Source organism: Streptomyces sp. NPDC054872 (assembly GCF_053610705.1).
Genome location: NZ_JBSGYY010000007.1, coordinates 225,332 through 283,002, shown reverse-complemented (window position 1 = coordinate 283,002; position 57,671 = coordinate 225,332). Strand labels below are relative to the sequence as shown.

The 57,671-nt window shown below is 71.0% G+C and carries 47 protein-coding genes (2 of these 47 running past the window's edge); 34 read left to right on the top strand and 13 right to left on the bottom strand.

Going from position 1 to position 57,671, the window contains the following annotated elements; translation table 11 throughout:
• From leuS to ACWGIH_RS11780, 6 genes are all read left to right on the top strand, one after another.
• Positions 1-506 carry the 3' end of a leucine--tRNA ligase gene (gene leuS / locus ACWGIH_RS11805; RefSeq protein ID WP_453450821.1) on the top strand. It extends 2,398 nt beyond the left edge of the window, so only the last 506 of its 2,904 coding nucleotides appear in the window; its start codon lies off the left edge, out of view; it ends in the stop codon at positions 504-506.
• Positions 507-680: 174 nt separating this feature from the next.
• The gene (locus ACWGIH_RS11800; protein ID WP_453450822.1) at positions 681-1,472 is read left to right on the top strand and encodes a hypothetical protein; all 792 of its coding nucleotides are present in this window, start codon (positions 681-683) and stop codon (positions 1,470-1,472) included.
• 123 nt (positions 1,473-1,595) lie between these two features.
• Positions 1,596-2,441: a DegV family protein gene (locus ACWGIH_RS11795; protein WP_453450823.1), complete on the top strand. Its 846-nt coding sequence runs from the start codon at positions 1,596-1,598 to the stop codon at positions 2,439-2,441.
• A gap of 950 nt (positions 2,442-3,391) precedes the next feature.
• Complete coding sequence (locus ACWGIH_RS11790) at positions 3,392-4,123, top strand: helix-hairpin-helix domain-containing protein (protein WP_453450824.1); 732 nt, start codon at positions 3,392-3,394, stop codon at positions 4,121-4,123.
• The gene (locus tag ACWGIH_RS11785; protein WP_453450825.1) at positions 4,120-6,852 is read left to right on the top strand and encodes a ComEC/Rec2 family competence protein; all 2,733 of its coding nucleotides are present in this window, start codon (positions 4,120-4,122) and stop codon (positions 6,850-6,852) included. Before ACWGIH_RS11790 ends, ACWGIH_RS11785 begins: the two co-directional genes overlap by 4 nt.
• 177 nt (positions 6,853-7,029) lie before the next feature.
• Positions 7,030-7,980, top strand: coding sequence for a YceI family protein (locus tag ACWGIH_RS11780; RefSeq protein ID WP_453450842.1), 951 nt, complete (start codon positions 7,030-7,032; stop codon positions 7,978-7,980).
• 84 nt (positions 7,981-8,064) lie between these two features.
• Here the strand turns inward: ACWGIH_RS11780 and ACWGIH_RS11775 are convergent, their stop codons facing one another.
• Positions 8,065-8,310 carry a hypothetical protein gene (locus tag ACWGIH_RS11775; RefSeq protein WP_361046475.1) on the bottom strand — a complete coding sequence of 82 codons (246 nt, stop codon included), beginning with the start codon at positions 8,308-8,310 and terminating at the stop codon, positions 8,065-8,067.
• A gap of 86 nt (positions 8,311-8,396) precedes the next feature.
• Here ACWGIH_RS11775 and holA point away from each other — a divergent pair, with 86 nt between their 5' ends.
• Positions 8,397-9,383 carry a DNA polymerase III subunit delta gene (gene holA, locus ACWGIH_RS11770; RefSeq protein ID WP_453450826.1) on the top strand — a complete coding sequence of 329 codons (987 nt, stop codon included), beginning with the start codon at positions 8,397-8,399 and terminating at the stop codon, positions 9,381-9,383.
• Positions 9,384-9,934: 551 nt separating this feature from the next.
• On the opposite strand, the gene rpsT is transcribed toward holA, so the two are convergent.
• Positions 9,935-10,201 carry a 30S ribosomal protein S20 gene (rpsT, locus tag ACWGIH_RS11765; RefSeq protein ID WP_135334171.1) on the bottom strand — a complete coding sequence of 89 codons (267 nt, stop codon included), beginning with the start codon at positions 10,199-10,201 and terminating at the stop codon, positions 9,935-9,937.
• A gap of 250 nt (positions 10,202-10,451) precedes the next feature.
• On the opposite strand from rpsT, the gene lepA reads away from it, so the two are divergent.
• Positions 10,452-12,323, top strand: coding sequence for a translation elongation factor 4 (lepA, locus tag ACWGIH_RS11760; protein WP_453450827.1), 1,872 nt, complete (start codon positions 10,452-10,454; stop codon positions 12,321-12,323).
• Between the two features lie 250 nt (positions 12,324-12,573).
• Positions 12,574-14,463, top strand: coding sequence for an AMP-dependent synthetase/ligase (locus ACWGIH_RS11755; protein WP_453450828.1), 1,890 nt, complete (start codon positions 12,574-12,576; stop codon positions 14,461-14,463).
• Positions 14,464-14,509: 46 nt separating this feature from the next.
• Here the strand turns inward: ACWGIH_RS11755 and ACWGIH_RS11750 are convergent, their stop codons facing one another.
• Together ACWGIH_RS11750 and ACWGIH_RS11745 are read right to left on the bottom strand one after the other, a co-directional pair.
• Positions 14,510-15,097, bottom strand: a complete 588-nt coding sequence (locus ACWGIH_RS11750; protein ID WP_365817067.1) for a response regulator — start codon at positions 15,095-15,097, stop codon at positions 14,510-14,512.
• 12 nt (positions 15,098-15,109) lie between these two features.
• Positions 15,110-19,207 (bottom strand): HAMP domain-containing protein, encoded by a 4,098-nt coding sequence (locus tag ACWGIH_RS11745; protein WP_453450829.1) that lies wholly within the window; start codon positions 19,205-19,207, stop codon positions 15,110-15,112.
• A 270-nt stretch (positions 19,208-19,477) separates the two neighbouring features.
• Between ACWGIH_RS11745 and ACWGIH_RS11740 the strand changes: the two genes are divergently transcribed.
• Positions 19,478-21,400 carry a SpoIIE family protein phosphatase gene (locus ACWGIH_RS11740; protein ID WP_453450830.1) on the top strand — a complete coding sequence of 641 codons (1,923 nt, stop codon included), beginning with the start codon at positions 19,478-19,480 and terminating at the stop codon, positions 21,398-21,400.
• 323 nt (positions 21,401-21,723) lie between these two features.
• Positions 21,724-22,956, top strand: a complete 1,233-nt coding sequence (gene hemW / locus ACWGIH_RS11735) for a radical SAM family heme chaperone HemW (protein ID WP_453450831.1) — start codon at positions 21,724-21,726, stop codon at positions 22,954-22,956.
• Between the two features lie 199 nt (positions 22,957-23,155).
• On the opposite strand, the gene ACWGIH_RS11730 is transcribed toward hemW, so the two are convergent.
• Positions 23,156-23,989, bottom strand: a complete 834-nt coding sequence (locus ACWGIH_RS11730) for a DUF3097 domain-containing protein (RefSeq protein WP_453450832.1) — start codon at positions 23,987-23,989, stop codon at positions 23,156-23,158.
• 34 nt (positions 23,990-24,023) lie between these two features.
• Positions 24,024-24,767 carry an MBL fold metallo-hydrolase gene (locus ACWGIH_RS11725; RefSeq protein ID WP_453450833.1) on the bottom strand — a complete coding sequence of 248 codons (744 nt, stop codon included), beginning with the start codon at positions 24,765-24,767 and terminating at the stop codon, positions 24,024-24,026.
• Positions 24,768-24,968: 201 nt separating this feature from the next.
• On the opposite strand from ACWGIH_RS11725, the gene hrcA reads away from it, so the two are divergent.
• From hrcA to ACWGIH_RS11645, 16 genes are all read left to right on the top strand, one after another.
• Positions 24,969-25,985 carry a heat-inducible transcriptional repressor HrcA gene (hrcA, locus tag ACWGIH_RS11720; protein ID WP_351160429.1) on the top strand — a complete coding sequence of 339 codons (1,017 nt, stop codon included), beginning with the start codon at positions 24,969-24,971 and terminating at the stop codon, positions 25,983-25,985.
• Positions 25,986-27,125, top strand: a complete 1,140-nt coding sequence (dnaJ, locus tag ACWGIH_RS11715) for a molecular chaperone DnaJ (RefSeq protein ID WP_453395497.1) — start codon at positions 25,986-25,988, stop codon at positions 27,123-27,125.
• 170 nt (positions 27,126-27,295) lie between these two features.
• Positions 27,296-28,393 (top strand): nitronate monooxygenase, encoded by a 1,098-nt coding sequence (locus ACWGIH_RS11710; RefSeq protein ID WP_453450834.1) that lies wholly within the window; start codon positions 27,296-27,298, stop codon positions 28,391-28,393.
• A complete protein-coding gene (locus tag ACWGIH_RS11705) occupies positions 28,390-29,148 on the top strand; it encodes a 16S rRNA (uracil(1498)-N(3))-methyltransferase (protein ID WP_453450835.1) in 759 nt (252 codons plus the stop codon). The genes ACWGIH_RS11710 and ACWGIH_RS11705 overlap by 4 nt, the downstream gene beginning before the upstream one ends.
• Before the next feature lie 27 nt (positions 29,149-29,175).
• Entirely contained in the window at positions 29,176-29,568 is a 393-nt protein-coding gene (locus tag ACWGIH_RS11700) for a VOC family protein (RefSeq protein ID WP_453450836.1), read from the top strand.
• Between the two features lie 117 nt (positions 29,569-29,685).
• On the top strand, positions 29,686-30,246 hold the full coding sequence (locus tag ACWGIH_RS11695) for a hypothetical protein (protein ID WP_453450837.1): 561 nt from the start codon (positions 29,686-29,688) through the stop codon (positions 30,244-30,246).
• A gap of 51 nt (positions 30,247-30,297) precedes the next feature.
• Complete coding sequence (locus ACWGIH_RS11690) at positions 30,298-33,531, top strand: S41 family peptidase (RefSeq protein ID WP_453450843.1); 3,234 nt, start codon at positions 30,298-30,300, stop codon at positions 33,529-33,531.
• A 55-nt stretch (positions 33,532-33,586) separates the two neighbouring features.
• The gene (locus tag ACWGIH_RS11685) at positions 33,587-33,940 is read left to right on the top strand and encodes a histidine triad nucleotide-binding protein (protein WP_453450838.1); all 354 of its coding nucleotides are present in this window, start codon (positions 33,587-33,589) and stop codon (positions 33,938-33,940) included.
• A 6-nt stretch (positions 33,941-33,946) separates the two neighbouring features.
• Complete coding sequence (locus ACWGIH_RS11680; protein WP_453450839.1) at positions 33,947-34,855, top strand: ribonuclease Z; 909 nt, start codon at positions 33,947-33,949, stop codon at positions 34,853-34,855.
• 13 nt (positions 34,856-34,868) lie between these two features.
• Positions 34,869-35,870, top strand: coding sequence for an adenosine deaminase (locus ACWGIH_RS11675; protein ID WP_453450840.1), 1,002 nt, complete (start codon positions 34,869-34,871; stop codon positions 35,868-35,870).
• Positions 35,871-35,898: 28 nt separating this feature from the next.
• Entirely contained in the window at positions 35,899-37,089 is a 1,191-nt protein-coding gene (locus tag ACWGIH_RS11670; protein WP_453450841.1) for a macrolide family glycosyltransferase, read from the top strand.
• A gap of 143 nt (positions 37,090-37,232) precedes the next feature.
• Complete coding sequence (locus ACWGIH_RS11665; protein WP_453452814.1) at positions 37,233-38,336, top strand: carbohydrate kinase family protein; 1,104 nt, start codon at positions 37,233-37,235, stop codon at positions 38,334-38,336.
• A 149-nt stretch (positions 38,337-38,485) separates the two neighbouring features.
• Positions 38,486-39,535: a PhoH family protein gene (locus ACWGIH_RS11660; RefSeq protein ID WP_453452816.1), complete on the top strand. Its 1,050-nt coding sequence runs from the start codon at positions 38,486-38,488 to the stop codon at positions 39,533-39,535.
• 13 nt (positions 39,536-39,548) lie between these two features.
• Complete coding sequence (gene ybeY / locus ACWGIH_RS11655; RefSeq protein ID WP_365817103.1) at positions 39,549-40,046, top strand: rRNA maturation RNase YbeY; 498 nt, start codon at positions 39,549-39,551, stop codon at positions 40,044-40,046.
• A 4-nt stretch (positions 40,047-40,050) separates the two neighbouring features.
• Positions 40,051-41,352 carry a hemolysin family protein gene (locus ACWGIH_RS11650; protein ID WP_453452818.1) on the top strand — a complete coding sequence of 434 codons (1,302 nt, stop codon included), beginning with the start codon at positions 40,051-40,053 and terminating at the stop codon, positions 41,350-41,352.
• The gene (locus tag ACWGIH_RS11645; protein ID WP_453452820.1) at positions 41,349-41,705 is read left to right on the top strand and encodes an MmcQ/YjbR family DNA-binding protein; all 357 of its coding nucleotides are present in this window, start codon (positions 41,349-41,351) and stop codon (positions 41,703-41,705) included. The genes ACWGIH_RS11650 and ACWGIH_RS11645 overlap by 4 nt, the downstream gene beginning before the upstream one ends.
• Here the strand turns inward: ACWGIH_RS11645 and ACWGIH_RS11640 are convergent.
• Positions 41,702-43,141, bottom strand: coding sequence for an MFS transporter (locus tag ACWGIH_RS11640; protein WP_453691630.1), 1,440 nt, complete (start codon positions 43,139-43,141; stop codon positions 41,702-41,704). The genes ACWGIH_RS11645 and ACWGIH_RS11640 overlap by 4 nt on opposite strands.
• Positions 43,142-43,228: 87 nt before the next feature.
• Here ACWGIH_RS11640 and ACWGIH_RS11635 point away from each other — a divergent pair, with 87 nt between their 5' ends.
• Together ACWGIH_RS11635 and ACWGIH_RS11630 are read left to right on the top strand one after the other, a co-directional pair.
• Positions 43,229-44,137: a helix-turn-helix transcriptional regulator gene (locus ACWGIH_RS11635; protein WP_453447490.1), complete on the top strand. Its 909-nt coding sequence runs from the start codon at positions 43,229-43,231 to the stop codon at positions 44,135-44,137.
• Between the two features lie 26 nt (positions 44,138-44,163).
• Entirely contained in the window at positions 44,164-44,517 is a 354-nt protein-coding gene (locus ACWGIH_RS11630) for a cytidine deaminase (RefSeq protein ID WP_453447491.1), read from the top strand.
• A 148-nt stretch (positions 44,518-44,665) separates the two neighbouring features.
• On the opposite strand, the gene ACWGIH_RS11625 is transcribed toward ACWGIH_RS11630, so the two are convergent.
• A complete protein-coding gene (locus ACWGIH_RS11625) occupies positions 44,666-45,004 on the bottom strand; it encodes a P-II family nitrogen regulator (protein ID WP_453447493.1) in 339 nt (112 codons plus the stop codon).
• Positions 45,001-46,308: an ammonium transporter gene (locus tag ACWGIH_RS11620; RefSeq protein WP_453447495.1), complete on the bottom strand. Its 1,308-nt coding sequence runs from the start codon at positions 46,306-46,308 to the stop codon at positions 45,001-45,003. The genes ACWGIH_RS11625 and ACWGIH_RS11620 overlap by 4 nt, the downstream gene beginning before the upstream one ends.
• A 191-nt stretch (positions 46,309-46,499) precedes the next feature.
• Here ACWGIH_RS11620 and era point away from each other — a divergent pair, with 191 nt between their 5' ends.
• On the top strand, positions 46,500-47,468 hold the full coding sequence (era, locus tag ACWGIH_RS11615; RefSeq protein ID WP_453447496.1) for a GTPase Era: 969 nt from the start codon (positions 46,500-46,502) through the stop codon (positions 47,466-47,468).
• A 75-nt stretch (positions 47,469-47,543) separates the two neighbouring features.
• On the opposite strand, the gene ACWGIH_RS11610 is transcribed toward era, so the two are convergent.
• The 4 genes from ACWGIH_RS11610 to ACWGIH_RS11595 form a co-directional block, all read right to left on the bottom strand.
• Positions 47,544-48,824: an MFS transporter gene (locus ACWGIH_RS11610; RefSeq protein WP_453510296.1), complete on the bottom strand. Its 1,281-nt coding sequence runs from the start codon at positions 48,822-48,824 to the stop codon at positions 47,544-47,546.
• Entirely contained in the window at positions 48,788-50,158 is a 1,371-nt protein-coding gene (locus tag ACWGIH_RS11605; protein WP_453447499.1) for a GH1 family beta-glucosidase, read from the bottom strand. Before ACWGIH_RS11605 ends, ACWGIH_RS11610 begins: the two co-directional genes overlap by 37 nt.
• Positions 50,159-50,233: 75 nt before the next feature.
• The gene (locus ACWGIH_RS11600) at positions 50,234-50,500 is read right to left on the bottom strand and encodes a protealysin inhibitor emfourin (protein ID WP_451203520.1); all 267 of its coding nucleotides are present in this window, start codon (positions 50,498-50,500) and stop codon (positions 50,234-50,236) included.
• Between the two features lie 37 nt (positions 50,501-50,537).
• Positions 50,538-51,608: a M4 family metallopeptidase gene (locus tag ACWGIH_RS11595; protein ID WP_453447500.1), complete on the bottom strand. Its 1,071-nt coding sequence runs from the start codon at positions 51,606-51,608 to the stop codon at positions 50,538-50,540.
• A 298-nt stretch (positions 51,609-51,906) separates the two neighbouring features.
• Between ACWGIH_RS11595 and leuA the strand changes: the two genes are divergently transcribed.
• The 4 genes from leuA to ACWGIH_RS11575 form a co-directional block, all read left to right on the top strand.
• Complete coding sequence (leuA, locus tag ACWGIH_RS11590; protein ID WP_453447502.1) at positions 51,907-53,634, top strand: 2-isopropylmalate synthase; 1,728 nt, start codon at positions 51,907-51,909, stop codon at positions 53,632-53,634.
• A gap of 150 nt (positions 53,635-53,784) precedes the next feature.
• Positions 53,785-54,519 carry a TerB family tellurite resistance protein gene (locus ACWGIH_RS11585; protein ID WP_453447503.1) on the top strand — a complete coding sequence of 245 codons (735 nt, stop codon included), beginning with the start codon at positions 53,785-53,787 and terminating at the stop codon, positions 54,517-54,519.
• 157 nt (positions 54,520-54,676) lie between these two features.
• Positions 54,677-56,761, top strand: coding sequence for an MMPL family transporter (locus ACWGIH_RS11580; RefSeq protein WP_453447505.1), 2,085 nt, complete (start codon positions 54,677-54,679; stop codon positions 56,759-56,761).
• A 65-nt stretch (positions 56,762-56,826) separates the two neighbouring features.
• A protein-coding gene (locus tag ACWGIH_RS11575) for a sensor histidine kinase (RefSeq protein ID WP_453447507.1) crosses the window boundary here: on the top strand, positions 56,827-57,671 show its 5' portion. Its footprint extends 400 nt past the window's final position; the window shows 845 of its 1,245 coding nt (coding positions 1-845); the start codon lies at positions 56,827-56,829; its stop codon lies off the right edge, out of view.

The following is a 57,671-nucleotide window of genomic DNA, read 5'->3' as shown; positions in this document are numbered from 1 at the left end:
AGGTCACGGTCGCCGACGTCGCGGAGTCCGACATCGCCGAGGGCACGCTGCGCGCCCTGCACAAGGCGATCGACGGCGTGCGCCAGGACCTGGACGGCATGCGGTTCAACACCGCCATCGCCAAGATCACCGAGCTGAACAACTACCTGACCAAGGAGGGCGGCACGCTGCCGCGCTCGGTCGCCGAGCGCCTGGTGCTGCTGATCGCTCCGCTGGCCCCGCACGTCGGCGAGGAGCTGTGGCGCAGGCTGGGCCACACCGACTCGGTCGTCCACCAGGACTTCCCGGTGGCCGACCCGGCGTACGTCGTGGACGAGAGCGTGACCTGCGTCGTGCAGATCAAGGGCAAGGTCAGGGCGCGTCTGGAGGTCTCCCCGGCGATCTCCGACGAGGAGCTGGAGAAGGTGGCCCTGGGCGACGAGAGGGTGGTCGCGGCGCTGGACGGCGCCGGCATCCGCAAGATCATCGTTCGGGCGCCGAAGCTGGTGAACATCGTTCCGGCGTAATGCCGGGCGCTGAACGCGTGCGAGCGTAATGCCGGGCGCTGAACGCGTGCGAGGGGGCATGAGGGTAGTCCCCTACGGGCAGGTTGGGGGTTCCGCTGGAACCCTCGGCCTGCTCTTTGCGTTTACCGTTGAAGAGTCGGTGCGGAACCAGCCGCAGGACCTGAGAGGAGCGTCATGGAAGCCGTGGGCGTGATCGTGGCACTGCTCGTCCTGCTGTTTGTCGTCTTTGGTGCGTACATGACGGTGAAGGCGGTCGGAGCCGCGAAGCGCGGCGTGGACCGCACGATCTCGCAGGCGCGCCGGTCGGTGGAGGACACGACGCTTCGCGCGAAGAGCTTCGCGCAGGTGGGCGCGGCCGGTGAACTGGCCCAGCTGCGGCTCAAGTTGCGTACGTCGATGCGGGCCACGCAGGACGCCCTGCAGGCGGGCGTGGTCGAAGACGCCTCGCTGAAGGAGTCCCTGGGCCTCTTCGAGCGGCTGAGCGCGCACGGGCACGAGCTGGACGACGAGCTCCGGCGCCTGGAGCGGGACCCCGACAGGACGACTCTGGCCACGCGGCTCCCGGCGCTGCGTGAGCGTACGGCGCAGATCACCAAGTCGGCGGACTCGCTGCGGTGGGCGGTGCGTGACCGGTCCCACCGGTTCGCGGACGACGACCTGGAATCCCTGAGCTCGCAGATCGACCTGGAGACGGGCGCGCTGCGGCACTGGACGAAGGAGCCCGCGCCCACGCAGGCACCCCCCGCGTGGCCCGAGCCCGAGCAGGCGGGGGACGCGGGCAAGGGGGCCGAGCAGACGTGGACGGAGCCGTCGGCGCAAGCGGAGCGTCCGGAGCGGGCGGAGTCGGCGGACCAGGCCGGGCCTGGCGCGTCGGCGGAGGAGTCCGCACGGCCCGCCATCACGCCGCCCACGCCGCGGCCCACCTATCCCTGGGAGAAGCAGGCCAGGCCCGAGAGCACCACGTGACCGCACGGGCGACCCGGCACGGCCGCGAGCGCGGCTGGCAGACTGTCACCCACAGGGTCTGGCAGGGGCCCGGGCCAGGGGCCGGGCTGCCGCCGTCGGGCCCAGGCAGGTAATCTCCACCGCATGTCCCGTCATGTCGCGATCGTCACGGATTCAACGGCCTATCTGCCGCAGCGGACGATGGAGCGGCACGGGATCACGTCGGTACCTCTGACCGTGGTCCTCGGTGACCAGGCTCTCGAAGAGGGCACGGAGATCTCCGCCCGTTCCCTGGCTCTGGCCCTGCAGAAACGGCGCTCCGTGACCACCTCTCGGCCGAGCCCGGAAGTCTTCGCGCAGACCTACCGCAAGGTCGCCGAGTCGGGCGCGACGGCCATCGTCTCGCTGCATCTGTCCGCCGAGTTCTCGGGCACGTACGACGCGGCGGTGCTCGCCGCGAAGGACGCGCCGGTACCGGTGCGGGTGGTGGACACCGGGATGGTCGCGATGGCCCTCGGCTTCTGCGCCCTCGCGGCGGCGGAGGCCGCCGAGTCGGGCGGCTCGGTCGACGAGGCGGTGGCCGCGGCGGAGAAGAGAGCCGCGAACACGTCCGCGTACTTCTACGTCGACACGCTGGACTATCTGCGCCGAGGCGGCCGGATCGGCGCCGCACAGGCCCTGTTGGGATCGGCCCTAGCCGTGAAGCCGCTGCTTCAGCTCGACGGCGGGCGCATCGAGATGCTGGAGAAGGTGCGGACGGCGTCCAAGGCCATCGCCCGCCTGGAGGAGATCGTGGTGGAGCGGGCCGGGTCGGACCGCGTGGACATCGCGGTACATCACCTGGCGGCCCCGGACCGCGCGACCACCTTGGCGGACCGCCTCAGGGACCGGGTGGCCGGCCTCGCGGAGCTGCATGTGAGCGAGGTGGGCGCGGTGATCGGGGCGCATACCGGGCCGGGGTTGTTGGGGGCTGTGGTTTCGCCCTGGTGAGGGTGAGGGGCTGGGGGTTGCAGGGGCTGGAGTGTGGGTGAGGGAGCAGGTGTGGGTGAGTGGGGGAGCGCGTGTGGGTGACGGCGTTATCCACAACCCTCGGGTAATCCACGGGAATTGAGCAAGATCAACCTGATTCCGCCGCGGTGCCTAGCGTCGTCGGCATGGCACTTCGATCACTTTCACGGACATCTGCCGCGACGAGCGGACCGGGGCGAGGCCCCGCGTCGGACGGTCGCGTCTCCACCTCCCGCGCTCAAGGCGGCCGCACTCCAGCCGACCGCGCGCGATATCGCCATGCCCGCGGTCGGGCGACCCGGCGCCGACATGCTTCGGCGGAAGCGCGGGCACAGGCGTTGCGACAGCGCGCGGAGCTGCTCTTCCCGGCCGGGGCCGAAGGGGGCGGAAGCGGCGGGGGGTTGAGGTCGGGGGCGCCGCCGGGACCGGTGACTGAGCCGGGCGCGAAGGCTGGGCTTCGGGCTTTGTCCCGGACTTACGGTGCACCGCAGGTGCGGACGGGGGCCGCGCGGTGGCGGCAGCCGGAGTTGCCGGAGTTGGAGGCCGTGCGGGGCGAGGCGTCGGAGGCGGAGCCGGGGTCGGAGCGGCAGGTTGCGCGGTCGCGTTCGTCGGGGCCGGAGCGGTTGGCGCGAAGGCAGGTTGGACCGGGGGCTCAGGGTGCGCCGGTGGGGCGGAGTGTGCGGACGGCTGCTGGGTCGGTGTCGCGGCAGTCGGAGGCCGTGACGTTGCCGCAGGCCGTGACGTCGCCGGAGGGTGTGACGTTGCCGGAAGGCGTGACGTTGCCGCGGGCCGTACGGCGGCAGTCTTGGGCGGCGGCGCGGTCGGATGCTGTGACCGTGCCGCCGGCTCAGGCTCAGGCGCAGGTGCGGGCCCCGGTTTCGGAGCCCCGTGGCGCCCAGCGGGCGGTGGTTTCTGGGGCGGATGGTGAGGCTGTGTCACCGTTGCCGGGACGGGTGGGGCTTGCGGTGCGGGAGCGGTTGCCGCTCTGGCTTCAGCTGCGGTGTGGTCTTGAGCGGCGCAGCCTGGTCGCGCTCCTGGTGGTCCTCGCCCTCGCGGCGGTCTTCGCCGCCCAGCACTTCTGGGCGGGGCGGACGCAACCGGTGCGGGCGCCGGACGTGGTGGGGGCCGCGCCCGATCGGGGCGCGCAGCCGTCTCCGTCGCCGGGCGCCCCGCCTTCTCCGGAGGGCGATGGCCGACCGGCGACCGGCCCCGGCGGTGGGCGGATCGTCGTGGACGTCAGTGGAAAGGTCCGCAGCCCCGGGATCTTGCGGATGCCCGCGGGTTCCAGGGTGGCCGACGCGCTCAAGGCCGCGGGCGGCGTGCGCCCCGGCGCCGATACGGACGGCCTCAACCGTGCCCGTCTCCTCATCGACGGCGAACAGGTCGTGGTCGGCGCTCCGGTGACGGCACCGGCAGCTCCGGCGGTACCTGGCGCGGGGGCGGCCGCAGGGGCGACGGGAGCGAGCCCCGCCGCTCCGGTCGGCCTGAACACGGCCACCGCCGAGCAACTCGACGAACTGCCGGGCGTCGGTCCCGTGCTGGCGCAGCACATCATCGACTACCGCACGGAACACGGCGGATTCCGCGCGGTGGACGAGCTGCGGGAGGTCAATGGAATCGGGGACAAGCGTTATGCCGACCTGCAGAACCTCGTGCGGCCATGAGAGCGCCGAGCCGGGCGGGCGTCGCGCCAGAACCGCCAAGGAGTCCGGGCCATCCCGCCGTTCACGCGCCGGGCGGCCGCCGGCTCGCGGGATCCCTGCCACGCCCGGAGGGCCCGCTGGACCTGCGCCTCGTACCGCCCGCCCTCGCGGCGTGGGGCACCGCGGCCCTGACGCTGGACGCCTCGCCTCGGTGGGTGATCGCAGCCGTGGTGGTCTGTGTGGCGGTGGCCGGAGTCCTGCTGGTGACGTGGACGGTGAGGGGGCGACGGGACGGGCGGGAAGTGCGGGCCGCGACAGAGCCGGCCGATGGCTGGCAGCAGCGACAGCGGCAACCCTGGCAGCGGGTGTCCGTGGCCGCCGTCCTCCTCTGTGCCGCGGCGGGCGCCACCTCAGCGGCACTCCATGGGGCCGATCTGCGCCGGGGGCCGGTCCCTTCCCTGGCGCGTCACTATGCCGAAGCGGAGGTCGAGTTGGAGGTCACGTCCGACCCCCGGCTGACCCGGCCCCGCATCACGGGGGCGCATGCGATGCCGCCCTCCGTCATGTTGAACGCGGAGATCGTCCGGGTGACGTCGCCGGACGGCAGTACCTCCGTGACACGCACCCCGGCCCTGGTTTTCGCCGAGGGCGCCGGGAGTGCCGAGAGCACTGAGAGCGCCGAGGGCGCCGGGAGTGCCGAGAGCGGGGGTTCCGTCGGGCCCTGGCGGAAGGGCCGCGAGGCTTCTTCGGCCCCGTGGACCAGGGCCCGTTGGCTCGCGCTGCTGCCTTCGACCAGGGTGCGTGTTCAGGCGAGCCTTGCGCCTCCCTTGCCGCGGGGTGACCGTGTCGCGGCGGTGCTGCGGGTGTCCGGGGAGTCGGCGGCACGGGTGGTCGAGGGGCCGTCAGGGCCGCAGCGGGTGGCGGGGCGGTTGCGGGGCGGACTGCGCGAAGCCACGGACGGTCTGCCGCCCGACGCGCGGGCGTTGTTGCCCGGGCTGGTGGTGGGGGACACCTCGCGCGTGCCGGCCGAGCTGGAAGAGGCGTTCAGGGCGACCGATCTGACGCATCTCCTGGCGGTGAGCGGGGCCAACCTCACGATCGTCCTCGCCCTGCTCATCGGTCCGCCCGGCCTCGCGCAGCGTGCTGAGCGCCGGGGCATCGCGCCACGGCTGGGGATTCCGCTGCGGGCGACCGCGTTGCTGGGCGGCGCCCTCACCCTCGGCTTCGTCATCGTCTGCCGACCGGACCCCAGTGTGCTGCGGGCCGCGGCCTGCGGGCTGATCGCGCTGCTCGCCATTGGCACAGGGCGGCGCCGTTCGCTGGTCCCGGCCCTGGCCGCCGCCGTACTGCTGCTCGTTCTGTACGACCCGTGGCTGGCCCGAAGCCCTGGCTTCCTGCTCTCCGTCCTGGCCACCGGAGCGCTGCTCACTCTCGCCCCGAGGTGGAGTGCTGCCCTGCGAAGACGTCGGGTTCCTTCTCGGTTGGCGGAGGCGTTGGCCGCCGCGGCCGCCGCGCAGGCGGTGTGCGCGCCCGTCGTCGCGGTCATCGCGGCACGGGTGAGCCTGGTGGCGGTGCCCTGCAATCTCCTCGCGGAGGTGGCCGTGGCGCCCGCCACGGTCCTCGGCTTCGCCACGCTCGCGGCCGCCCCGATCGCGATGCCGGTGGCCAAGGCCCTTGCGTGGTGCGCGAGTTGGCCGACGGGGTGGATCGCGGACATCGCCCGCGCGGGTGCGGGGCTGCCCGGCAGCGGGGTCGACTGGCCCGGCGGTTGGCGCGGGGGTCTGCTGCTCGCCCTCGCCACGGTCGGCGTGGTGCTGGTCGGCCGCAGGCTCATCAGGCACCTGTGGCTCAGCGCGGCCTGCGCCCTGCTGCTTCTCCTCGCGGTCGTGCAGCCGCCGCCCCTCACTCGGGTGATCGCGGGCTGGCCACCGCCGGGGTGGCGGTTCGCGATGTGTGACGTGGGCCAGGGGGACGCGACGGTGCTCGCCGCCGGGGACGGGGCCGGGGTGGTCGTCGACGCGGGGCCCGACCCGGTGCTCGTGGACCGCTGTCTGCGTTCGCTGGGCGTGACCCGTGTGCCGCTCGTGCTGCTGACGCACTTCCACGCTGATCACGTGGCGGGTCTGCCGGGGGTGCTGCGGGGGCGTTCGGTGGGGGCGATCCAGACGACGGGGTATCAGGAGCCGCCGGAGCAGGCGCGGTTCGTACGGGCGCAGGCGGCTGCCCATCGGGTCCCGGTGAGTCACGCCGTGGCGGGGGAGCGGCGCCGCACGGGTGCGGGCACCCTCGACTGGCAGGTCCTCTGGCCCATGGCGGCCGGTCCGGGGACGGAGCCGACCCCCGACGGTGCGAACGACGCCAGCGTGACCCTGCTCGTCCGGGCCATGGGGGTGACCTTGCTCCTGCTCGGTGATCTCGAACCGCCCGCCCAGCGAGCCCTGACACGCACCCCGGCCGTGGCGGCGCTGCCACCCGTGGACGTGCTCAAGGTCGCCCACCACGGGTCGGCCTACCAGGACCCCGAACTCCTGCGGAGGGCGGCGCCGCGCCTCGCCCTCATCTCCTGCGGGCGGGACAACTCGTACGGGCACCCGGCGCCCCGCACGCTCGCGGCGCTGCGGGCCGGGGAAGCGGAGGTGTTGCGAACGGATACCGACGGCTCGATCGCGGTGTCCGGCCCGACCGGCAGGTCGGCGGCCGGGCCGAGGAACGGAGCTCCGCCCTTGGAGGTGACCACCCGTCCCCCATGACAAGCCGCCCCGAGCAGTCAAACCCCCACCCAGGAGGACCAATTCGGTTACTCGCGACAGTTTCAGCGCTAACGCGGGATTTCAGCGCAGTGGGCTCGTGTTGCATCGAATGCGGCAACGGTGATCGAATGCCTCTTCGTGACCAGAGTTGTCAAGGTGCGCGGGGGTGTGTCGCAAATGTTCGGCCGTTGGCTGGGAGACCGTACGAACCGAGCCGGCCGGATGAACGGAGCCGGAGCAGGAGCCGGTGGGTTGGGCCGTGCCGGTCAGGCCGGGCGAGCGGGGCGAGGAGGCGGGCCTCTTTCCGCGCTGGCGGTTCCGCCCAGTGCGGGGGTGCTCAGTTGCCGGGTGCTCGACCCCGTGAATGAGCCCGTGCGGCACGCGGAGTTCGCGGTCAGCGATGCCATGGGGCGCAAGGTCGTCGGTGGGGGGCTCGACCCGTACGGCTCGTTCGTGGCGACCGTTCCTGCCGGGGACTACCGTCTGGCGGTCTCGGCGGAGGGATTCACGCCGTACCGGGCGAACGCCACGGTCGGGGAGAGCGCGCACGCCTCGCTCGGTGACGTCATGCTCCAGATAGCCCCGCCCCCGGCGCTGCCCGAGCCCGGCGACTGGGAGATCGACCCGCTGCACTCCTCGGTCGCCTTCACCGCGCGGCACATCGGTCTTGCCCGTATCCACGGCCGCTTCAACAGCTTCGCGGGGGCCATACGGCTGGGGGAGCGCATGGAGGAGTCCGCGATGCACGTCGTCATCGACGCCGCCTCCATCGACACCGCGGTGCGGATGCGCGACGACCACCTGCGGTCCAAGGACTTCCTCGACGTGGAGCGCTTCCCCACGATGGAGTTCTACAGCGACCGCTTCGTGCACAAGGGCGGCACCCGCTGGGCGATCACGGGCGGCCTGACGCTGCACGGCGTGACGCGCACGGTGACGCTGGAGACGGAGTACCTCGGGGTGGGCCAGGGCCTGGAGGGCGAGACCCGGGTGGCCTGCCGCGCCTCCACCGAGCTGCATCGCGACGACTTCACGATCAACTGGCAGACGATGCTCGCCCGTGGCATCGCCGCGGTCGGGCCCAGCATCTCGATCGACCTGGACATCCAGGTCCTGCCCAAGAGCTGACGCCCCGGGCGCCTTCGGGCGAAGGGCCGTCACGGAACGGCCGTCACGGAAGGCCGTCACGGAACGGCCGTCACGGAAGGGCCGTCACGGAGCTTCGAGCCAGCCCTCGTGCTCGGCCGCCAGATCGTCCAGTGCCGTCCGGTCCAGGCGCCTCTCCGGGTCCTCGACCACGACCAGCCACTGGGCGTCCTCGGCGTCGTCCTCGCCGGCCAGGGCGTCACGGACGAGCTGGGGCTGCTCGCGCACGCCGAAACGGTCGGGGAGTTCTTCGGCCACTTCCTCCGCGGCATCGCGGTCGGGCAGCACCAGGACATGTCGTACGTCGGTCACCCGCTCATTCTCCGATACGGGGGGAGGCGGCCGGGAACCGGCTGTACGGGACGGGCTGTCAGTGCCGCGTGGGATGCTTTACCGCGATGGCCAGGAAGACAGATACCGCCGACCCGCTCGCTCCCCTCACGCTCGCCGTGGGCCAGGAGGACCTCCTCCTCGACCGCGCCGTGCAGCAGGTGGTCGCGGCCGCCCGTGCCGCTGACGCAGACACGGACGTGCGCGACCTCACCTCCGACCAGCTGCAGCCCGGCACCCTCGCCGAGCTGACCAGTCCCTCGCTCTTCGCCGAGCGCAAGGTCGTGATCGTACGCAACGCGCAGGATCTGTCGGCCGACACGGTCAAGGACGTGAAGGCGTATCTCACGTCGCCGGCCGAGGAGATCACCCTCGTCCTGCTGCACGCGGGCGGAGTCAAGGGCAAGGGGCTGCTCGACGCCGCGCGCAATGCCGGGGCCCGTGAGGTCGCCTGCCCCAAGATGACGAAGGCCGCGGACCGGCTCTCGTTCGTGCGGAGCGAGTTCCGCGCCCTTGGCCGTTCGGCCACTCCCGAGGCGTGCCAGGCCCTGGTCGACTCGATCGGCAGCGATCTGCGGGAGCTCGCATCGGCGGTGTCCCAGCTGGTGGCCGACGTCGAGGGCACGATCGACGAGGCCGTCGTCGGCCGCTACTACACGGGCCGGGCCGAGGCCTCCAGTTTCACCGTGGCCGACCGTGCGGTGGAGGGGCGGGCCGCCGAGGCGCTCGAGGCGTTGCGCTGGTCCCTGTCGACCGGTGTCGCTCCCGTACTGATCACCAGCGCGTTGGCACAGGCCGTGCGGGCGATCGGGAAGCTGTCCTCCGCGAGGGGCGGGCGGCCGGCGGACCTGGCCCGTGAGCTGGGGATGCCGCCGTGGAAGATCGACCGGGTCCGGCAGCAGATGCGGGGGTGGTCTCCCGACGGGGTGGCGGTGGCTCTGCGGGCCTGCGCGGAGGCTGACGCGGGCGTCAAGGGCGGGGGCGATGATCCCGAGTACGCCCTGGAGAAGGCCGTGGTCACCATCGCTCGTGCGGCGAGGTCCCGGCGGGGCTAGGCGTCGCGCGGGGCGCTTCGAGCGGGGTGCGGTGTCTGTCTGCGGGCCCGCTGTGCTTGTTCGCGCAGTTCCTCGGGCCCCTGGGGGGTGTCCGACGGTGTGTGTCCGCGGGGCCGTCGTGGTTGTTCGCGCAGTTCCTCGCGCCCCTGGGGGGATGTCCGACGGGGTCTGTCTGCGGGGCCGTCGTGGTTGTTCGCGCAGTTCCTCGCGCCCCTGAGGGGATGTCCGACGGTGTCTGTCTGCGGGTCCGTCGTGCCTGGTCGCAGTCGTGCAGTTCCCCGCGCCCCTATCACTCACCGGCGCCCCCATCATTCACCCGCGCCCCCCATCACACCCTGGCGCCCCATCTCTCACCCGCACCCCCACCACTGCACCCCCACCACTCACCCGCGCCGCCCCCCCACCCCCAGACACAGCAATGCCCCCGGAGTGGGCCGGGGGCATCGTCGCAGCGTGGCGTACTGCGTGGTCTGTCCGCGATTCGAGGTAGAGGGCTCGAATTACCCTCGCGGGAGGATTGATCAGCGCCCCGGCGGACCGGGGCAAGGGGTTCAGCCCTGGAGGGTCGCAACCTTCGAAGCAAGCGCCGACTTCTTGTTGGCGGCCTGGTTCTTGTGGATGACACCCTTCGAGACAGCCTTGTCGAGCTGACGCGAAGCCTCACGCGTCGCCTCGACGGCCTTCTGGGTGTCGCCTGCGGCAACGGCCTCGCGGGCCTTGCGGATCGCGGTCTTCAGCGAAGACTTGACCGCCTTGTTGCGCTGACGCGCCTTCTCGTTGGTCTTGATCCGCTTGATCTGGGACTTGATGTTCGCCACGAAAGAGCCTTTTCAGGTTCAGGTACTGCAGAGGTACTGCAGATGAGTTTCTTTGACATGTGCCTCAGGGCTGAGAGGGCCAGGAGACACAGCTGCCCAGATTACCAGCCGCTCCCCGACCGGCCCAATCCGGGCCCCGCGCTCCACCCCGACCGGCCCACACCGGGTCCAGTGCCTCACCCATGGGACCATGGAACCTACGTATAGATCCGACCCGAGGCGACAGGCGCCTCAAGAGACAGGACCCTGCGTGCCCGCGACCCCTAAAAATGTGCCCGAGCCGAGCCGTACCGACCCGGCTCTGATCCGTAATTTCTGCATCATCGCGCACATCGACCACGGCAAGTCCACGCTCGCCGACCGGATGCTCCAGCTGACCGGCGTGGTCGACCAGCGCCAGATGCGTGCTCAGTACCTCGACCGCATGGACATCGAGCGCGAGCGCGGCATCACGATCAAGTCCCAGGCGGTGCGTCTGCCCTGGGCCCCCACGGAGGGGCCCGAGAAGGGCAGTACCCACGTTCTCAACATGATCGACACCCCGGGGCACGTGGACTTCACGTACGAGGTGTCGCGCTCGCTGGCGGCCTGTGAGGGCACGATCCTCCTGGTCGACGCGGCGCAGGGCATCGAGGCGCAGACTCTCGCCAACCTCTATCTGGCGATGGAGAACGACCTCAAGATCGTTCCGGTGCTCAACAAGATCGACCTGCCGGCCGCGCAGCCGGAGAAGTTCTCCGAGGAGCTCGCCAACCTCATCGGTTGCGACCCCGAGGACGTGCTGAAGGTCTCCGCGAAGACCGGCATGGGCGTCGAGGCGCTCCTCGACAAGGTCGTCGCCGAGGTCCCGCCGCCGGTCGGTGTCGCCGACGCGCCCGCCCGCGCGATGATCTTCGACTCGGTGTACGACTCGTACCGGGGCGTCGTGACGTACGTCCGTGTGGTCGACGGCCAGCTCAACAAGCGTGAGCGGATCCGGATGATGTCCACCGGGGCCACGCACGAGCTGCTCGAGATCGGTGTGTCGTCCCCCGAGATGACCCCGGCCGACGGCATCGGCGTCGGCGAGGTGGGCTACATCATCACCGGCGTGAAGGACGTCCGTCAGTCCAAGGTCGGTGACACGATCACCTCCCTGCACAAGGGCGCCACCGAGGCCCTCGGCGGTTACAAGGACCCGAAGCCGATGGTCTTCTCGGGTCTGTATCCGCTGGACGGCTCGGAGTACCCCGACCTGCGCGAGGCCCTGGACAAGCTGCAGCTCAACGACGCCGCGCTGGTCTACGAGCCGGAGACCTCGGCCGCGCTCGGCTTCGGCTTCCGCGTGGGCTTCCTGGGTCTGCTGCACCTCGACGTGATCCGTGAGCGGCTCGAGCGCGAGTTCGGACTCGACCTCATCGCCACCGCTCCGAACGTGGTCTACCGCGTGGTCATGGAGGACGGCACCGAGCACACGGTCACCAACCCGAGTGAGTTCCCCGAGGGCAAGATCGACGAGGTCTTCGAGCCCGTCGTGCGCGCCACGCTCCTCGCGCCCAGTGAGTTCATCGGCTCGATCATGGAGCTGTGCCAGAACCGGCGCGGCACCCTGCTCGGCATGGACTACCTCTCCGAGGACCGCGTGGAGATCCGCTACACGCTGCCCCTCGCCGAGATCGTCTTCGACTTCTTCGACCAGCTCAAGTCCAAGACGCGCGGTTACGCATCGCTGGACTACGAGCCCACCGGCGAGCAGTCCGCCCAGCTCGTCAAGGTCGACATCCTGCTGCACGGCGACAAGGTCGACGCCTTCTCCGCCGTCACCCACAAGGACGCCGCGTACGCGTACGGCGTGCGGCTCGTCGCCAAGCTGCGCGAGCTCATCCCGCGCCAGGCCTTCGAGATTCCCGTGCAGGCCGCGATCGGTTCCCGGGTCATCGCCCGCGAGACCATCCGCGCCATCCGCAAGGACGTCCTCGCCAAGTGCTACGGCGGTGACATCTCCCGTAAGCGCAAGCTCCTCGAGAAGCAGAAGGAGGGCAAGAAGCGCATGAAGATGGTCGGCTCCGTCGAGGTGCCGCAGGAAGCCTTCATCGCGGTGCTCTCCAGTGACGAGAGCGGTCCGGGCAAGGCGAAGAAGTAGCTCACGCCTCGGCCGCCGTCCCGTCCGGCACGGGCGTCACACCGGCATCTCAGCGGGTCCGTCGCGCTTCTGCGCGGCGGACCCGTTCTTGTAGGAAGTGACAGGCAGAAGCCCCTTACGCACCGGGCTTCGGCGCTCTACTCTGATCACTGCTCGTAGGTTACTCGCAAGTTAAACAAGACCCTCGCAAGTTCAACAAGACCAGCAGCCGCCAGCCAGTCGCCGCATAGTCGCGGGTCCGGAGGATGTCGTGAGCGACACACAGACCTTGATCGAGAACCGTCCGCCGTCCGTGGCCCAACTCTTCCTGGAGCGCGTGGCGGCCACGCCCGACGCGGAGGCCTACCGCTACCCGGTGCCCGCCGCGTCCGGCGAGGGCCCCGACGACTGGAAGTCGCTGAGCTGGGGACAGGCCGCCGAGCGCGTCTACGCCATCGCGGCCGGTCTGATCGAGCTCGGTCTCGCGCCCGAGGACCGGGTGGCGCTCGCCTCGTCCACGCGGGTCGAGTGGATCCTCGCCGACCTCGGCATCCTCTGCGCGGGTGCGGCCACCACCACGGTGTACCCGCAGACCAATGCCGAGGAGTCCACCTACATCCTGGCCGACTCCGACAGCCGGGTCCTGATCGCGGAGAACGCCGAGCAGCTCGCCAAGGCGCGCGAGAAGCGGGCCGAGCTGCCCGATCTGCGGCATGTCGTGGTGATCGACGCCGAGGGCGCGGGCCCCGCCGAAGGCGACCCCGAGGGCTGGGTGCTCACCCTCGCCGACCTGGAGGCGCGCGGCGCCGCCCATCTGGAGAAGAACCCGGAGGCGGTCAAGGAGCGGATCGCCGCGATCACCAAGGACCAGCTCGCCACGATCATCTACACCTCCGGCACCACGGGTAAGCCCAAGGGCGTGCGCCTGCCGCAGGACAACTGGTCGTACATGGCCAAGGCCATCGCGGCGACCGGGCTGCTCGGCCCGGACGACGTGCAGTACCTGTGGCTGCCGCTCGCGCACGTCTTCGGCAAGGTGCTGACCTCGGGCCAGATCGAGCTCGGGCACGTCACCGCGGTCGACGGCCGCGTCGACAAGATCATCGAGAACCTGCCGGTGGTGCAGCCGACGTACATGGCCGCCGTGCCGCGCATCTTCGAGAAGGTCTACAACGGGGTCGCGGCCAAGGCCAGGGCCGGCGGCGGCGCCAAGTACAAGATCTTCCTGTGGGCCGCCGAGGTCTCCCGCGAGTACGCGAAGGTCAGCCAGGACAACTTCCGCAGGACCGGCAACGCGTCCGTGCCCTTCGGCCTCGGTGCCAAGCACAAGGTCGCCGACACGCTCGTCTACTCCAAGCTGCGCGAGGCCTTCGGCGGAAGGCTGCGCGCCGCCGTCTCCGGGTCGGCCGCGCTCGCCCCCGACATCGGCTACTTCTTCGCCGGCGCGGGCATCCACATCCTGGAGGGCTACGGCCTCACCGAGTCCTCGGCCGCCTCCTTCGTCAACCCCGGCGAGGCCTACCGCACCGGCACCGTCGGCAAGCCGCTGCCCGGCACCGAGGTCCGGATCGCGGACGACGGCGAGATCCTGCTGCGCGGCCCCGGCATCATGGAGGGCTACCACGGCCTTCCGGAGAAGACCGCCGAGGTCCTGGAGTCCGACGGCTGGTTCCACACCGGCGACATCGGCGAGCTGTCCGCGGACGGCTATCTGCGGATCACCGACCGCAAGAAGGACCTGATCAAGACCTCCGGCGGCAAGTACATCGCGCCCGCCGAGGTCGAGGGTCAGTTCAAGGCCGTCTGCCCGTACGTCTCCAACATCCTGGTGCACGGCGCCGACCGGAACTTCTGCACCGCCCTGATCGCGCTCGACGAGCCGTCCATCCTGGCCTGGGCCAAGGACAACGGCCTGGACGGCAAGAGCTACGCAGACGTGGTCGCGGCCCCGGCGACGATCGCCCTGGTTGAGGGCTACGTGAAGGAGCTCAACGAAGGCCTCCAGCGCTGGCAGACCGTCAAGAAGTTCAAGCTGCTGCCCCGCGACCTGGACATCGAGCACGGTGAACTGACGCCGAGCCTGAAGCTGAAGCGCCCGGTCGTCGAGCGCGAGTACCAGCACCTGATCGACGAGATGTACGCGGGCTCGCGCGAGGCCTGAGCCCCGACGCCCGTACGCGGGCGGGGGGTGGTGCCCGACTCGTGGGTCAGCCGCCGCCCCGCCCGCGCCGCATCTCCTTCACCAGCTCCTCCATGTGCGTCACGTGGTGGCGCAGCTCGAGGATGTCCCCGAGGCTGCTGGCCGCCATGTGCGTCTCGATGGCCGAGAGGCGGGCCGCGAGCTCGTCGAACTGCTGCTGCTCGCGGGCCAGGATCTTCTCCAGCTGCTGGTTCTTGCGGTGCAGTTCGAGGAAGACGGTGACCTTGGCCCGCAGCACCCACGGGTCGAACGGCTTCGTGAGGTAGTCCGCGGCACCTGTCGCGTAGCCCCGGAAGGCATAGCCCGCGTCGTTGTCGGTGCCCGTCAGGAAGATGATGGGCACGTCCTTGGTCTGGTCGAGCCGTTTGATGTTCGACGCGGTCTCGAAGCCGTCCATCCCCGGCATGCGGACGTCGAGGAGGATCACGGCGAAACGTTGGCGCAGGAGGGCCTTCATCGCCTCCTCGCCCGAACGGGCGCGTACCAGTGGTTCGTTGAGTGACCCCAGGACGGCTTCGAGCGCCATCAGATTGTCCTCCATGTCATCGACGAGGAGGATGCTCGCGCGGTTGTCGGTCAGGACCTCTGTGCTCATGGTGGCGGTGCCTCACTCGATCGTCGGCGGAACAGCGGCCTCCCCATGAGCGCCTGCCGGTTCCGGTGAAACGGTCGTATCTGTGGTGGTGGGGGTGTCCGGCGCTGTCCTGTCCGCGCTCTCGGGTGCCAGAAGCGCGCAGGCGACGGTGAGCAGCTGGTCCACGTCCACGGGTTTGGGTACATAGTCGTTGGCGCCCTGCTCGATGGCCTTCTCGCGGTCGCCGGGCATCGCCTTGGCGGTCAGGGCGATGATGGGGAGGCCGGTCCAGCGCGGGGTGCGGCGGATCGCGGCGATGGTCTCGTAGCCGTCCATCTCCGGCATCATGATGTCCATCAGGATGAGGTCGGTGTCGGGGTTGCGCTCCAGGGTCTCGATGCCTTCGCGGCCGTTCTCCGCGTAGAGGACCGGCATGCCGACGCGGCTCAGCACATGGGTGAGCGCGAAGACGTTGCGGATGTCGTCGTCCACGATCAGGACGCGGCGCCCGCGCAGTATGCGGCCCGCGGGCCCCTCGCGGTACTCCTCCAGCTTGGTCGGCGTCGGCCAGCTGTCGTTCTGTTCGTGGAAGGTGTGCGGGGACATGGTGACCCGCTCCTCCTGCGGCTCCGGCGTGGTCAACGACCTGGTCGCCGCGTACGCCGCCGCCGCGGGGCCGTGCCCGGGGTGCACCACGGGCACGTAGAGCGAGAAGGTGGAGCCCTGCCCCGGGCTGCTCTCCGCGGTGATGCGGCCGCCGAGGAGACCGGCGATCTCGCGGCTGATGGAGAGGCCGAGGCCGGTGCCGCCGTACTTGCGGTTGGTGGTGCCGTCGGCCTGCTGGAACGCCTCGAAGATGGCCGGGAGCTGATCGGCCGGGATGCCGATGCCGGTGTCCGTGACGGCGAAGCAGAGGCGGTCGCCGCCGTCGTGGAGGCGCAGCTCTCCGGTGTTCTTGACGCGGCTGACGCGCAGCTCGACCCGGCCGCTCGCGGTGAACTTGACCGCGTTCGACAGGAGGTTGCGCAGGATCTGCTGGAGCCGCTGCTCGTCGGAGAACATCTCGCGCGGCACGTCCTCGCCGACCGACACCTCGAAGGCGAGCCCACGGTCCAGGGTCAGCGGGCGGAACGTCGCGTGGACGTAGTCGAGGACCTTGATGAGGGGGAGCTTCTTGGGACGTACGTCCATCCGGCCCGCCTCGATCTTCGACAGGTCCAGGATGTCGTTGATGAGCTGGAGGAGGTCGGAGCCCGAGCGGTGGATGGTGGTCGCGAACTGCACTTCCTGGTCGGAGAGATGGCTGTCGGGGTTGTCGGAGAGCAGCCGGGCCAGGATGAGCAGGGAGTTCAGCGGTGTCCGCAGCTCGTGCGACATGTTCGCGAGGAACTCCGACTTGTACTGCGACGACGTGGCGAGGAGCGCCGCCTTCTCCTCGAGCTCGGCGTTCGAGCGCTGCAACTCCGCCTGCTGGAGCTGGAGTTCGTCCGAACGGTCCTGGAGCTGCGTGGCGAGCCGCTGGGACTCGCTGAGCAGTGACTCCGTACGGGAGTTGGCGATGATGGTGTTGATCGCGACGCCGATGGTGCTCACGAACTGGTCGAAGAAGGCCAGGTGCACGTCCGAGAAGCGGGAGAACGTGGCCAGCTCGATGACGCCGAGCAGCTTGTCCTCGAAGAGGATGGGGATGATCACCAGGCTGGCCGGGGCGGCGTCCCCGAGGCCCGAGGTGATCTTGATGTAGTCGGGCGGCACCTCGTCCACGAGGATCCGCTTCTTCTCCAGGGCCGCCTGCCGCACCAGGCCGTGCGCGGGCATCGCGCCCGTGTCGACGACCGAGCCCTGCGCCGAGCCGTACCCCGCGATGAAGGCGAGGCCCTTGACCGGGGGAGTCTGCAGCGTCGTGGTGTCCCCGGCCTCCGGGTCGGCCAGGAAGAAGGCGCCGTACTGCGCGTTCACCAGCGGGGTCAGCTCACGCAGGATCAGGTCCGCGACCTCCATCAGGTCGCGGTGGCCCTGCATCAGACCCGCGAGACGGGCCAGGTTCGACTCCAGCCAGTCCTTGGCGCGGGTTGTCTCGCGGAGGTTGGAGACCATGACGTTGATGTTGTTCTTGAGCTCGGAGACCTCGCCGCGGGTCTCGACGGTGATGGACCGGGTCATGTCGCCCTGCGCCACGGCCGACGCTACCTCCGCGATGGCGCGGACCTGGGTGGTGAGGTTCAGGGCGAGTTCGTTCACGTTCGTCGTCAGGCGTTTCCATGTGCCGTAGACGCCCTCGACTCGGGCCTGGCCGCCCAGTTGGCCCTCGGAGCCGACCTCGCGGGCCACGCGGGTGACCTCGGACGAGAAGGAGGACAGCGTGTCCACCATGGTGTTGATGGTGGTCTTCAGCTCCAGGATCTCGCCGCGGGCGTCCACGTCGATCTTCTTGGAGAGGTCACCCTGGGCCACCGCCGTCGCGACCTGCGCGATGTTGCGGACCTGGCCGGTGAGGTTGTCGGCCATGTAGTTGACGTTGTCCGTGAGGTCCTTCCACACGCCCGATACGCCGAGCACCTGGGCACGGCCGCCGAGCCGGCCGTCCGTGCCGACCTCACGGGCCACGCGGGTCACCTCGTCCGCGAAGGCACGCAGCTGCTCCACCATCGTGTTGACGGTGTCCTTCAGCTCCAGGATCTCGCCGCGCGCCGTCACCGTGATCATCTTGGACAGGTCGCCGTTGGCGACGGCCGTGGTGACCTGGGCGATGTTGCGCACCTGGGAGGTGAGGTTCAGCGCCATGAAGTTGACGTTGTCGGTGAGGTCCTTCCAGACGCCGGACACGCCGCGCACCTGGGCCTGGCCGCCGAGGTTGCCCTCGGTGCCGACCTCGCGGGCGACGCGGGTGACCTCGTCGGCGAAGGCGGAGAGCTGGTCGACCATCGTGTTGATCGTCGACTTCAGTTCGAGGATCTCGCCCTTCGCCTCGACCGTGATCTTCTTGCCGAGGTCCCCCTGGGCGACGGCCGTCGACACCAGAGCGATGTTGCGCACCTGGGAGGTGAGGTTGTCGGCCATGAAGTTGACGTTGTCGGTGAGGTCCTTCCAGACCCCGGACACGCCGCGCACCTGAGCGCGACCACCCAGGTTTCCCTCCGTGCCGACCTCGCGGGCCACGCGGGTGACCTCGTCGGCGAAGGCGGAGAGCTGGTCGACCATCGTGTTGACCGTCGACTTCAGCTCCAGGATCTCGCCCCGGGCGTCCACGGTGATCTTCTGGCTCAGGTCGCCGTTGGCGACCGCCGTGGTGACCTGGGCGATGTTCCGCACCTGGGAGGTGAGGTTGGACGCCATGAAGTTGACGTTGTCCGTGAGGTCCTTCCAGACCCCCGAGACACCACGGGCCTGCGCCCGGCCGCCCAACTGACCCTCGGTGCCGACCTCGCGGGCAACGCGGGTCACCTCGGCCGCGAACGCGGAGAGCTGCTCCACCATCGTGTTGACGGTCAGCTTCAGTTCGAGCAGCTCTCCCGTCGCCTCGACCGTGACCGTCCGCGTCAGGTCGCCCTGCGCCACCGCCGTCGTCACCAGGGCGATGTCACGCACCTGGGCGGTGAGCCGGGCGGCCATCGTGTTGACGGCCTCCGTCACGTCACGCCAACTGCCCGAGAGCCCCCGCACCTTGGCGCGCCCGCCGAGCCGCCCCTCCGTGCCGACCTCGCGTGCGACCCGGGTGACCTCGCCCGTGAAGAGCGACAGCTGGTCGACCATCGTGTTCACCGCGCGGCCAAGCCGTCGCAGGTCTCCCCGCAGCTCACGGGAGCCGTCGTGCAGATCCACGCGCTGGGTGAGGTCACCGCCCGCGACGGCGTTCAGCACGCGCGTCGCGTTGGCCGCGGGGGCGACCAGGGAGTCGAGCAGGGAGTTGGCGTCCGCCACGCGCGTGGCCCAGCTGCCCTGCCCCGGACTCGCGGTGAACCGCTCGTCGAGGTGGCCGTGCCGGATGATCTCCCGGCGTACGCGCGTGAGTTCGCTGTCGAAGTGCAGCGAGCGGTCGAGCATCTCGTTGAACACCGTGTGCAGCTCGGCGACCAGGCCGTGGCCACTCACCGTGACCTTGGTGAAGTCCCCGTCGCGCGCCGACCGCATGGCGGCCAGGAGATTGCGCAGATCGGACGCCGATTCCGGGGCGGTTTCCGAGATGTTCTCTACTTCTGCGTCCGGATCGTTCCCGGCGCGTGGCTGAGGTGTCGATGCTGGTTTCGGTGCCGGAATCCGACCGTAACCGAGCGCGGGCATAGCACTGTTATCACTCATAGCGGCCCACTTCAGTAACTCGGTGCTTATGGGCGTGGCCAGTCTGTCACTCTGTCCGTGTCGGCTGAGGCGTATTCGACCGAACTGCTCAGGAGCCGAAACGTGGGGTCCATTCCGATGCAACGGGAGAACATTTTCCGTGCGTCCACCCAGCCGGGGCACCAGCCCGGCCCGCCGGCGGTGGTGTGCACGTCGCTGCCCGGAAACCCGATGGCGCCCGCCGCCGCACGAAGGTTTGTGCGCGCCGCGCTCGCCGACTGGGTCGAGCTCTCCGTACCCGCCGCCGCGGGTGTCACCGACCGCCTCGCGGACGACGCCGTGCTGCTGGTCAGCGAGCTCGTCACGAACGCCGTCGTGCACGCGGGCACGACGGTCGAGCTGGTGTGCAGGCTCGACGAGGCGGGCCTCGGGGAGAACTGCGACACCCTGGTCATCGAGGTCTCCGACCACCACCCCGCCCGGGCGGTCCGCAGCGAACCCGCGCCCCAGCAGCCCGGCATGCCCGAGTACGGCCGCGGCCTCCAGCTCGTCGCCACCCTCTCCGACTCCTGGGGCATCACCTACCGCACCGGCACCAAGGCCGTCTGGGCCCGCCTCCCCGTCGGCGGCGTACAGGCCGGCCAGGAGATCGAGTCGTACACGAACGAGCAGGCGGCGCAGCGGGGGATGCGCGCCGCCGAGATCCTCGCGCCGATGCCCAGACGGATCACGCACGACACGGAGTGGGTCAACCGCGGCGCGCTCACCTTCCTCGCCGAGGCATCCGATCTGCTCGCCGGCCAGTTCGACGAGGACCTGGTGGCCGCGCTCGCCGGGCAGCTGCTCGTGCCGCGGCTCGCGGACTGGTGCGCCGTCTGGCTCGACGACGAGACGGAGATCGCGCCGCGCGGCTCCGCGGGCGGGGGCACGAGCTCCCGGCTCGCCCGCGTCTGGCACACGAGCGAACAGCGGATAGAGGAACTGCGCCGCAGCCTGGAGAAGGACCCGCCCCAGCTGCCCGACGCGGTGGGCTCCGGCGCCGTCCCCGTGCCCTGGCCCGGCGAGGCGTCGGTGGGAGAGGCCAGCGGCACGGCCCTGGCGTACCGCCTCACGGCGGGCGGCCGTGCGCTGGGCACGCTCGTCATCGGGCGGGCCGGGATGATGCGCTTCGCGGACGAAGTCACCGGCCTCATCGAGGACTTCAGCCGCCGCGTCGCCCTGGCCATCAGCGCGGCGCGGCGCTATCAGCGCCAGGCCACCATCAGCCAGGTCCTGCAGCGCGGCCTCCTGCCGAGCTCCGTCGCCGACATCCCCGGCGTGAGCAGCGGTGTCGTGTACGAGCCGCGGGACAAGGGCGGGCCCGGCGGTGACTTCTACGACGTGTTCCAGGCGGGCAAGAACCGCTGGTGCTTCGCGCTCGGCGACGTCCAGGGCAAGGGCGTCGAGGCGGCCGTCGTGATCGGCCTCGCCCGGCCCTGGCTGCGGCTGCTCGCCCGCGAGGGGTACGAGGTCGCGGAGGTGCTCGACCGTCTCAACCAGCTCCTCCTCGACGACGCCACCGAGGCGGCGGACGCGGCCGCGGCGGTGGTCGCCGTCGCGGGCGGCCAGGGCGTGCCGCCCGAAGGGGCCACCTCCCGCTTCCTCTCCCTCCTCTACGGCGAACTGGTGCCCATGGACGACGGGGGTGTCCGCTGCACGGTGGCCAGCGCGGGACATCCCCTGCCGCTGCTGCTCTCCCCGGACGGGAAGGTCCAGGTGGCGGCCACGCCCCAGCTGCTGCTCGGGGTCGTCGACGACGCGACGTACAAGAGCGAGACCTTCGAGCTGCGCACGGGCGACACGCTGCTCTGCGTCACGGACGGCGTGACGGAGCGGCGTACGGGCCGGCGGATGTTCGACGACGGCGACGGCCTCGCGGCGGCCCTCGCGAGCTGCGCGGGCCTCGACGCGGCTCTCGTGGCGGAGCGGATCAAGCGCATGGTGCACGAATTCTCGGACCGGCCGCCGGACGATGATCTGGCGGTGCTGGTGCTGCAGGCGGAGTGAGGCGGTGTGCGGTTGCTCGGCGGGGGTGTGGTCTGTGTGGCTGGGGGTCCGGGGGTCGTCCCCCGGGTGGGTGCAGCCTCGGGCCGGCCGCCGGATGATGATCTGGCGGTGCTGGTGCTGCAGGCGGAGTGAGGCGGTGTGCGGTTGCTCGGCGGGGGTGTGGTCTGTGTGGCTGGGGGTCCGGGGGTCGTCCCCCGGGTGGGTGCAGCCTCGGGCCGGCCGCCGGATGATGATCTGGCGGTGCTCGTGCTGCAGGCGGAGTGATGTGCGGGTGACGCACGGCAGCGGCGTCCGGGTTCTCCGGGGTGCGGGACAATCGGGGTATGCCTTCCGCACTGCCCGATGGTGAGCCCATGCCCGAGGACGGGGCCCTGCCCGCGTCCGCCCTCGCGGGTGCGGCGTCGCGTCCGCTCGGTTTCTACCTGCACGTCCCGTACTGCGCCACGCGCTGCGGGTACTGCGACTTCAACACGTACACCGCGACCGAGCTGCGTGGCTCCGGCGGTGTGCTCGCCTCACGCGACAACTACGCGGACACCCTGATCGACGAGGTGCGGCTCGCGCGCAAGACCCTGGGCGACGACCCGCGCCCGGTACGGACCGTCTTCGTCGGGGGCGGTACGCCGACGCTGCTCGCCGCGGCCGACCTGGTCCGCATGCTGGGGGCCGTGCGGGAGGAGTTCGGGCTCGCGGACGACGCGGAGATCACCACCGAGGCGAATCCGGAGTCCGTCGACCTGGCCTACCTGAGCGAGCTGCGGGCCGGCGGCTTCAACCGCGTCTCCTTCGGCATGCAGAGCGCCAAGCAGCACGTACTGAAGGTGCTCGACCGTACGCACACCCCCGGCCGGCCCGAGGCCTGCGTGGCCGAGGCGCGGGCGGCGGGGTTCGAGCACGTCAATCTGGACCTCATCTACGGGACGCCGGGCGAGACGGACGAGGACTGGCGGGCCACCCTCGACGCGGCCATCGGCGCCGGGCCCGACCACGTCAGCGCGTACGCCCTGATCGTCGAGGAGGGCACGCAGCTGGCGCGGAGGATCCGGCGCGGTGAGGTGCCCATGACCGACGACGACGTGCACGCGGACCGGTACCTGATCGCCGACGAGGTCCTCGGGGGCGCCGGATTCTCCTGGTACGAGGTGTCCAACTGGGCCACGTCCGATGCCGGGCGGTGCCTGCACAACGAGCTGTACTGGCGCGGGGCCGACTGGTGGGGGGCCGGGCCGGGGGCCCACAGCCACGTGGGGGGCGTGCGGTGGTGGAACGTCAAGCATCCCGGGGCGTACGCGGGGGCGCTGGGTGCTGGGCGCTCGCCCGGGGCCGGGCGGGAGGTTCTCGCTGCGGAGGATCGGCGGGTGGAGCGGGTCCTGCTTGAGCTGCGGCTGCTTGAGGGGTGTCCGTTGTCGTTGCTGAAGCCTGCGGGTCTTGCGGCTGCGGGGAGGGCCCTCGCGGATGGCCTCCTCCAGGCGGGCCCCTACGGGGAAGGGCGGGCCGTGCTGACCCTGCGGGGGCGGTTGTTGGCGGATGCGGTGGTGCGGGACCTGGTGGACTGAGGTTCGGGCGGTCCCTGCGGGGCTTTCCCCAATCCCACCCCTTCCCGAAATTCCGGCTCCGCCGACTCGGGGGCACCGTCATCACCGGCTCCGCCGAGTTCGTCCTCAAACGCCGGACGGGCTGAAATGACCTCGGCCGGGCTGGAGAGCTCGCGTCGGGTGGGGGCGGGACAATCCGCACCCGCACGCGGCAGGCGGGCTATTGGCCCGCCTCCGGCGGTCCCGTGACGAAGTCGATCAACTCCTCCACGCGGCCCAGCAGCGCCGGCTCCAGATCCCGGTAGCTCCGCACCGAGCCCAGGATTCGTTGCCACGCGGCGCCCGTGTTCGGGGGCCAGCCGAGCGCCTCGCAGACGCCCGTCTTCCAGTCCTGGCCGCGGGGGACCCGGGGCCACGCCGCGATCCCCACCGAGGACGGCTTCACCGCCTCCCACACGTCGATGTAGGGGTGCCCCACCACCAGGGCCGAAGAGGAATTCACCTGCGCCGCGATCCGCGATTCCTTCGAGCCGGGGACCAGGTGGTCCACCAGGACGCCCAGGCGTGCGTCGGGGCCGGGGGAGAACTCCTCGACGATCCCGGGGAGGTCGTCGATGCCCTCCAGGTACTCGACGACCACACCCTCGATCCGCAGGTCGTCGCCCCACACCCGCTCGACCAGCTCCGCGTCGTGCCGTCCCTCGACGTAGATCCGCCCGGCACGGGCGACCCGGGCCCGCGCACCCGGCACGGCCACCGAACCCGAGGCGGTACGCGTGGGACGTACGGGAGAGGAAGCAGCGGACGGGCGGACGAGGGTGACCGTCCGGCCCTCCAGGGCGAAGGCGCCCGGCGTCATGGGGAAGACACGGTGCTTGCCGAAGCGGTCCTCCAGGGTCACCGCCGGACCCTCCGCCGTCTTCTCGCAGCGGATCACCGCCCCGCAGAACCCGGTGCTCAGCTCCTCCACCACGAGGTCCGCCTCCGCGGCGACCTCCGGCACGGGCTTCGGCTTCTTCCAGGGCGGAGTGAGATCTGCGGAGTACTGGCGCATTCGCATGACGATAAGAGGAACGGTGTGCGAGCGGCTACGACACGCCGAAGCGAGCCGCCAGTGTGGCGCGTTGCGCGCGGACAAATGCCGCATCGACCACCGCGCCGTGCCCCGGCACGTACAGCGCGTCCTCGCCGCCCAGGTCCAGGAGCCGGTCGAGCGCGGCCGGCCACCGTGCCGGGACCGCGTCAGGACCCGCCTGCGGTTCGCCCGACTCCTCGACCAGGTCGCCGCAGAAGACGATCTCGGGGGTGTCGCCCGTGCCGGGGACCAGGACCGCCAGGTCGTGTCCCGTGTGGCCCGGGCCGACGTTCGCGAGCAGGACCTGCACCCCGCCGCCCAGGTCGAGCGTCCACTCCCCGCACACCGCGTGATGCGGGCGGACGAGCAGGTCAGCCGCCTCCGCCGCGGCGTCCGGGGCGACCCCCTGCCGCACCGCGTCGTCGCGCAGCTCGTCGCCTCCCCTGGCGAGCAGCGCGTCGAGTCCGACCGCGCCGTACACCTCCACGCCCGCGAACGCCGCGGCGCCGAGAACGTGGTCGAAGTGCGGATGCGTCAGGGCGAGATGGGTGACCCGGCGGCTCCCGCCGAGGATGCCGCGCGCCTGGGTGCGCAGTTCCGCACCCTCGCGCAGGGTCGCGCCCGCCTCGATCATCAGCGCCGAATCACCGCCGACGACCAGGCCCGCCGTACAGTCCCAGACCGGCAGCCGCCTGCGTCCCACATGCGGCGCGAGCCGCTCCCAACCCGCCTCGTCCCAAGCCAGTGCCACGTCCATGGAGCCGACGCTAGTCCCGCGCGGGCGGCTTGGCAGCCGTCACTCCGGCCGTCGGACCGACATAGGGTCCGGCCCTTGCCGGGCCCGTACCTCGCAGCCGTACACTGGGCGCGGTGCAGGCTGGCACTCACCTGCGGGGAGTGCCAGGCAAGGCCGCGGGGCAGACGGGTCCCAGGGCGAAAAGGTGGAGGTGTTGCGCGGATGCTCAGTGAACGCAGGCTCGAGGTGCTGCGTGCCATCGTCCACGACTACGTCGGCACCGAGGAGCCCGTCGGCTCCAAGGCGCTCACCGAGCGGCACAGCCTCGGTGTCTCACCGGCCACCGTCCGCAACGACATGGCGGCGCTCGAGGAGGAAGGGTTCATCGCCCAGCCCCACACGAGCGCGGGCCGTATCCCGACCGACAAGGGGTACCGCCTCTTCGTCGACCGGCTCGCGGGCGTCAAGCCGATGGCGGCGCCGGAGCGCAGGGCCATCCAGAACTTCCTCGACGGCGCCGTCGACCTCGACGACGTCGTGGCGCGCACGGTACGGCTGCTCGCGCAGCTGACCCGGCAGGTCGCGGTCGTGCAGTATCCGTCCCTCACGCGGTCGACGGTGCGGCACGTGGAGCTGCTCTCACTGGCTCCCGCCCGGCTGATGCTCGTACTGATCACGGACACGGGCCGGGTCGAGCAGCGCATGATCGACTGTCCCGCCCCGTTCGGCGAGACCTCGCTCGCGGACCTGCGGGCGCGGCTCAACAGCAGGGTCGCGGGCCGTCGCTTCGCGGACGTGCCCCAGCTGGTGCAGGACATGACGGAGTCCTTCGACGCGGAGGACCGCGGCACGGTGGCGACGGTGCTCTCCACACTCCTCGAAACTCTTGTCGAGGAGACCGAGGAGCGGCTGATGATCGGCGGAACGGCCAATCTCACCCGCTTCGGACATGACTTTCCCCTCACCATCAGGCCCGTCCTGGAGGCTCTTGAGGAGCAGGTCGTCCTGCTCAAGTTGCTTGGCGAGGCCACAGATTCGGGCATGACCGTACGGATCGGTCACGAGAACGCCCATGAGGGACTCAGCTCTACGTCCGTGGTCTCCGTCGGCTACGGTTCGGGCAGCGAGGCAGTAGCCAAACTCGGCGTGGTCGGCCCGACCCGCATGGACTATCCGGGAACGATGGGAGCAGTACGCGCAGTGGCACGTTACGTCGGACAGATCCTGGCGGAGTCGTAAGTGGCCACGGACTACTACGCCGTACTAGGCGTGCGCCGCGACGCTTCCCAGGACGAGATCAAGAAGGCCTTCCGGAGGCTTGCGCGAGAGCTTCACCCGGACGTGAATCCGGACCCGAAGACTCAGGAGCGCTTCAAGGAGATCAACGCCGCGTACGAGGTGTTGTCGGACCCGCAGAAGAAGCAGGTCTACGACCTCGGCGGCGACCCGCTGTCCCAGCAGGGCGGGGGCGGCGGTGCGGGCGGTTTCGGGGCCGGTGGCTTCGGCAACTTCTCGGACATCATGGACGCGTTCTTCGGGACGGCGTCGCAGCGTGGCCCCCGGTCGCGCACGCGCCGTGGCCAGGACGCCATGATCCGGCTCGAGATCGACCTGGACGAGGCGGCCTTCGGGACCACCAAGGACATACAGGTCGACACGGCGGTCGTCTGTACGACCTGCAGCGGTGAAGGTGCCGCGCCGGGGACATCCGCTCAAACGTGTGACATGTGCCGCGGTCGCGGTGAGGTGTCGCAGGTCACGCGGTCCTTCCTCGGCCAGGTCATGACGTCGCGGCCGTGCCCGCAGTGTCAGGGCTTCGGCACGGTCGTGCCCACCCCCTGCCCGGAGTGCGCCGGCGACGGCCGCATCCGGTCGCGGCGGACGCTCACCGTGAAGATTCCCGCCGGTGTCGACAACGGCACGCGGATCCAGCTCGCGGGCGAGGGCGAGGTCGGCCCCGGCGGCGGTCCCGCGGGCGACCTGTACGTGGAGATCCACGAGCTGCCGCACGCCGTGTTCCAGCGGCGCGGGGACGATCTGCACTGCACGGTCACCATCCCCATGACGGCCGCGGCTCTGGGCACCAAGGTGCCCCTGGAGACGCTGGACGGCCTGGAGGAGGTCGACATCCGGCCCGGCACGCAGTCAGGACAGTCGGTGCCGCTGCACGGCAGGGGCATCACGCACCTGCGGGGCGGCGGTCGCGGTGACCTCATCGTGCACGTCGAGGTCCTCACGCCGAGCAAGCTGGACGCGGAGCAGGAGCGGGTCCTGCGGGAGCTCGCGCAGCTGCGCGGCGAGGAGAGGCCCACGGGGCAGTTCCAGCCGGGGCAGCAGGGTCTGTTCTCTCGCCTGAAAGACGCGTTCAACGGCCGCTGAGGTTCTGGTGCTCCGGCACCGGAGGGTTTGCCCTCCGGTGCCGGAGCATTGCCGATTTCTGCGGGGTGCCGGGTGGGTGGGCAGGAAAGTCTGTAGCCCGCCGCAGGCGCCCGCGGGCAAGGCGCAAGGGGCGATTCGGCCGCCCGCCCAGGGCATGGCACGATGCGTTCATGCCCACCGCACTGACCGATCTCTGCCGCCTACCGATCGTGCAGGCCCCCATGGCGGGCGGCGCCTCGTGCCCCCAGCTCGCCGCGGCCGTCTCCGAAGCCGGGGGGCTCGGATATCTCGCCGCCGGATACAAAACCGCCGACGGGATGTACCAGGAGATCAAACAGCTGCGGGGGCTCACGAGCCGGCCGTTCGGCGTGAACCTGTTCATGCCGCAGCCCGAGTACGCGGACGCCGCCGCCGTCGACGTCTACCGCAACCAGCTCGCCGGTGAGGCCTCCTGGTACGAGACGCAGCTCGGCGACCCGGACAGTGGCCGCGACGACGGCTACGACGCCAAGCTGGCGATCCTCGTCGAGGACCCGGTGCCGCTGGTGTCGTTCACCTTCGGCTGCCCCACCCGCGACGTCTTCGACGCCTTCGCCCGCGTCGGCACCATCACCGTCGCCACCGTCACCTCGCCCGAGGAGGCTCAGACCGCCCAGTGGTCGGGTGCCGACGCCGTGTGCGTCCAGGGCATCGAGGCGGGCGGCCACCAGGGCACGCACCGCGACAACCCCGAGACGGACGGCGCGGGGCTCGGCCTCCTCTCGCTCATCGCGCAGGTGCGCGACACCGTGCAGATCCCGATCGTCGCGGCCGGCGGTCTGATGCGCGGCTCGCAGATCGCCGCGGTGCTCGCGGCCGGCGCGGACGCCGCGCAGCTCGGCACGGCCTTCCTGGTCTGCCCCGAGTCGGGCGCGAACGCCCTGCACAAGCAGGCCATGACCAACCCGCTGTTCACCCGCACCGAGCTGACCCGGGCCTTCTCGGGGCGCCCCGCGCGGGGCCTGGTCAACCGCTTCATGCGGGAGCACGGTCCCTACGCCCCCGCCGCCTACCCCCAGGTCCACCACCTCACCAGCGGTCTGCGCAAGGCCGCGGCCAAGGCCGGTGACGCGCAGGGCATGGCGCTGTGGGCGGGGCAGGGCCACCGCATGGCGCGCGAGCTTCCCGCCGGGCAGCTCGTGGAGGTCCTCGCGGCCGAACTGGCCGAGTCGAAGGCAGCGTTGGCGGCCGGAGGGCAGCAGGGGGACCAGCCGGGGGGCCAGGCGTGACCGCGCCCGTCTTCGTCGTCGAGACCTTCGAGCCCATCGAGAAGGCGGCCGCGGGTGGCGACGGACGCTACGTCCTCGACGGCCCCGAAGGGCGCCATGCCGTCTCCGTGAAGCGGCTGCACGCCGGTGAGGACGTCGTCCTGACCGACGGGGCCGGGCGCTGGGCGAACTGCGTGGTCGAGGACACCGAGGGCAAGGACCGGCTGATCCTGCGGATGGTCTCCGTACGCGAAGAGGAGCCGCAGGAGCCCCGCATCACCGTCGTACAGGCCCTGCCCAAGGGCGACCGCGGTGAACTCGCCGTCGAGACCATGACGGAGACCGGCGTCGACGCGATCGTGCCCTGGTCCGCGTCGCGCTGCATCACGCAGTGGAAGGGCGAGCGCGGGCTCAAGGCGCTCGGCAAGTGGCGGGCCACGGCGCGCGAGGCCGGCAAGCAGTCCCGCCGGGTGCGGTTCCCCGAGGTGGCGGACGCCATGTCGACGAAACAGGTGGCGGCGCTGCTCGCCTCCGCCGACCTCGCCGCGGTCCTGCACGAGGAGGGCAGCGAGCCGCTGGCCACGGCCGGTCTCCCGGCGGCCGGGCACATCGTCCTCGTCGTCGGCCCCGAGGGTGGCGTGTCACCGGACGAGCTCGCGGCCTTCGCGGACGCGGGGGCGAAGCCGTACCGCCTGGGGCGTAGCGTGTTGCGTACGTCGACCGCGGGGACGGCGGCGGCCGCGCTGCTCCTGGGGCGCACGGGCCGCTGGTCCTGAACTCCCGCGCCGGGTGAGGGAGATGCCGTGGAACTGGCCCAAGTACGGCTGCTCGTATCGGACTTCAGTGCCTGCTACCGCTTCTACGCCGACATCCTCGGCCTCAAGCCGCAGTCGGGGGCGGTGCACGGGCCGTACGAGAAGTTCAGTCCCGCGGTCGGTTCCGCGGGGATCGCGCTCCAGGACCGCTCGATGATGGCCCGGCTCCTCGACGAGCTGGACGAGTCGGCGACCGGCCACCGCTCACTGGTGGTGCTCCGGGTCGACGACCTCGACGCGTACTGCGGGCAGATCGTCGGGCGCGGCGGTGTCATCGCCCAGGGGCCCGCCCCGCTGACCGACCGCATGCGGGCCGCCCATCTCAAGGACCCGGAAGGGAACTTGGTGGAGTTGCAGGAGTGGCTGCTGCTGCGCGGCTGAAGCCGGTCAACTGCTCAGGGCCTCGCGGGAGTTGGACGCAAAGGGGACTGTCGTCAGGCGGCTCGCAGTGGCACTCTGCCGCCCATGGGGGCATTGAGGCGCATACGAGATCGTGCGGTGGAGGTACGTGGACGGCGCCGCCGGGAGCTGTACGCCGTCGGGTTCGCGGGGGCGGCGGTGATCGGGGCCGCCGCGTGTGATCCGACCGCCGGCGGCATGAACACCGCGGCCATCGCCATCACCACGGACGAGATGGCGACCAAGGAGCTGGAGCGGCAGCAACTCGACGTGCTGTGGATCAGCTGCACCGCCCGCTACGAGTCCAAGGTCACACCGTCCAGCGGCTCCCCCGACCGGGACGCCGCGGCCACCGTCGACTGCCAGGGTCAGGCCAAGAACGACAAGAGCTCGGACGGCACCAGCGACATCACCGTCAAGGGTTCGGTGTGGTCCGTCGTCGACGGGCGCTGCGTACGCGGCAACCTCACCGCCAAGGTCGACGGCAAGCAGTGGTTCCGGGTGGACGTGCTCGGCGACTGCGCCGGAGGCGACACATCGGAGCAGCCGCAGGACCCGGACCAGCCGGACCAGCCGGACGAGCCCGACCAGCCGCCCGTCGCGACCGTCACGGTGACCGTCACGCCCCATCCGAGCTGCTCGTGCATCAGGGGCAAGTGATCCAAAACCCTGTCCGGCTCCGCCGACCCTGCCTAGGCTGGCCGTGTGACACTGACTGGGCACTCTGCGTATCTCCGGTTTCCCCATCTGCGCGGCGAGTTGGTCGCCTTCACCGCCGAGGACGACGTCTGGGTCGCGCCGCTCGACGGCGGCCGGGCGTGGCGCGTCAGCGCCGACAACATGCCGGTGAACCACCCCCGGTTCTCCCAGGACGGGACCACCGTCGCCTGGACGTCCACGCGTGACGGCGCCCCCGAGGTGCATGTCGCCCCGGCCGACGGCGGACCTTCCGAGCGCCTTACGTACTGGGGCAGTTCACGCACCTCGGTACGCGGCTGGACCCCGGACGGGCGGGTCCTCGCCGTCAGCACGGCAGGCCAGGCCTCGCTGCGCCGCAGCTGGGCGCGGGCCGTCCCGCTGGACGGCGGGCCTGCGGACACGCTGCCGTACGGACTCGTGGGCGATGTCGCGTACGGCCCCCGGGACGGCCAGGTCCTGCTGCTCTCCGCGCCGATGGGGCGCGAGGCCGCCTGGTGGAAGCGCTACCGCGGCGGCACGGCGGGCAAGCTCTGGATCCGGCGCGGGGACACCGGCACGGACGCGGACGGCGGCGAGGCCCGCTTCGTACGCGTCCACGAAGAGCTCGACGGGAACATCGAGTACCCGCTGTGGGTGGGTGAGCGTGTCGCCTTTCTCTCCGATCACGAGGGCGTCGGAGCCGTCTACTCCTCGCTCGCCGACGGCTCCGAGTTGCGCAGGCACACCGGCATCGACGGTTTCTACGCCCGGCACGCCGCTACCGACGGCACGCGCGTCGTGTACGCGTCGGCGGGTGAACTCTGGCTCCTGGACGACCTGGTGGACGCCGCGCCCCGCCGTCTCGACATCCGCCTCGGCGGCCAGCGCGCCGACCTCCAGCCGCACCCCGTGAGCGCGGCACGCTGGTTCGGTGCGGCCGCTCCCGACCACACGGGGCGGGGCAGCGCCGTCTCCGTGCGCGGCGGCGTGCACTGGGTGACGCACCGCGAGGGGCCCGCCCGCGCGCTCGCCGCCGAGCACGGGGTGCGCGCACGGCTGCCGCGCACGTTCCGGGTCGACGGCGAGGAACACGTCGTCTGGGTGACGGACGCGGAGGGCGACGACGCGCTCCAGTTCGCGCCGGCCACGGGCCTCGCGCCCGGCGCCACCCCGCGCAGGATCGCCGCCGGGCAGCTGGGCCGGGTCCTCGGGCTCGCCGTGGCACCCGACGGGAGCCGGGCCGCCGTCGCCTCGCACGACGGCCGGGTGCTCCTTGTCGAGCGGGAGAGCGGTGAGGTGCGTGAGGTCGACCGCGGGGAGCACGGCGACGCCACCGGGCTCGTCTTCTCGCCCGACTCGGCCTGGCTCGCGTGGTCGCATCCGGGGCCGAGTCCACTGCGGCAGCTGAAGCTGGCCAACACGGCCGATCTCTCGGTGTCCGACGCGACGCCACTGCGGTTCCGTGACTACGCGCCCGCGTTCACCCTCGACGGGAAGCATCTGGCGTTCCTGTCCGCGCGGGCCTTCGACCCCGTCTACGACGAGCACGTCTTCGACCTCGCCTTCGTCGGAGGATCGCGGCCCCACCTCATCACCCTTGCCGCCACCACGCCCTCGCCCTTCGGGCCGCAGCGCCATGGGCGGCCCTTCGAGGCTCCCGACAAGGACGAGACCCCGGACAGCGAGGGCTCGCCCGTCACCCGCATCGACCTCGACGGTCTCGCCGACCGCATCGTGCCGTTCCCGGTCGAGGCCGCCCGGTACTCGACGCTGCGGGCCGCCAAGGACGGCGTCCTGTGGCTGCGGCACCCCGTGCGGGGCGTCCTCGGCGCGTCCCGGGCCACCCCGTCCGACCCCTACCCGCAGACCGAGCTCGAGCGCTACGACCTGGTCCAGCAGCGCATCGAGGAACTGGCATCGGACGCCGACCACTTCGCCGTCAGCGGGGACGGCAAGCGGGTGCTGCTGTGGGCCGACGGAAAGCTGAAGGTCGTGCCGAGCGACCGGCGTGCCTCCGGGGACGAGAGCTCCGACTCGAACATCACCGTCGACCTCACACGGGTCAGGCAGACCGTCGACCCCGCCGCCGAATGGCGCCAGATGTACGACGAGGCCGGGCGCCTCATGCGGGACAACTTCTGGCGTCCCGACCTGGGCGGGATCGACTGGGACGGCGTACTCGACCGGTACCGTCCGGTGCTCGACCGGGTGGCCACCCACGACGACCTAGTGGACCTGCTGTGGGAGGTCGCCGGAGAGCTCGGCACCTCGCACGCGTACGTCATGGGCGGCGGAACCCGGGGGAGTTCGGCGCTGCGCCAGGGGCTGCTCGGCGCGGACGTCTCGCGCGGCGCGGACGGCGCGTGGCGCATCGACCGCATCCTGCCCTCCGAGACCTCTGATCCCGCCGCCAGGTCGCCGCTCGCCGCCCCCGGCGTCGCGGTGCGTGCCGGGGACGCCTTGCTGGCCGTCGCGGGGCGCCCGGTCGATCCGGTGGTGGGCCCCGGCCCGCTCCTCGTGGGCACGGCGGGCAAGCCGGTGGAGCTGACGGTGTCGCCCGCGGGCGGGGGCGACCCGCGGCACGCGGTGGTGATCCCCGTCGACGACGAGGAGCCGCTGCGGTACCACGCCTGGGTCGTGGACCGGCGTGCGTACGTCCACGAGCGGTCGGGCGGGCGGCTCGGATACCTGCACGTGCCGGACATGCAGGCCCCCGGCTGGGCGCAGATCCACCGGGACCTGCGGGTGGAGGTGGCCCGGGACGGTCTCGTGGTGGACGTACGGGAGAACCGTGGCGGGCACACGTCCCAGCTGGTGGTGGAGAAGCTGGCCCGCAAGATCGTGGGCTGGGACCTGCCGCGGGGCGCGCGGCCCTTCAGCTATCCGGCGGACGCGCCGCGCGGGCCCGTCGTCGCCGTCGCCAACGAATTCTCCGGCTCCGACGGGGACATCGTGAACGCGGCGATCAAGGCGCTGGGGATCGGGCCCGTGGTGGGGACGCGGACGTGGGGCGGCGTCATCGGCATCGACAGCCGGTACCGGTTGGTGGACGGGACGCTGGTGACCCAGCCGAAGTACGCGTTCTGGCTGGAGGGCTACGGCTGGGGCGTCGAGAACTACGGGGTCGACCCGGACGTGGAGGTGGTGACGACCCCGGAGGACCACGCGGCGGGCCGGGACCCGCAACTGGACGAGGCGATCCGCCTGGCACTGGCTTCCCTGGAGACGACACCTCCCAAGACGGCACCGGAGCTGCCGGGGTCCTGAGGTCGCCGGATAGCATGCGGGTGGACCAGTGAAGAGCGAGGACCGGAGGCACCGCATGGCGGGAGAACCGCAGGCTGACTGCCTGTTCTGCAAGATCGTCGCGGGGGACGTGCCCGCGACCCTCGTCAGGGAGACGGACACGACCGTCGCCTTCCGGGACATCAACCCGCAGGCCCCCAGCCACGTATTGATCATCCCCAAGGCGCACTACCCGGACGCCGCCGCCCTCGCCGCCGCCGAACCCACCATCGCCGCAGACGTCCTGCGCGAGGCCGGCGAGGTCGCCGCCGAGGAGAAGGCGGAGAGCTACCGCATCGTCTTCAACACCGGTACCGGCGCGGGCCAGACCGTCTTCCACGCGCACGCCCACGTCCTCGGCGGACGCGGCCTGCAGTGGCCTCCGGGATAAGCGCCCTTGTCCGTCCGTGAACTGGTGGTCCTCGGCACCGCCAGCCAGGTCCCCACCCGGCACCGCAACCACAACGGGTACGTCCTGCTCTGGGACGGGCAGGGCATCCTCTTCGACCCCGGCGAGGGCACGCAGCGCCAGATGCTGCGTGCCGGGGTCGCGGCGCACGACCTGCACCGGATCTGCGTCACGCATTTCCACGGCGATCATTCGCTCGGCCTGCCGGGGGTCATCCAGCGCATCAACCTGGATCGCGTCCCGCACGACGTGACCGTGCACTTCCCGCGCTCCGGGCAGCACTTCTTCGACCGGCTCCGGTACGCCACCGCCTACCGCGAGACCGTCGCCCTCGTCCAGGAGCCCGTGTCGGACGACGGCCCCTTGGCCGTCACCCCCTCCTTCGCGCTGGACGCCGTCAAGCTCTCGCACCCCGTCGAGTCCTTCGGCTACCGCATCACCGAGCCCGACGGCCGGCGGATACTTCCGGAGCTGCTCGCCGAGCGCGGCATCGCCGGGCCCGACGTGGGCCGCCTGCAGCGGGAAGGCTCGCTGCGGGGCGTCACGCTCGACGAGGTGAGCGCGGTGCGGCGGGGGCAGAAGTTCGCCTTCGTGATGGACACCCGCCTCTGCGACGGCGTCCGCGCCCTTGCCGACGGCTGCGACATGCTCGTCATCGAATCCACGTTCCTGGACGAGGACGAACAACTGGCTCTCGATCACGGGCACTTGACCGTGGGGCAAGCCGCCCGGGTCGCCGTGGACGGCCGTGTCCGGCATCTCGTGCTGACCCATTTCAGTCAGCGCTACCCCGACCCCGGCGTTTTCGAGCAGCAGGCCCGGGACGCGGGATTCGACGGTGAACTCACCGTCGCCAAAGACCTGCTGCGTGTACCTCTGCCCAAACGAACCACCTGAGTGAGCCGCCGCCATGCCCCTTCCCAAAGCCGAACTCCACCTCCACATCGAGGGGACGCTCGAACCCGAGCTCGCTTTCTCCCTCGCCGCCCGCAACGGCGTGACGCTCCCGTACGCGGACACCGAAGAGCTCCGCAAGGCCTATCTCTTCGATGATCTGCAGTCCTTTCTCGACCTGTACTACGGGTTGATGGCCGTTCTGCGGACCGAGGCGGACTTCGAGGAGCTCGCCGACGCCTATCTGGCGCGAGCGGCCAGCCAGGGCGTGCGGCACGCGGAGATCTTCTTCGACCCGCAGGCGCACATGGCGCGCGGCGTCGGCATCGGAACGGTGATCGAGGGGCTCGGGCGCGCCCTCGACCGCAGTGTCGAGCGGCACGGGATCTCGACCAAGCTCATCATGTGCTTCCTGCGCGACGAGTCCGCCGAGTCCGCCCTGCAGACGCTGGAAGCCGCCAAGCCCCATCTGCACCGCATCATCGGCGTCGGGCTCGACTCCGCCGAGGTCGGGCACCCGCCCGCCAAGTTCCGCGAGGTGTACGAGGCGGCGGCAGCGCTCGGCCTGCGCCGGGTCGCGCACGCGGGCGAGGAGGGGCCGCCCGCGTACATCACCGAGGCCCTTGACGTTCTCGGCGTCGAGCGCATCGACCACGGGCTGCGCTGCATGGAGGACCCGGAGCTGGTCGAACGCCTCGTGCGTGAGCGGGTGCCGCTGACGCTGTGCCCGCTGTCCAACGTCCGGCTGCGCGCCATCGACGTACTCGAAGAGCATCCCCTGGCGCGGATGATGGACGCCGGGCTGCTGTGCACGGTCAACTCCGACGACCCCGCGTACTTCGGCGGCTATGTGGACGACACCTTCCACGCCGTACGGGAAGCCCTGGCGATCGACCAGGAACGGCTGCGGGAGCTCGCGCGGAACTCCTTCGAGGCGTCCTTCCTCGACGGCAGCGCACAGGACGAGGCACTGCGGACGCGGTACCTCGCCGAGGTCGCGGGATATTCCTTCGACTGATCGCGAAGGGCGGGCCTACGGTTCGCCCATGCATCGTCAAACATCCCGTCGCCCTGCCCATATCGCCATGGTCGGCGTCCCGATGGTCAGTCACGTGCTGCCCGGCCTGGAGATCATCCGCGAACTCGTGGCGCGCGGGCACCGGGTGACGTACGCCAACGACCCGGCGACGCGTGAGCTGATCGAGCCCACCGGCGCCGAACTCGTCCCGTGCACATCGGGGTTGCCGTTCAAGGAGAACGTCTGGCCCGAGGATCCGATCGCCGCCAGCGGTCTGTTCCTCGACGACGCGATGGCGGTGCTCCCGCAGCTGCGCTCGTTCTACGACGACGATCCCGCCGATCTGTATCTGTACGACATCGGCGCGTACGTCGCCCGCGCGCTCGCCGAGGCGCAGGGGCGGCCGTTCGTGCAGCTGTCGCCCACCTTCGTGTCCTGGGACGGCTACCAGGAGGAGGTCGGGGCGCAGTTGAAGCAGCTGCCGGGGGCCGCCGAACTTCAGGCGCGGTTCGGCGAGTGGCTCGCGGGATGCGGGGCCACGACCCTGGATGTGGACACCTTCTCGGGCACGCCGGAACACGCCGTGGCCACGATCCCCCGTGCCATGCAGCTGTTCGCCGACCGGGTCGACCCGAAGCGGGTCGCCTTCGTCGGGCCCTGCTTCGGCGACCGCTCGGCGCAGGGCGGCTGGCAGCGGCCCGAGAGCGCCGAGAAGGTGCTGCTCGTGTCGCTGGGCTCCGCGTACACGCAGCAGCCCGAGTTCTACCGGCGGTGCGTGGAGGCGTTCGGCGGGCTCGCCGGGTGGCACGTGGTGCTGCAGATCGGCAAGCACGTGGATCCCGCGGAACTGGGCGAGGTGCCGGGGAACGTGGAAGTGCGCTCGTGGGTTCCGCAGTTGGCGATCCTGGAGCAGGCCGACGCGTTCGTCACGCACGCGGGCATGGGCAGCAGCAGCGAGGGCCTTTTCAGCGGAGTGCCGATGATCGCCGTACCGCAGGGCGCCGAGCAGCCGCTCAACGCGGACCGGCTCGTGGAACTGGGGGTCGCGCGGCGGATCGACACGGCCGACGCGACGGCTGACGCGTTGCGCCGCGCACTGCTGGAGCTGACGTCCGACGCCGACGTCGCGCTCCGGGTCGCGCGCCTGAAGGCGGAGGTGCGGGCCGAGGGGGGCACGGCCCGTGCGGCCGACCTCGTGGAGGCGCGGCTCGGCGGCTAGTGGCGCGGTGGGTGGTAGCGGGTGCCGCTTTCCCCGGTCCACACCCCGGACCTCGCTCCCCAAACGCCGCGGGGGCCGAAAAATCGGCCCCCGCGGCGTTTGCCGCACCGCCCGAGCGAAGCTTCGTCCGTTACCGTCCCTGCATGGTCGTACCTCTCAAACCCAGCATCGACCCGCTCAAGGGAGCCCGCAGAGCAGGCGATCCGCCCTGCGACGTCTTCCTCACCGGCACGGTCTTCCTCGACATCATCTTCACCGGGCTCGACTCGGCGCCCGTGCGCGGCACCGAATCCTGGGCGCGCGGCATGGGGTCGAGCCCCGGCGGCGTCGCCAACATGGCGACCGCGCTGGCCCGGCTCGGCCTGCGCACCTCGCTGGCGGCGGCGTTCGGGGACGACCACTACGGGGAGTACTGCTGGGACGCGCTGGAACAGGGCGAGGGCATCGACCTCGCGACCTCACGCACCGTGCCCGGCTGGCACTCACCGGTGACCGTCTCCATGGCCTACGAGGGCGAGCGGACCATGGTCAGCCACGGGCACGAGCCGCCGCCCGACGCCACATCCCCGGACGGCGGCGCCCCGGCCTGCCCGCCACGCGCGCGCGCCGCGGTCGCCTCCCTGACGCCCGGCGCGCGCTCCCCGTGGATCGCCGAGGCCGCGCGCGAGGGCACACGGATCTTCGCCGACGTGGGCTGGGACGACACCGGCCGCTGGGACCTGGCGGGGCTCCCGGACCTGCGGCATTGCGAGGCGTTCCTGCCGAACGCGGAGGAGGCCATGCGGTACACGCGCACGCAGTGCCCCCGGGCCGCCGCGCGTGCGCTGACCGAACACGTGCCGCTCGCCGTGGTGACGCTGGGTGCCGAAGGGGCGTACGCGGTGGACGGGCGGACCGGCGAGACCGCCGAGGTTCCGGCCATCGCGGTCGAGGCGCTCGATCCCACGGGGGCCGGTGATGTCTTCGTGGCGGGTTTCGTGACCGGCACCCTCGCCGGGTGGCCCCTCGCCGACCGGCTCGCCTTCGCGGGGCTCACGGCGGCGCTCTCGGTCCAGGAGTTCGGCGGCTCCCTCTCGGCGCCGGGCTGGGCGGAGGTCGCCACATGGTGGCGGACCGTGCGGGAGGTCGACGACCAGGACCCCGTGGCGCTGCGCAGGTACGGGTTCCTGGAGGGGCTGCTTCCGGAGGCCACGCGTCCGTGGCCGCTGCGGCGCGCGGTGCCCACGATCGGGTTCCGGTCGGCGTAGCCGCCGCCGGAAGTCGCACACTCGTGCGTGACCGGAGTGGAAAAGCCCTACGGCGGTGACAGTGGTGCGTCGTACTCTTGGCAGTGCAAGGCTGTCGAGCGGCCACCAAGCCCCGCATGAGGAGGATGAGCAGGCCTAAGTGCCGGCCCATGACTCAGACACCCACAGCTCGTACCCCTGCCCAGGGCCAGTCGCGAGCACATTTCACCGTCCCGGCCAACCACCCGATGGTGACGGTGCTCGGTTCCGGAGACGCCCTGTTGCGCGTGATCGAGAAGGCCTTCCCGGCGGCCGACATCCATGTCCGGGGCAATGAGATCAGCGCTGTCGGTGACGCCCATGAAGTCACCCTCATCCAGCGACTGTTCGACGAGATGATGCTGGTGCTCCGCACCGGTCAGCCGATGACGGAGGACGCAGTGGAACGCTCGATCGCCATGCTCAGGGCGGACGAGGCAGGAGAGGGCGACGGCCAGGAGACCCCGGCCGAGGTCCTCACGCAGAACATCCTCTCGTCCCGCGGCCGCACGATCCGCCCCAAGACGCTCAACCAGAAGCGCTACGTCGACGCCATCGACAAGAACACCATCGTCTTCGGCATCGGCCCCGCGGGCACCGGCAAGACCTACCTGGCCATGGCCAAGGCCGTGCAGGCCCTCCAGGCCAAGCAGGTCAACCGCATCATCCTGACCCGACCCGCCGTCGAGGCCGGTGAGCGGCTCGGCTTCCTGCCGGGCACGCTCTACGAGAAGATCGACCCGTATCTGCGGCCGTTGTACGACGCGCTGCACGACATGCTCGACCCGGACTCGATCCCGCGTCTGATGGCGGCGGGCACCATCGAGGTCGCGCCGCTGGCGTACATGCGCGGTCGCACCCTCAATGACGCCTTCATCATTCTCGACGAGGCGCAGAACACCAGCGTCGAGCAGATGAAGATGTTCCTCACCCGCCTCGGCTTCGAGTCGAAGATCGTGATCACGGGCGACGTCACCCAGGTAGACCTGCCGAACGGCACGAAGTCGGGTCTGCGCCAGGTCCAGGACATCCTCGAGGGCATCGACGACGTGCACTTCTCGCGGCTCACGTCCCACGATGTCGTCCGGCACAAGCTCGTCGGCCGTATCGTCGACGCGTACGAGAAGTACGACGACAGCCAGCAGAACCAGAAGCAGCAGAACCAGAAACACGGGAAGTAGCGAAGCCAGCGCCATGTCGATCGACGTCAACAACGAGTCCGGGACCGAGGTCGACGAGCAGGCGATCCTCGACATCGCCCGTTACGCCCTCGCGCGGATGCGCATCCACCCGCTCTCCGAGCTCTCGGTGATCGTCGTGGACGAGGACGCCATGGAGCAGCTCCACATCCAGTGGATGGACCTGCCGGGGCCGACGGACGTCATGTCCTTCCCCATGGACGAACTGCGCCCGCCGGCCAAGGACGAGGAGGAGCCCCCGCAGGGCCTCCTCGGAGACATCGTGCTCTGCCCCGAGGTCGCCACCAAGCAGGGCAAGGAAGCGCCCACGGAGCACTCCATGGACGAGGAGCTCCAGCTGCTCACCGTCCACGGGGTGCTTCACCTGCTCGGGTACGACCACGAGGAGCCGGACGAGAAGGCCGAGATGTTCGGCCTCCAGGCGGCCATCGTCGACGGCTGGCGCGGGGAGAACGGCCTGACGGGCCCCTCTCCGGCGCCCACGGTCTCGTAGGCCCATGAGTTTTCAGCTGATCGCGGGCGCCGTCGCCCTGGTCGTCGTCGCCTGGCTCGCGGCCTGCGCCGAGGCGGGCCTCGCCCGCGTCTCCAGCTTCCGCGCCGAGGAGGCTGCCCGCTCCGGGCGGCGCGGCAGCGCCAAGCTCGCGCAGGTCGCCGCCGACCCCACCCGCTACCTGAACGTGGCGCTGCTCGTGCGCGTGGCGTGCGAGATGGCGGCGGCGTCCCTGGTGACGTACGCCTGCCTGAAGGAGTTCCCCGAGACCTGGGAGGCGCTGGCCATCGCCATCGCGGTGATGGTCCTCGTGTCGTACGTGGCCGTGGGGGTCTCGCCGCGCACCATCGGCCGCCAGCACCCGCTCAACACGGCGACCGCCGCCGCGTACGTCCTGCTGCCGCTCGCCCGCATCATGGGCCCGATCCCGCCGCTCCTGATCCTCATCGGCAACGCGCTCACGCCCGGCAAGGGCTTCAGGCGCGGCCCGTTCGCCTCCGAGGCCGAGCTGCGGGCGATGGTCGACCTCGCGGAGAAGGAATCCCTCATCGAGGACGACGAGCGCCGCATGGTGCACTCCGTCTTCGAGCTCGGTGACACCCTCGTACGCGAAGTCATGGTGCCCCGGACTGACTTGGTCGCCATCGAGCGCTTCAAGACCATCCGGCAGGCGCTCACGCTCGCGCTGCGGTCCGGCTTCTCGCGCATCCCGGTGACGGGTGAGAGCGAGGACGACGTCGTCGGCATGGTCTATCTCAAGGATCTGGCCCGCAAGACGCACATCAACCGCGACAGCGAGTCGGACCTGGTGTCGACGGCGATGCGCCCGGCGACGTTCGTGCCCGACACGAAGAACGCGGGCGACCTGCTGCGGGAGATGCAGCAGGAGCGCAACCACGTCGCCGTGGTCATCGACGAGTACGGCGGCACGGCGGGCATCGTCACCATCGAGGACATCCTCGAGGAGATCGTCGGCGAGATCACCGACGAGTACGACCGTGAGCTGCCGCCCGTCGAGGAGCTCGACGACGGCTGCTACCGCGTCACCGCACGCCTCGACATCGGCGACCTCGGTGAGCTCTTCGGGCTCGACGAGTTCGACGACGAGGACGTCGAGACGGTCGGTGGTCTGCTCGCCAAGGCGCTCGGCCGGGTGCCGATCGCCGACGCGTCCGCGCTTGTGCCGCTGCCGGACGGCCGTGATCTGCGGCTCACCGCTGAATCCGCGGCCGGGCGGCGGAACAAGATCGTGACGGTGCTCGTGGAGCCGCTCGCGCCGGCGGGCGCGGAGAAGGAGACCCCGGAGTGACGCCACAGGAGCTGCGCACGTTCTGCCTGTCGTTCAACGACGCGGCGGAGGAGTTTCCGTTCGGCCCCGAGACCTCGGTGTTCAAGGTCGCGGGCAAGATGTTCGCGCTCACCTCGCTGGACGCGGAGCCGCTGAACGTGAACCTGAAGTGCGAGCCCGACATGGCGGTCCAGTTGCGGGAGGCGCACCCGGAGATCGCGCCGGGATGGCACATGAACAAGCGGCACTGGAACACCGTGACCGTCGACGCGAAGCTCCCGGACCAGCAGGTCCGGGAGCTCATCGAGGACTCGTACGACCTGGTCGTCGCCGGTCTCCCGAAGGCCGTACGGCTCCGTCTCGACCGGCCCTAGGCGCCGCGCCGGGTGCGCAGGCCAGCCGCCACCAGGGCGGCCGTCACGAGCAGGACCGCCGCGTCGATCAGGAGCACCGTCCGCGTTCCCGCCAGGAGATCCGTGTTCGTGGTCGCGAGGACTCCCAGGAGCGGGATGCCGATCGTGATGCCCACCTGCTGGGTGGACGTCACCAGGCCCGTGGCCAGGCCCTGCTCCTCGTCCGGGACGCCCGACGTGACCGTCACGCCGTACGAGATGATCGCGCCGAGGTGGAACATGCTCGCCACCGACACTCCCGCCGTGGCGAGCCAGACCGACCAGGAGCCCTCGTCGATGCCGAGCAGCGTCGCGATCAACAGACCCTGGCCGAGCAGCGAGACCACGAGAGTGCGGCGCGCTCCGAAGCGGCTGATCACCTTGGGCGCGTAGATCCCGGCGACCACCGAGAGCACGCCCTGCACGCCGAAGACCAGACCGGTCCGGAAGGCGGAGAGCTCCAGGACCTCCTGGAGGTACAGCGTGAGGACGAAGATGACCGCCGACATCATCGAGAACGTGACGAGACCGCCCAGGTTGCCCCACGCCACCGTCCGCCGCCGCAGCATCGGCAGCGAGACGAGCGGGGACGCGGCGCGCGACTCGACGTATCCGAAGGCCGCGAGCAGCAGCACGCCCGCGGTCAGCGTGACGATGACGTCCGCGCCGCCGAAGCCGCGCTCGGCCGCCGTGGAGAGCGCGTAGATCAGGGCGAGCAGACCGCCGGTGACGGTGACCGCGCCGGGGATGTCGAGGCGGGGGCGGTCCGGGGTGCGGGACTCGGGCAGGAGGCGCGGCGCGAGCGGCAGCACGATCAGCGCGAAAAGCGTCAGCAGACCCATCGTGGAGCGCCAGCCGAGCGTGTCGGTGAGTACGCCGCCCAGGACCATGCCCACCGTGAAGCCGAGCGAGAGCAGCGTGCCGGATATTCCGAGCGCCCGGTCGCGCTGCGGGCCCTCGGGGAACGTCGTGGTGAGCAGGGACATGCCGGTCGGCACGATGGCCGCCGCTCCCACGCCCTGCAGCGCGCGCCCGGCGAGGAAGGACGCCGGGTCCCAGGCGAAGGTGGCGAGGAGCGAGGCGAGGCCGAAGAGCGCGAGGCCGCCGATGAACAGCTTGCGGCGGCCGAACAGGTCGCCGGTGCGGCCGAAGAGGAGCAGGAAACCGCCGGAGGGAAGGGCGAACGCCGTCACCGCCCACTGCAGCGCGGACTGGCTCATGCCCAGGTCGGCGCCGAGCACGGGCAGCGCCACGTTCAGCACGGAGAAGTCGAGCGCGACCATGAACTGGGCGGCGCAGAGCACGAAGAGGACGAGTCTGTCGCGGGAGGAGAGCTGGGGCGCCCCGGCCTTGGACCGGGGCTGTGGGGTGGGGGCCGTTGTCCTCGTGGACGGGGGAGTGGTGGTGTCGATCGCCATGGCAACGAGCTTCGGGCGTCCGGAATACCCGTGGGGAGCGGGAACTTATGCTGGTGGTCGTAACACCAGGCAGGGGGGAATCCGCGGATGGCAGGGACGAGTGAGGCGGCGGCCGTGCGGCCCCGGGACGAGGCCAAGGCACGGCGGCTCGGCGAACTGCGCGAGTTCCTGATGAGCCGCCGCGCCCGGGTCAGCCCCGCGGAGGCCGGCCTCCCGGACGGCGGCGCGCGGCGGCGTACGCCGGGTCTGCGCCGCGAGGAGGTCGCCGTCCTCGCCGGGGTCGGCGCGTCCTGGTACCAGTGGCTCGAGCAGGGCCGCGACATCTCGGTGTCGCCGCAGGTCCTCGACTCCGTGGGACGCGTCCTGAAGCTGTCGAGCACCGAGCGCCGCCACCTGTACGTCCTCGCCGGTCTCAATCCGCCGGCCCCCGAGGTCGAGCAGGCCGACCGGGACATGTGCCAGGGGATGCAGCGCCTGATCGACACGTGGATGCCGTACCCGGCGCACATCATGGACCGCTACTACAACTGCGTCATGTACAACGACGCCGCGGGGATGGTCTTCGGGATGCGACCCGAGATCACCCAGAACTGCATCGTGGACTTCTTCACGGACCCCATCTACCGCTCCCGGAGCGTGAGTTGGCGGACGAACGCGGAGACGGTCGTCGCGCAGTTCCGCGCGTCGTGCTCGGAGACCCCGGACGACGAGGGGTTCCAGGCGGTCCTCGCCGAGCTGCGGGAGGCGGCGGGCGAGGAGTTCACCGAGCTGTGGGAGCGGCGGGACGTGCGGCCCGCGGGGCAGGTGCACAAGGAGCTCACGCATCCGCTGGTGGGGGCGTTGCACGTCGAGTCGACGGCCCTGCGGGTGCCGGCGCGGCCCGACCTCACGATCGTGCTGCACACGCCGCTGCCGGAGGCGGAGACCGCGGCGAAACTGGAGTGGCTGGCGTCGCCGGAGGGGCGGCGGGGGTCCATGTACCCGGTGGCGGGGTAGGGCCCTTCGCTCCGTATGCTCGGCGTATGACCGAGAGTGCTGCGCTTGACGCTGAGGACCGGAAGATCGTGACGCTGGCTCGTTCGGCGCGGGCGCGGAACGGGGTGGCCGAGGGGGCCGCTGTGCGGGACGAGACGGGGCGGACGTATGTCGCCGGGACCGTCGCGCTTGCCTCCCTTCAGCTCTCCGCGCTGCGTACCGCCGTGGCGATGGCCGTGGCGTCCGGGGCGGAGTCGCTCGAAGCGGCTGCGGTTGTCTCGTCCGCGGAGGCACTTTCCGCGGAGGACCTTTCCGCTGTGCGGGACCTCGGCGGGGCCGGGACGCCGGTGTTCCTTGCGGGGACCGATGGGGAGATTCGGGCGCAGGTTCAAGCGAACTGACCTTTCCCCCACCCCGCCCCTTCCCGAAAACCCGCTCTGGCGCGGGAGCCTCGGTCGCCGTCAATCACCGGCTTCGCCGAGTTCGTCCTCAATCGCCGGACGGGCCGGAAATCCAGCCCGTCCGGCAAAAGGGGCGGGGTCGGGAGAATCACACCGCGTCCGGGCCCCGTTCCCCCGTCCGTACCCGTACCACCGTCTCCACCGGGACCGCCCACACCTTTCCGTCACCGATCTTGCCCGTGGACGCCGCGCGCACGATCGCGTCGATGACCGGGTCGAGGTCGGGGTCCTCCACGACGACCTCCACCCGCACCTTCGGGACCAGGTCCACCTGGTACTCCGCGCCCCGGTACACCTCCGTGTGCCCCCGCTGGCGTCCGTACCCGCTCGCCTCCGTGACGGTGAGGCCCTGGACGCCCAGTTCCTGGAGCGCGGTCTTCACCTCGTCCAGGCGGAACGGCTTGATGACCGCGGTAACGAGCTTCATCGGACGGTGCTCCCCTTCATCGGGCTGACCAGGACGCCGTGATCGTAGGCCGTCTCCGCGTGGTGCGTCTGGTCGAGGCCCGTCTGCTCGTCCTCCGCCGACGCCCGGAAGCCCATGAGCTTGTCGATCGCCTTGCCGATGCCGTACGTCACCGAGAACGTGTACGCCGCCACCGCGAGCACCGCCACCGTCTGCTTGCCCAACTGGCCGAGCCCGCCCCCGTAGAAGAGGCCCCCCGCGCCGTCCGTCATCGTGGCCGTCGCGAACAGGCCGATCAGGAGCGTGCCGATGACACCGCCGACCAGGTGGACGCCCACCACGTCCAGCGAGTCGTCGTAGTCGAAGCGGAACTTCCACGCCACGGCGTACGAGCAGACCACCCCGGCCGCGAGACCGACCACCGCGGCGCCGAGCACCCCGACGACCCCGCACGCGGGGGTGATGGCGACGAGACCCGCCACCGCGCCCGACGCCGCGCCGAAGGTGGTGGGGTGGCCGTCGCGCTTCTGCTCCACGAAGAGCCAGCCGAGCAGGCCCGTGCAGCCGGCGAGCAGCGTGTTCAGGAGGGAGGCCGCCGCGAGGCCGTTCGCGCCGAGCGCCGAGCCGCCGTTGAAGCCGAGCCAGCCGAACCAGAGCAGGCCCGCGCCCATCAGCACCATCGGCAGGTTGTGCGGACGCATCGCGTCCTTCTTGAAGCCGATGCGCGGGCCGATGACCAGGACGAGCGCGAGACCGGAGGCGCCGGACGCGATCTCGACGACCAGGCCGCCCGCGAAGTCCAGCGCGCCGAGGGACGAGGAGATCCAGCCGTCCGGGCCCCACACCCAGTGCGCCACGGGAACGTATACGAGCAGCGCCCAGAGCGGCACGAAGATCATCCACGCCGCGAACTTCGCGCGGTCCGCGATCGCGCCGCTGATCAGTGCCGTGGTGAGGATCGCGAAAGTGAGCTGGAAGGTGGTGAAGAGGAGGGTGGGGACCGTCCCGGTGAGCGTGCTCGGGCCGATGCCCGCCATGCCGAGATGGTCGAGGCCGCCGATCAGCCCCCCGAACGCGTCGTCGCCGAACGCGAGCGAGTAGCCGGCGAGCAGCCACACCACCGTGACCAGGGCGATCGAGACGAAGGACATCAGGAGCATGTTGAGGACGCTCTTCGTGCGGACCATGCCGCCGTAGAAGAGCGCGAGGCCCGGCGTCATCAGCAGGACGAGTGCGGTGGCCGCGAGCAGCCAGGCGGTGTCGCCGGTGTCGGGGCCCTCGGCCGCGGCCAGGGTCGTGAGGGGGTACGCGAACTGCGACTGCACGGGGAATCTCTCCTCCGGGTGGGGGCAGAGGGAGAGCGTCACCGCCCCGCGTTTCGGAACGGGCACCCGGGCGTTTCCGTCGTGTTTCGTGTTGCGCGAGGGTTTCCGGAGGCTCACGGACGGCCTGCCGGGGCCCGATCGGCGGCCCGAGGGCGCCTCGGGGTGCTGCGGCCCTCCGGCGATCAGGGAGAATGGGCGCCATGAGCGTTCGTACCGAGTCATCCGAGCCGTCAGAATCGTCGGGGGCGGCCCACCGCGCCGGCTTCGCCTGCTTCGTCGGCCGCCCCAACGCGGGCAAGTCCACCCTTACGAATGCTCTGGTCGGCCAGAAGGTGGCGATCACCGCGAACCAGCCGCAGACCACGCGGCACACGGTCCGCGGCATCGTGCACCGGCCCGACGCCCAGCTGATCCTGGTGGACACCCCCGGGCTCCACAAGCCGCGCACGCTGCTCGGCGAGCGGCTCAACGACGTGGTGCGGACCACGTGGGCCGAGGTCGACGTCATCGGCTTCTGTCTGCCCGCGAACGAGAAGCTCGGCCCCGGTGACCGCTTCATCGCCAAGGAACTGGCCGGCATCAAGAAGACGCCGAAGATCGCGGTCGTGACGAAGACCGACCTCGTCGACAGCAAGACGCTCGCCGAGCAGCTCATCGCCATCGACCAGCTCGGCAAGGAGCTCGGCTTCGAGTGGGCGCAGATCGTGCCGGTCTCGGCGGTCGGCGACAAGCAGGTCCAGCTGCTCGCCGATCTGATCGTCCCGATGCTTCCGAAGAGCCCGCCGCTCTACCCCGAGGGCGACCTCACGGACGAGCCCGAGCAGGTCATGGTCGCCGAGCTGATCCGCGAGGCCGCGCTCGAGGGCGTGCGGGACGAGCTGCCGCACTCCATCGCCGTGGTGGTGGAGGAGATGCTGCCGCGCCAGGACCGGCCCGCGGACAAGCCGATGCTCGACATCCACGCGAACGTATACATCGAGCGCCCCAGCCAGAAGGGCATCATCATCGGCCCGAAGGGCAAGCGCCTCAAGGAGGTCGGGATCAAGTCCCGCCAGCAGATCGAGGCCCTCCTCGGTACGCCGGTCTTCTTGGACCTGCACGTGAAGGTCGCCAAGGACTGGCAGCGCGACCCGAAGCAGTTGCGCAAGCTTGGCTTTTGAGCGGGGTGTACGTGGCTCGGCAGATCACCGGCTCCGCCGAGTTCGTCCTCAATCGCCGGACGGGCTCAACCCGTCTCACTCGACGCCCTTGATCCGGCACACCAGCAGCGCCCCCGCCAGCCCGATCACCGCCGCCACCAGGTACAGCACCCGGTAGCCGCCCAAGTGCGTCACGAGCGGGGCCGCCAGGGCGGGGGCCGCTACCTGCGGCAGGGAGTTGGCGATGTTGATGACGCCCATGTCCTTGCCGCGGTCCATGGCCTTCGGCAGGACGTCCGTCATCAGGGCGAAGTCCACCGACGTGAAGACGCCGAAGCCCACCCCGAGCACCGCCGCCGCGACGATGGCGCCGGGCCAGGTCTGCCAGCCGGACAGCAGGGCCGTCGCCACCGCCATCAGGACGCCCGACCAGAGCACGAACGGCTTGCGGCGGCCCACCCGGTCCGACCAGACGCCGCCCACGACCACCGTCGCGAGCAGCGTGAGGCCGTTCACCGCCGTGAGGATCAGGACGCCCTCGTCCGGGTCGGAGTAGTGCAGGCGGTCCCGCAGGTAGTAGAGGAGATAGAGCAGGACCAGGGCGTTGCTGAGGTTGATCAGGAAGCGGGTCAGCCAGGCCCACCCCAGGTCCGGATAGCGGCGCGGGCTCAGCCAGAAGGCGCGGGCGAACGACCGCCACGCGAACGGCGGCCTGTCCCGCGGCGCGAGGCGCAGGTCCCGGTGGCGCAGGACGTACGGGAGCACGCCCGCAAGCGTGAACACCGCGCACGCCGCGTATCCCGCGCCCACACCCCCCGCGGCCGTCGCGAGCCCCGTGCCCACGACCACGCCCAGGATCTGCGCCGCCCCCAGCCAGCCGCCGACCGAGCCCCGCTGGAGCCGCGGCACCCGGTCCGGCACGGCAGCCGTGACCGCGGCGAACGCGGCGTTCAGCGTGAGCTGCACCAGGCACCAGCCCGCCGCCATCCACCACACCGACCCGGCGGCCGAGAGCAGCAGGAGCGCCGCCGCGCCGCCCGCCGCGCCCGCCACGATCCACGGCGTACGCCGCCCGAAGCGCGACACCGTCCGGTCCGAGAGCGCGCCGAAGAGCGGGTTCGACGCGAGGGACACCAGGGCCCCGACGCCCGCCACCCACGCGAGCACCGTCTCCTTCGACGTGCCGGCCGGGGCGAGGTCCTCCGCCTGCAGGGCCAGGAGGATCTGCAGCGGGCCGTACCAGCCGACCCAGATCGCCCCGTTGGCGAGGGAGAGCGCGGCCGTCCAGCTCCGGCCGACCCGTTCGGCCGGCTCCTTCAGCGCGTCGACCGGCGTCGTGGTCATGCCCGCTGGGCCCGCAGCGTCTCGCGCAGCCATGCGTACGACGCCTTCGGGGTGCGCTCAAGAGTGGCTGTGTCCTCGAAGTCGACGTGCACCAGGCCGAAGCGCTGCCGGTAGCCCTCCGCCCACTCGAAGTTGTCCATCAGGGACCAGACGAAGTAGCCGCGTACGTCCACGCCCGCCTCCAACGCCCGGTGCAGGGCGCGCAGATGGCCGTCGAGGTAGTCGATCCGGCGCTGGTCGTCGATGCCCTCGTACGAGCAGCCGTTCTCGGTGATCACCAGCGGTGGCAGGCGGTCGCCGTACCGGTCGCGGAAGCCGGTGAGCAGCTCGGTCAGCGACTCGGGGACCACCGGCCAGCCGAAGTCCGTCACCGGGTGACCCGCGATCTCCCGGGGCGAGAAGGGGAGTTCGGGCGGGAGGGTGAGGCCGGAGAACTCCGTCGCTGCCGCCGCCGGGAGCGGGGCGCCCACCTTGGTCGGCTGGTAGAAGTTGATGCCGTACCAGTCGACCGGCTCGGCGATGACCTTCAGGTCGGCCTCGATGTCGCCGCCGGGCATCAACTCACCTATGCCGTCCGGGTATCGGCCCAGGATGAGCGGGTCCGCGAACAGGCGGTTGAGGAGCACGTCGTAGAAGTCCGCCGCCTGCGTGTCCTCGGCCGAGGAGGACGCCGGCCAGGTGGGCCCGTGCGAGTTGGCGATGCCGATGTCCGTGACGCCCGCCGCGCGCAGCGCCCGTACGGCGAGACCGTGGGCGAGGAGCTGGTGGTGCGCCACCGGCAGCGCGTCGAACATCAGCTGCTGACCGGGCGCGTGCTGGCCGAGCGCGTGACCGAGGAGGGTGTGCTCGGCGGGCTCGTTCAGGGTGATCCACTTCTTGGCGCGGTCGCCGACCCGCGCTGCCACCACGCCCGCGTACTCCGCGAAACGCTCGGCCGTGTCCCGCCGCAGCCAGCCGCCCTCATCGGCGAGCGCGAGCGGTGTGTCCCAGTGGAAGAGCGTGGGGACGGGGCTGACGCCCGCCGCGCACAGCTCGTCGACGAGGCGGTCGTAGAAGTCCAGGCCCGCTGCGCTCACCTCGCCCGCCCCGCCCGGCAGCACGCGCGGCCACGACACCGAGAAGCGGTAGGCGCCGACGCCCAACTCGCGGATGAGCGCGACGTCTTCGCGGTAGCGGTGGTAGTGGTCGCAGGCGACGGCGGCCGTCGTGCCGTCCTTCACCCTGCCCGGCACCGCCGTGAACGCGTCCCAGACCGAGGGGCCGCGTTCGTCGACGGCGCCCTCGATCTGGTGAGCCGAGGTGGACACCCCCCACACGAAGTCGCGGGGGAACTGAGGGAGTGGTTCGCGCGCAGGGGTCGCTGCCATGGGCGCGATCTTCCGTACGGTCGCGTACGGAAGTCAATGGGCGTGCCTCAGAAAAGGTGAACACCGCTCAGGTTTTTACGAGCCCTCCTTGAGGACGCGCGTGATCAGCTTGCGCTGTGGATCGGTCAGGCGGGGATCCGAGCAGTACACCGTGTGTCCGTCCACGGTGAGCTGGTAACTGAAGCCGTCCGGCACCCCTATCGGTGGCGTGCTCCGGCCCTCTGCCACGGCCTCTTCGGCCAGGGCCTGCCACTCGTGGGCATCGGGCAGTCCCGAGGTGTCGACCTCGGCGTGCCGCTCGATGCCCGCGAATCCTCCCGTGCGCTTCACCTGGATACGCATGGAACCTGTCTACTCCATGGGGAGGCGGGTGGGTAGGTCAGTTGGTGGGCACGCCGACCTGGGACCACGCCTTCACCACCGCACCGTGCTCCTCGCCCTCGCCGTACTTGTCGCGCGCCGCGGCCACGGTCAGCTTCGCGAAGTCCGCGAAGGACGCGTCCTGGGCCAGCTCGCCGCCGGTCAGGACGGCGTACCAGATCTGTCCGGCCCGCTCCCACGCGTTGCCGCCGAGCGCCTCGGCAAGGAGGTAGAAGGCGTGGTTGGGGATGCCGGAGTTGATGTGCACGCCGCCGTTGTCGCGGCCGGTGCGGACGTAGTGGTCCATGTCGGCGGGCTGCGGGTCCTTGCCGAGCACGTCGTCGTCGTACGCCGTGCCGGGCGCCTTCATGGAGCGCAGTGCCGTGCCCGTGACGCGCGGGGCGAGCAGCCCGGCGCCGATCAGCCAGTCGGCCTCGGTGGCGGTCTGGCCGAGCGTGTACTGCTTGATCAGCGAGCCGAAGACGTCCGCGAAGGACTCGTTCAGGGCGCCCGGCTGGCCGAAGTACGTGAGGTTCGCCGTGTACTGGACGACGCCGTGCGTCAGCTCGTGGCCGATGACGTCCACGGGGATGGTGAAGTCGAGGAAGATCTCGCCGTCACCGTCGCCGAACACCATCTGCTCGCCGTTCCAGAATGCGTTCCCGTACTTCTCGCCGTAGTGGACCGTCGCGTTCATCGGCAGGCCGCTGCCGTCGATGGAATTGCGCTGGTACGACTTCAGGAACAGCTCGAAGGTCGCGCCGAGGCCCGCGTACGCGCGGTTGACGGTCGCGTCCTTGCCGGGCTTCTCGCCCTCGCCGCGGACCTTGCGGCCCGGCAGCTCGGTCTTGTGCTTCGCGTCGTAGATCGTGCGGTGCGGCTTGCTCTCCGCGGCTTCCTTGGGCAGCGAGACGGACGGGGCGCCGATGACCGTGGTCAGGCGGCGGTGGGTGCGCTCGATGGAGTCCCGTTCCAGGGTGCGACGGGCGGGACCCGCGAGCGCGGCGTCGTCACTCTGGGCCAGAGTGTCGAGCACGTGGGGCGGAATGATGGTGCAGAAGACAGGCTCGAAGCCTGGGTTGGCGGTCATGGCGTGCAATGTGGCACTGGGTCATGCCGCTGTCACTACCTGCAACCATGATTAGTGAAATAGAGGTATTGATCACCTCTTACCCGTTACCTGACGGCGATCCCGCATACTGATACGCACCCGCGCACACAGCGCGGCTCGGCTAGGCTGCGGAGCATCATGCGTTACGGGCTGCTTCTCCTTAGCTGCCGCGGCGAGGGCCTGTAGTCGAGGCCGACCCCCTCCCCGCGGAGTTCGGTGTTGCTCGCGAAGCGACCGTCGGCCGTCCTTAAGGACACTCCCGAGGAGCCCCCGCATCATGGCCATCAAGCCGAATCTGCAGCGCGCCACGTCCATGCCGATCCACAAGTACGGGCAGTACGACCAGGTCGACATCCCCGACCGCACGTGGCCCGACAACCGGATCACGGTCGCTCCCCGCTGGCTCTCCACGGACCTGCGTGACGGCAACCAAGCGCTGATCGACCCGATGTCCCCCGCGCGCAAGCGCGAGATGTTCGACCTGCTGGTCCGCATGGGCTACAAGGAGATCGAGGTCGGCTTCCCCTCGTCGGGCCAGACCGACTTCGACTTCGTACGGTCGATCATCGAGGACGGCGCGATCCCGGACGACGTCACCATCTCCGTCCTGACGCAGGCCCGCGAAGAGCTGATCTCCCGCACGGTCGAGTCGCTGGTCGGCGCCAAGCGCGCCACCGTCCACCTCTACAACGCGACCGCGCCCGTCTGGCGCGAGGTCGTCTTCCGTGGCTCGAAGGACGCGGTCAAGCAGATCGCCGTCGACGGCACGCGCCTGGTCATGGAGTACGCGGAGAAGCTGCTGGGCCCCGAGACGACCTTCGGCTACCAGTACAGCCCCGAGATCTTCACGGACACCGAGCTGGACTTCGCCCTGGAGGTCTGCGAGGCCGTCTGTGACGTATGGCAGCCCGAAGAGGGCCGCGAGATCATCCTGAACCTGCCCGCCACGGTCGAGCGCTCGACGCCCTCCACCCACGCGGACCGCTTCGAGTGGATGTCCCGCAACCTGAGCCGCCGCGAGCACGTCTGCCTGTCCGTCCACCCGCACAACGACCGCGGCACCGCCGTCGCCGCCGCCGAACTGGCCATCATGGCCGGCGCCGACCGCATCGAGGGCTGCCTGTTCGGGCAGGGCGAGCGCACCGGCAACGTCGACCTGGTCACGCTGGGCATGAACCTGTTCTCGCAGGGCGTCGACCCGCAGATCGACTTCTCCGACATCGACGAGATCCGCCGCACCGCCGAGTACTGCAACCAGATGGAGATCCACCCCCGCCACCCGTACGCGGGCGACCTCGTCTACACCGCCTTCTCCGGCTCCCATCAGGACGCCATCAAGAAGGGCTTCGAGGCGATGGGGATGCGGGCCGAGCAGCAGGGCAAGACGGTCGACGACATCGAGTGGGCCGTCCCGTACCTGCCCATCGACCCCAAGGACGTCGGCCGTTCGTACGAGGCCGTGATCCGCGTCAACTCGCAGTCCGGCAAGGGCGGCATCGCCTACGTCCTGCAGAACGACCACAAGCTGGACCTGCCGCGCCGCATGCAGGTCGAGTTCTCCAAGATCATCCAGACGAAGACCGACACCGAGGGCGGCGAGGTCACGCCGGACGCGATCTGGGGCATCTTCCAGGACGAGTACCTGCCCAACCCCCAGAACCCGTGGGGACGCATCCAGGTCAAGAACGGCCAGACCACCACGGACAAGGACGGCACGGACACGCTGACCGTCGAGGCGACGGTCGACGGCGCCGACACCGTCCTGACCGGCACCGGCAACGGCCCGATCTCGGCCTTCTTCCACGCACTGCAGGGCATCGGCATCGACGTACGCCTCCTGGACTACCAGGAGCACACGATGAGCGAGGGAGCCTCCGCGCAGGCCGCGTCGTACATCGAATGCGCCATCGGTGACAAGGTCCTGTGGGGCATCGGCATCGACGCCAACACCACGCGTGCGTCGCTGAAGGCCGCGGTCTCCGCGGTGAACCGCGCCGCACGCTGACGCTTCCCGGCCGCCGGACAGGCCGAAAATGAGCCTGTCCGGCGATCGTCAACCGGCCATCTCTCGCCCAGGGTGCTGACGCCACATCAACAATGTGGCTAACATCACGCCCAACGCGGCAATGTTGCCGGGGCGTTACGGAGGTGCGCGGTGCTGCCAGATCGGGGACGAAACGGCCGGGAATCCCGCATCTTCGCCACGCCCGTTTCACGTGGGCGGGTCCTGCGCAGGCGTGTGATCGGCGTACACACGGCCTGGACCACCGTCGGGGACGGCGAGTTCTTCTGCCCCGGCTGCGGCGGCGACCGCAACTACCAGCGCCGCACGGGCCGACGCCGCTTCGTCCTGCTCGGCGTACCGGTCCTGCCGCGCGGCGCGGCAGGACCCATCGTCGAGTGCGCGGCCTGCGGCGACCACTTCGGCACGGACGTCCTCGGCCATCCCACCACCACGCGCCTCTCGGCCATGGTGCGCGACGCCGTGCACACCGTCGTCCTCGCCATCCTCGCCGCGGGCGGCACCTCCTCGCGCACGACGCTCGACGCGGCCGTCGGCGCGCTGCGCGGGGCGGGCTTCGACGGCTGCCGCGAGGAGCAGCTCGTCGCGCTCGTCGACGCGCTCGCCGCGGACACCGGACGGGCGACCGTGCCGGACTGCGGGCCCGGTCTGGCCATAGAACTCCACGAGGCGCTCGGCCCGTTGGCCCCGCACCTCGCCCCGGCGGGACGCGAGGCGCTGCTGCTCCAGGGCGCGCGGATCGCCCTCGCCGACGGCCCGTACACCCCCGCCGAGCGCGAGGTGCTCGCCACCGCGGGCGGCGCGCTGACCATCGGCGCGGACGAGGTGACGCGGCTGATGGTGGCGGCGCGGACCACGCACTTCTGACCCGAGGGAAGCAGGGACGCTACTCCCGGGGGAGTAGTACGACGCTGATGTCTCCCAGCGCGGTACTCCCCAACTCGCCCTCGCGCCCGACGGATCGTGCGGCTCCCTCCGGAAAGGTTGGCACCGAACTTGCCGACCTGCCGGAAGGAGGCCCGTCATGCGGGCCGAACAGACCACCTCGCGCCGGCGCCGAGCCGTGCCCTGGGGGCTCCTGGGGCTGTGGATCGCCGTCATCGCGCTCGCCGGGCCCTTCGCCTCGAAGCTGGCCGACACCCAGCAGGACCGCGTTGTCGACTACCTCCCCGCCAGCGCCGACTCCACCCACGCCGCCGAACTCCAGGCCCAGTTGCCCGGCGGCGAGGCCACCGAACTCGTGCTCGTCTACCACCGTGACCAAGGCCTGACCGCCGCCGACCGCGAGACCGCGGCCGCCCAGGTCGCCGAGATCGGCCGGGACCACAAGCTGACCGGCACCCCGCGCGCCGTACCGTCCAAGGACGGCACCACGCTGATGTACCCGGTGGCGAGCAACGAACCCGGCCAGGACGAGGACGCCAGGGACGCACTGGTCGACGACATACGCGAAGTCGCCGCGGGCAAGGGCGGGCTGAGCGTCGACGTGGGCGGGCCGGGGGCGCTCACCACCGATGCGGGCAAGGTCTACAACTCGCTCGGCGGGCCGCTGCTCTACACCACCGCCGGGGTCGTGGCACTGCTCCTGATCCTCATCTACCGCAGCCCGTTCCTGTGGCTCGTGCCGCTCGCCGTCGCGGGCATGGCCGACTACCTGGCGATGGGCATCGCGTACGGGCTGCACGAGGGCTTCGGGACGTCCGTCACCGGCCAGAGCAGCGGCGTGATGACGATCCTCGTCTTCGGCGCGGGGACCGACTACGCGCTGCTCATCGTCGCCCGCTACCGCGAGGAGCTGCGCAGGATCGAGCGGCCCTACGACGCGATGGTCGCCGCCCTGAAGGGATGCGGTCCCGCCGTACTCGCCTCGTCGGGGACGGTCGCGCTGGGGCTGTTCTGCCTGCTCGCCGCCGACCTGAACAGCAGCAGGGGCATGGGCCCGCTGGGCACGGTCGGCGTGCTGTGCGCGCTCTTCGCGATGCTGACGCTGCTGCCCGCGCTCCTGGTCCTCCTCGGACGGCGCGTGTTCTGGCCGCTCGTGCCCGCCTTCGGCAGCGAGCCCAAGAAGCGGCGCAGTCTCTTCTCCATGATGGGGAGTTCGGCGGGGCGCAGGCCCCGCGCCGTGCTCCTGGGCGGCGCCGTGCTGCTCGGCGCGCTCGCCCTGGGGGCGTTCAACCTGCCGGGCGCGCTGAAGCAGGAGGACTCCTTCACCAAGACACCCGACTCCGTCACCGCGATGGAGACCCTCGCCAAGGCCTACCCCGAACAGGGCACCCGGCCCCTCACCGTGCTGGTCCCCGAGGACCGTGCCCCCGCGGCCCTGTCCGCCATCAAGGACACCAAGGGCGTGGACAGCGCGCAGAAGGGGCGTACGGGGAAGGGCTGGACGGAGATCTCCGTGATCGCGACATCCGCGCCCGAGTCGGCCGGCGAGACGGAGACGATCAAGGCGCTGCGGGCGGACCTCGACGGGTCGTACGTCGGCGGTGCCAGCGCCCAGCAGCTCGACCTGAAGGAGACGAACGACCGTGACACCCTGATCATCGTGCCGCTGGTCCTCGTGGCGGTGCTGCTGATCCTGGTCGTGCTGCTCCGGTCGCTCGTCGCGCCGTTGATGCTCCTCGCGGCCGTGGTCGCGGTGTGGGGCGCCTCGCTGGGCATCGCGGGCCTCGTCTTCGAGCCGCTCATGGGCTTCGAGGGCACGGACCCCGGGCTCGGACTGCTGTCCTTCGTCTTCCTCGTCGCCCTGGGTGTCGACTACGGCATCTTCCTGATGCACCGCATGCGGGAGGAGTCCCTCGCCGGGGCGGAGCCGGGGGAGGCCGCGCTGACCGCGCTGCGGACCACGGGCGGCGTCATCGCGTCGGCGGGTCTGGTGCTCGCGGCGACGTTCGCGGTACTCACCAGCATGCCGTTGGTACAGCTGGTCGAGCTCGGCTTCGTGATCGCGGTCGGGGTGCTGCTCGACACGTTCCTGGTGCGGACGTATCTGGTGACCAGCGCGAGCGTGGCCCTGGGGCGCAAGGTGTGGTGGCCGGGCAAGCTGTCGCGGCCCGCGGCCGCAGGGCCGGTGGCGGAGCCGAAGCCCGAACAGGTGCACGCCTCCTGACCGTTGACCGCTCACGGGCGCCCCTTCCCTGCCGGAGGGGCGCCCTCGTACGGGAGGATGGAGCGGTGGGGAGACAACCGCGGGTTCAGGTCCGGCAGCGCTCGTCCGCGCCGCGCGGCCTGCTGCCCTTCACCGGGGCCGTGCCCGGCACATCGCGTGCCCGGCGGGACGACGCGCTGTTCGCCGCGGGGCTCGCGGCGCTGTCCACTCTGCTCGCGGTCTTCGTCGAGGACGGACGCCGCCCGGATCTGCTCGGCTGGGCGCTGCTGCTGTGCGCGCACGTGCCGTTGGTGTGGCGGCGCAGCCGTCCGCTGCCCGTGCTGCTTGCCGTCGTGGCGTGTATCGCGCCGTACCACGCCATCGACTACACGCACATGGCCGCCGTTCCGGTCGGCATGGTCGCGCTCTACACGGTGGCCGCCTCCGGGCGTCCGCGCCGCGCCCTGATCACCGGCCTCCTCGTCGTGGGCGTCACGCTGACCGTCAACGCGAGCGTGGAACCGCACCAGGTGGGCGAGGTGCTCAGGATCTCCGGCTGGATCGTCTCGGTGCTGCTGCTCGGCGTGTACGTGCGCATCCACCGGCAGTACGTCACCTCCGTACTGGAGCGTGCCGAGCGCGCCGAGCGCACGCGCGAGGAGGAGGCGCGGCGGCGGGTCGCCGAGGAACGGCTGCGGGTCGCCCGCGATCTGCACGACCTGCTCGCGCACAGCATCACCCTGGTCGGCGTGCAGACCTCCGTCGCGGCCCATGTCCTCGCCGCTGATCCGGAGCGGCTCGACCGGGCGGCGGTGGCCAAAGCACTGGACGACATCGCCGAGACCTGCCGGTCGGCCAGGGGCGAACTCCGGGCCACGCTCACGGTGTTGCGGGAGGCGGGCCCCGGCCCCGAAGCCGACGAGACGCGGGG

Excerpts from the sequence above, each read along its gene's own strand:
- ACWGIH_RS11785 (WP_453450825.1), top strand. The coding sequence starts at position 4,120 with ATGAGAGCGCCGAGCCGGGCGGGCGTCGCGCCAGAACCGCCAAGGAGT.
- ACWGIH_RS11650 (WP_453452818.1), top strand. The coding sequence starts at position 40,051 with ATGAGTTTTCAGCTGATCGCGGGCGCCGTCGCCCTGGTCGTCGTCGCC.
- ACWGIH_RS11710 (WP_453450834.1), top strand. The coding sequence starts at position 27,296 with ATGCCCACCGCACTGACCGATCTCTGCCGCCTACCGATCGTGCAGGCC.
- ACWGIH_RS11750 (WP_365817067.1), bottom strand. The coding sequence starts at position 15,097 with ATGAGCACAGAGGTCCTGACCGACAACCGCGCGAGCATCCTCCTCGTC.
- hemW (WP_453450831.1), top strand. The coding sequence starts at position 21,724 with ATGCCTTCCGCACTGCCCGATGGTGAGCCCATGCCCGAGGACGGGGCC.
- ACWGIH_RS11745 (WP_453450829.1), bottom strand. The coding sequence starts at position 19,207 with ATGCGGTCGGCGCGCGACGGGGACTTCACCAAGGTCACGGTGAGTGGC.
- ACWGIH_RS11600 (WP_451203520.1), bottom strand. The coding sequence starts at position 50,500 with ATGCGTATCCAGGTGAAGCGCACGGGAGGATTCGCGGGCATCGAGCGG.
- leuA (WP_453447502.1), top strand. The coding sequence starts at position 51,907 with ATGGCCATCAAGCCGAATCTGCAGCGCGCCACGTCCATGCCGATCCAC.
- ACWGIH_RS11795 (WP_453450823.1), top strand. The coding sequence starts at position 1,596 with ATGTCCCGTCATGTCGCGATCGTCACGGATTCAACGGCCTATCTGCCG.
- ACWGIH_RS11595 (WP_453447500.1), bottom strand. The coding sequence starts at position 51,608 with ATGACCGCCAACCCAGGCTTCGAGCCTGTCTTCTGCACCATCATTCCG.
- ACWGIH_RS11685 (WP_453450838.1), top strand. The coding sequence starts at position 33,587 with ATGGCGGGAGAACCGCAGGCTGACTGCCTGTTCTGCAAGATCGTCGCG.
- ACWGIH_RS11605 (WP_453447499.1), bottom strand. The coding sequence starts at position 50,158 with ATGGCAGCGACCCCTGCGCGCGAACCACTCCCTCAGTTCCCCCGCGAC.
- holA (WP_453450826.1), top strand. The coding sequence starts at position 8,397 with ATGGCCAGGAAGACAGATACCGCCGACCCGCTCGCTCCCCTCACGCTC.
- era (WP_453447496.1), top strand. The coding sequence starts at position 46,500 with ATGGGCGCCATGAGCGTTCGTACCGAGTCATCCGAGCCGTCAGAATCG.
- ACWGIH_RS11665 (WP_453452814.1), top strand. The coding sequence starts at position 37,233 with ATGGTCGTACCTCTCAAACCCAGCATCGACCCGCTCAAGGGAGCCCGC.
- ACWGIH_RS11635 (WP_453447490.1), top strand. The coding sequence starts at position 43,229 with ATGGCAGGGACGAGTGAGGCGGCGGCCGTGCGGCCCCGGGACGAGGCC.
- ACWGIH_RS11800 (WP_453450822.1), top strand. The coding sequence starts at position 681 with ATGGAAGCCGTGGGCGTGATCGTGGCACTGCTCGTCCTGCTGTTTGTC.
- ACWGIH_RS11640 (WP_453691630.1), bottom strand. The coding sequence starts at position 43,141 with ATGGCGATCGACACCACCACTCCCCCGTCCACGAGGACAACGGCCCCC.
- ybeY (WP_365817103.1), top strand. The coding sequence starts at position 39,549 with ATGTCGATCGACGTCAACAACGAGTCCGGGACCGAGGTCGACGAGCAG.
- ACWGIH_RS11610 (WP_453510296.1), bottom strand. The coding sequence starts at position 48,824 with ATGGCTGCGCGAGACGCTGCGGGCCCAGCGGGCATGACCACGACGCCG.
- hrcA (WP_351160429.1), top strand. The coding sequence starts at position 24,969 with ATGCTCAGTGAACGCAGGCTCGAGGTGCTGCGTGCCATCGTCCACGAC.
- ACWGIH_RS11780 (WP_453450842.1), top strand. The coding sequence starts at position 7,030 with ATGTTCGGCCGTTGGCTGGGAGACCGTACGAACCGAGCCGGCCGGATG.
- ACWGIH_RS11660 (WP_453452816.1), top strand. The coding sequence starts at position 38,486 with ATGACTCAGACACCCACAGCTCGTACCCCTGCCCAGGGCCAGTCGCGA.
- ACWGIH_RS11630 (WP_453447491.1), top strand. The coding sequence starts at position 44,164 with ATGACCGAGAGTGCTGCGCTTGACGCTGAGGACCGGAAGATCGTGACG.
- ACWGIH_RS11670 (WP_453450841.1), top strand. The coding sequence starts at position 35,899 with ATGCATCGTCAAACATCCCGTCGCCCTGCCCATATCGCCATGGTCGGC.
- ACWGIH_RS11675 (WP_453450840.1), top strand. The coding sequence starts at position 34,869 with ATGCCCCTTCCCAAAGCCGAACTCCACCTCCACATCGAGGGGACGCTC.
- ACWGIH_RS11725 (WP_453450833.1), bottom strand. The coding sequence starts at position 24,767 with ATGGACGTGGCACTGGCTTGGGACGAGGCGGGTTGGGAGCGGCTCGCG.
- ACWGIH_RS11730 (WP_453450832.1), bottom strand. The coding sequence starts at position 23,989 with ATGCGCCAGTACTCCGCAGATCTCACTCCGCCCTGGAAGAAGCCGAAG.
- ACWGIH_RS11580 (WP_453447505.1), top strand. The coding sequence starts at position 54,677 with ATGCGGGCCGAACAGACCACCTCGCGCCGGCGCCGAGCCGTGCCCTGG.
- ACWGIH_RS11625 (WP_453447493.1), bottom strand. The coding sequence starts at position 45,004 with ATGAAGCTCGTTACCGCGGTCATCAAGCCGTTCCGCCTGGACGAGGTG.